This is a genomic window from Brevibacillus dissolubilis (genome assembly GCF_006170445.1).
Taxonomy (GTDB): domain Bacteria; phylum Bacillota; class Bacilli; order Brevibacillales; family Brevibacillaceae; genus Brevibacillus_B; species Brevibacillus_B dissolubilis.
In genome coordinates, this window is sequence record NZ_VCNA01000003.1 from 459,971 (window position 1) to 517,641 (window position 57,671).

55 protein-coding genes, 1 other RNA gene and 2 riboswitches (2 of these 58 running past the window's edge) are annotated in these 57,671 nt (G+C 51.3%); of the genes, 12 read left to right on the forward strand and 44 right to left on the reverse strand.

All coding sequences use genetic code 11. From position 1 onward, the window contains the following. The 3 genes in view from FGI41_RS08290 to FGI41_RS08300 are tightly spaced (at most 17 nt apart) and all read right to left on the reverse strand, a layout consistent with a single transcriptional unit that may run on beyond the window. On the reverse strand, positions 1–631 hold the 5' portion of the coding sequence (locus FGI41_RS08290; protein ID WP_139489481.1) for an aliphatic sulfonate ABC transporter substrate-binding protein. Its footprint begins 374 nt before the window's first position; the window shows 631 of its 1,005 coding nt (coding positions 1–631); it begins with the start codon at positions 629–631; its stop codon lies off the left edge, out of view. A gap of 17 nt (positions 632–648) precedes the next feature. Further along, positions 649–1,431 carry an ABC transporter permease gene (locus tag FGI41_RS08295; protein WP_139489482.1) on the reverse strand — a complete coding sequence of 261 codons (783 nt, stop codon included), beginning with the start codon at positions 1,429–1,431 and terminating at the stop codon, positions 649–651. Continuing rightward, positions 1,364–2,206, reverse strand: coding sequence for an ABC transporter ATP-binding protein (locus tag FGI41_RS08300; RefSeq protein ID WP_139489483.1), 843 nt, complete (start codon positions 2,204–2,206; stop codon positions 1,364–1,366). The genes FGI41_RS08295 and FGI41_RS08300 overlap by 68 nt, the downstream gene beginning before the upstream one ends. A 253-nt stretch (positions 2,207–2,459) precedes the next feature. On the opposite strand from FGI41_RS08300, the gene asnB reads away from it, so the two are divergent. The 4 genes from asnB to FGI41_RS08320 all read left to right on the forward strand — a co-directional run bounded on the left by asnB (position 2,460) and on the right by FGI41_RS08320 (position 7,412). After that, entirely contained in the window at positions 2,460–4,304 is a 1,845-nt protein-coding gene (asnB, locus tag FGI41_RS08305; protein WP_139489484.1) for an asparagine synthase (glutamine-hydrolyzing), read from the forward strand. A gap of 139 nt (positions 4,305–4,443) precedes the next feature. Further along, the gene (locus FGI41_RS08310) at positions 4,444–5,103 is read left to right on the forward strand and encodes a phosphatase PAP2 family protein (protein WP_139489485.1); all 660 of its coding nucleotides are present in this window, start codon (positions 4,444–4,446) and stop codon (positions 5,101–5,103) included. A gap of 64 nt (positions 5,104–5,167) precedes the next feature. Next, positions 5,168–6,655, forward strand: a complete 1,488-nt coding sequence (locus tag FGI41_RS08315) for a phenylacetate--CoA ligase family protein (RefSeq protein WP_255298376.1) — start codon at positions 5,168–5,170, stop codon at positions 6,653–6,655. Between the two features lie 214 nt (positions 6,656–6,869). Further along, positions 6,870–7,412: a hypothetical protein gene (locus FGI41_RS08320; protein WP_139489486.1), complete on the forward strand. Its 543-nt coding sequence runs from the start codon at positions 6,870–6,872 to the stop codon at positions 7,410–7,412. A gap of 159 nt (positions 7,413–7,571) precedes the next feature. Here FGI41_RS08320 and thiC read toward each other — a convergent pair whose 3' ends face one another. The 5 genes from thiC to rnpB all read right to left on the reverse strand — a co-directional run bounded on the left by thiC (position 7,572) and on the right by rnpB (position 12,739). Then, on the reverse strand, positions 7,572–9,356 hold the full coding sequence (gene thiC / locus FGI41_RS08325; RefSeq protein WP_139489487.1) for a phosphomethylpyrimidine synthase ThiC: 1,785 nt from the start codon (positions 9,354–9,356) through the stop codon (positions 7,572–7,574). Positions 9,357–9,627: 271 nt separating this feature from the next. Beyond that, positions 9,628–9,744, reverse strand: a riboswitch (TPP riboswitch). A 53-nt stretch (positions 9,745–9,797) separates the two neighbouring features. After that, a complete protein-coding gene (locus tag FGI41_RS08330; RefSeq protein WP_139489488.1) occupies positions 9,798–10,364 on the reverse strand; it encodes a GDYXXLXY domain-containing protein in 567 nt (188 codons plus the stop codon). Further along, the gene (locus FGI41_RS08335; RefSeq protein ID WP_176560185.1) at positions 10,361–11,647 is read right to left on the reverse strand and encodes a DUF2157 domain-containing protein; all 1,287 of its coding nucleotides are present in this window, start codon (positions 11,645–11,647) and stop codon (positions 10,361–10,363) included. The genes FGI41_RS08330 and FGI41_RS08335 overlap by 4 nt, the downstream gene beginning before the upstream one ends. Further along, positions 11,640–12,113 (reverse strand): helix-turn-helix transcriptional regulator, encoded by a 474-nt coding sequence (locus tag FGI41_RS08340; RefSeq protein WP_255298377.1) that lies wholly within the window; start codon positions 12,111–12,113, stop codon positions 11,640–11,642. Before FGI41_RS08340 ends, FGI41_RS08335 begins: the two co-directional genes overlap by 8 nt. 237 nt (positions 12,114–12,350) lie before the next feature. Then, positions 12,351–12,739, reverse strand: an RNA gene (rnpB, locus tag FGI41_RS08345) — RNase P RNA component class B. A gap of 206 nt (positions 12,740–12,945) precedes the next feature. On the opposite strand from rnpB, the gene FGI41_RS08350 reads away from it, so the two are divergent. The 3 genes from FGI41_RS08350 (at position 12,946) to FGI41_RS08360 (ending at position 14,495) form a co-directional block, all read left to right on the forward strand. After that, positions 12,946–13,539 carry a GNAT family N-acetyltransferase gene (locus FGI41_RS08350; protein ID WP_139489490.1) on the forward strand — a complete coding sequence of 198 codons (594 nt, stop codon included), beginning with the start codon at positions 12,946–12,948 and terminating at the stop codon, positions 13,537–13,539. 100 nt (positions 13,540–13,639) lie between these two features. After that, a complete protein-coding gene (locus FGI41_RS08355) occupies positions 13,640–13,945 on the forward strand; it encodes a HesB/IscA family protein (protein ID WP_139489491.1) in 306 nt (101 codons plus the stop codon). A gap of 16 nt (positions 13,946–13,961) precedes the next feature. After that, entirely contained in the window at positions 13,962–14,495 is a 534-nt protein-coding gene (locus FGI41_RS08360; protein WP_139489492.1) for a gamma carbonic anhydrase, read from the forward strand. A gap of 202 nt (positions 14,496–14,697) precedes the next feature. On the opposite strand, the gene FGI41_RS08365 is transcribed toward FGI41_RS08360, so the two are convergent. The 9 genes from FGI41_RS08365 to FGI41_RS08405 form a co-directional block, all read right to left on the reverse strand. After that, the gene (locus FGI41_RS08365; protein WP_139489493.1) at positions 14,698–16,740 is read right to left on the reverse strand and encodes an ABC transporter ATP-binding protein; all 2,043 of its coding nucleotides are present in this window, start codon (positions 16,738–16,740) and stop codon (positions 14,698–14,700) included. Beyond that, complete coding sequence (locus FGI41_RS08370; RefSeq protein ID WP_139489494.1) at positions 16,737–17,627, reverse strand: energy-coupling factor transporter transmembrane component T family protein; 891 nt, start codon at positions 17,625–17,627, stop codon at positions 16,737–16,739. The genes FGI41_RS08365 and FGI41_RS08370 overlap by 4 nt, the downstream gene beginning before the upstream one ends. Beyond that, on the reverse strand, positions 17,624–18,349 hold the full coding sequence (locus FGI41_RS08375; protein WP_139489495.1) for an ECF transporter S component: 726 nt from the start codon (positions 18,347–18,349) through the stop codon (positions 17,624–17,626). Before FGI41_RS08375 ends, FGI41_RS08370 begins: the two co-directional genes overlap by 4 nt. Further along, a complete protein-coding gene (locus FGI41_RS08380) occupies positions 18,346–19,470 on the reverse strand; it encodes a DUF4430 domain-containing protein (RefSeq protein WP_139489496.1) in 1,125 nt (374 codons plus the stop codon). The genes FGI41_RS08375 and FGI41_RS08380 overlap by 4 nt, the downstream gene beginning before the upstream one ends. Positions 19,471–19,630: 160 nt before the next feature. Further along, positions 19,631–21,139 (reverse strand): S-layer homology domain-containing protein, encoded by a 1,509-nt coding sequence (locus tag FGI41_RS08385; RefSeq protein ID WP_176560186.1) that lies wholly within the window; start codon positions 21,137–21,139, stop codon positions 19,631–19,633. A gap of 94 nt (positions 21,140–21,233) precedes the next feature. Further along, positions 21,234–23,588, reverse strand: a complete 2,355-nt coding sequence (locus tag FGI41_RS08390) for an S-layer homology domain-containing protein (protein WP_139489498.1) — start codon at positions 23,586–23,588, stop codon at positions 21,234–21,236. Between the two features lie 13 nt (positions 23,589–23,601). After that, the gene (locus tag FGI41_RS08395; RefSeq protein ID WP_139489499.1) at positions 23,602–24,936 is read right to left on the reverse strand and encodes a prenyltransferase/squalene oxidase repeat-containing protein; all 1,335 of its coding nucleotides are present in this window, start codon (positions 24,934–24,936) and stop codon (positions 23,602–23,604) included. Positions 24,937–25,068: 132 nt separating this feature from the next. After that, positions 25,069–25,266, reverse strand: a riboswitch (cobalamin riboswitch). A 102-nt stretch (positions 25,267–25,368) separates the two neighbouring features. Beyond that, positions 25,369–25,632 (reverse strand): hypothetical protein, encoded by a 264-nt coding sequence (locus FGI41_RS08400; protein ID WP_139489500.1) that lies wholly within the window; start codon positions 25,630–25,632, stop codon positions 25,369–25,371. Positions 25,633–25,650: 18 nt separating this feature from the next. Beyond that, positions 25,651–26,337, reverse strand: coding sequence for a DUF1385 domain-containing protein (locus FGI41_RS08405; RefSeq protein WP_368656642.1), 687 nt, complete (start codon positions 26,335–26,337; stop codon positions 25,651–25,653). Between the two features lie 77 nt (positions 26,338–26,414). Here FGI41_RS08405 and yfkAB point away from each other — a divergent pair, with 77 nt between their 5' ends. Next, a complete protein-coding gene (yfkAB, locus tag FGI41_RS08410; protein WP_139489501.1) occupies positions 26,415–27,530 on the forward strand; it encodes a radical SAM/CxCxxxxC motif protein YfkAB in 1,116 nt (371 codons plus the stop codon). A gap of 33 nt (positions 27,531–27,563) precedes the next feature. Further along, complete coding sequence (locus FGI41_RS08415) at positions 27,564–27,824, forward strand: small, acid-soluble spore protein, alpha/beta type (RefSeq protein WP_139489502.1); 261 nt, start codon at positions 27,564–27,566, stop codon at positions 27,822–27,824. Positions 27,825–28,574: 750 nt separating this feature from the next. On the opposite strand, the gene FGI41_RS08420 is transcribed toward FGI41_RS08415, so the two are convergent. From FGI41_RS08420 to FGI41_RS08480, 13 genes are all read right to left on the reverse strand, one after another. After that, entirely contained in the window at positions 28,575–28,757 is a 183-nt protein-coding gene (locus FGI41_RS08420; protein WP_139489503.1) for a hypothetical protein, read from the reverse strand. Positions 28,758–28,850: 93 nt separating this feature from the next. Beyond that, positions 28,851–29,651: a carbon-nitrogen family hydrolase gene (locus FGI41_RS08425; RefSeq protein ID WP_255298378.1), complete on the reverse strand. Its 801-nt coding sequence runs from the start codon at positions 29,649–29,651 to the stop codon at positions 28,851–28,853. A gap of 155 nt (positions 29,652–29,806) precedes the next feature. Next, positions 29,807–30,112, reverse strand: a complete 306-nt coding sequence (locus FGI41_RS08430; RefSeq protein WP_139489504.1) for a LysM peptidoglycan-binding domain-containing protein — start codon at positions 30,110–30,112, stop codon at positions 29,807–29,809. A 187-nt stretch (positions 30,113–30,299) separates the two neighbouring features. Next, the gene (locus FGI41_RS08435; RefSeq protein WP_139489505.1) at positions 30,300–31,442 is read right to left on the reverse strand and encodes a glycerate kinase; all 1,143 of its coding nucleotides are present in this window, start codon (positions 31,440–31,442) and stop codon (positions 30,300–30,302) included. Positions 31,443–32,283: 841 nt separating this feature from the next. Beyond that, the gene (locus FGI41_RS08440; RefSeq protein ID WP_139489506.1) at positions 32,284–32,742 is read right to left on the reverse strand and encodes a hypothetical protein; all 459 of its coding nucleotides are present in this window, start codon (positions 32,740–32,742) and stop codon (positions 32,284–32,286) included. Between the two features lie 115 nt (positions 32,743–32,857). Continuing rightward, positions 32,858–33,631 (reverse strand): RHS repeat-associated core domain-containing protein, encoded by a 774-nt coding sequence (locus tag FGI41_RS25705; RefSeq protein WP_368656643.1) that lies wholly within the window; start codon positions 33,629–33,631, stop codon positions 32,858–32,860. 259 nt (positions 33,632–33,890) lie between these two features. Next, the gene (locus tag FGI41_RS08450; RefSeq protein WP_139489508.1) at positions 33,891–34,265 is read right to left on the reverse strand and encodes a DUF2750 domain-containing protein; all 375 of its coding nucleotides are present in this window, start codon (positions 34,263–34,265) and stop codon (positions 33,891–33,893) included. Between the two features lie 12 nt (positions 34,266–34,277). After that, complete coding sequence (locus FGI41_RS25255) at positions 34,278–35,627, reverse strand: polymorphic toxin type 8 domain-containing protein (RefSeq protein WP_218015221.1); 1,350 nt, start codon at positions 35,625–35,627, stop codon at positions 34,278–34,280. A gap of 452 nt (positions 35,628–36,079) precedes the next feature. Next, positions 36,080–38,449 carry a hypothetical protein gene (locus FGI41_RS08460; protein WP_139489510.1) on the reverse strand — a complete coding sequence of 790 codons (2,370 nt, stop codon included), beginning with the start codon at positions 38,447–38,449 and terminating at the stop codon, positions 36,080–36,082. 232 nt (positions 38,450–38,681) lie between these two features. Continuing rightward, entirely contained in the window at positions 38,682–40,316 is a 1,635-nt protein-coding gene (locus FGI41_RS08465) for a DNA-binding protein (RefSeq protein WP_438358007.1), read from the reverse strand. A gap of 238 nt (positions 40,317–40,554) precedes the next feature. Beyond that, positions 40,555–42,084 carry a fumarate hydratase gene (locus FGI41_RS08470; protein ID WP_139489511.1) on the reverse strand — a complete coding sequence of 510 codons (1,530 nt, stop codon included), beginning with the start codon at positions 42,082–42,084 and terminating at the stop codon, positions 40,555–40,557. 217 nt (positions 42,085–42,301) lie between these two features. Continuing rightward, positions 42,302–43,630: a DUF2252 domain-containing protein gene (locus tag FGI41_RS08475; RefSeq protein ID WP_176560187.1), complete on the reverse strand. Its 1,329-nt coding sequence runs from the start codon at positions 43,628–43,630 to the stop codon at positions 42,302–42,304. A gap of 60 nt (positions 43,631–43,690) precedes the next feature. Continuing rightward, a complete protein-coding gene (locus FGI41_RS08480) occupies positions 43,691–44,161 on the reverse strand; it encodes a FixH family protein (RefSeq protein WP_139489513.1) in 471 nt (156 codons plus the stop codon). Between the two features lie 158 nt (positions 44,162–44,319). Between FGI41_RS08480 and FGI41_RS08485 the strand changes: the two genes are divergently transcribed. After that, on the forward strand, positions 44,320–45,009 hold the full coding sequence (locus FGI41_RS08485) for a tetratricopeptide repeat protein (protein ID WP_139489514.1): 690 nt from the start codon (positions 44,320–44,322) through the stop codon (positions 45,007–45,009). A gap of 11 nt (positions 45,010–45,020) precedes the next feature. Here FGI41_RS08485 and FGI41_RS08490 read toward each other — a convergent pair whose 3' ends face one another. Together FGI41_RS08490 and FGI41_RS08495 are read right to left on the reverse strand one after the other, a co-directional pair. Then, entirely contained in the window at positions 45,021–45,713 is a 693-nt protein-coding gene (locus tag FGI41_RS08490) for an MBL fold metallo-hydrolase (RefSeq protein ID WP_139489515.1), read from the reverse strand. Positions 45,714–45,907: 194 nt separating this feature from the next. Next, positions 45,908–46,255: a carboxymuconolactone decarboxylase family protein gene (locus FGI41_RS08495; RefSeq protein ID WP_139489516.1), complete on the reverse strand. Its 348-nt coding sequence runs from the start codon at positions 46,253–46,255 to the stop codon at positions 45,908–45,910. 145 nt (positions 46,256–46,400) lie between these two features. Here FGI41_RS08495 and uvsE point away from each other — a divergent pair, with 145 nt between their 5' ends. Then, entirely contained in the window at positions 46,401–47,336 is a 936-nt protein-coding gene (gene uvsE / locus FGI41_RS08500) for a UV DNA damage repair endonuclease UvsE (protein WP_139489517.1), read from the forward strand. Positions 47,337–47,410: 74 nt separating this feature from the next. Here the strand turns inward: uvsE and FGI41_RS08505 are convergent, their stop codons facing one another. After that, positions 47,411–48,097 carry a hypothetical protein gene (locus FGI41_RS08505; protein WP_139489518.1) on the reverse strand — a complete coding sequence of 229 codons (687 nt, stop codon included), beginning with the start codon at positions 48,095–48,097 and terminating at the stop codon, positions 47,411–47,413. A 319-nt stretch (positions 48,098–48,416) separates the two neighbouring features. Here FGI41_RS08505 and hutH point away from each other — a divergent pair, with 319 nt between their 5' ends. Next, positions 48,417–49,922 carry a histidine ammonia-lyase gene (gene hutH / locus FGI41_RS08510; RefSeq protein WP_139489519.1) on the forward strand — a complete coding sequence of 502 codons (1,506 nt, stop codon included), beginning with the start codon at positions 48,417–48,419 and terminating at the stop codon, positions 49,920–49,922. Positions 49,923–50,001: 79 nt separating this feature from the next. Here the strand turns inward: hutH and FGI41_RS08515 are convergent, their stop codons facing one another. From FGI41_RS08515 to FGI41_RS08565, 11 genes are all read right to left on the reverse strand, one after another. Further along, complete coding sequence (locus FGI41_RS08515) at positions 50,002–51,276, reverse strand: hypothetical protein (RefSeq protein WP_139489520.1); 1,275 nt, start codon at positions 51,274–51,276, stop codon at positions 50,002–50,004. A 194-nt stretch (positions 51,277–51,470) separates the two neighbouring features. Beyond that, entirely contained in the window at positions 51,471–52,604 is a 1,134-nt protein-coding gene (locus FGI41_RS08520; protein WP_139489521.1) for an MBL fold metallo-hydrolase, read from the reverse strand. 115 nt (positions 52,605–52,719) lie between these two features. Beyond that, the gene (locus FGI41_RS08525) at positions 52,720–53,094 is read right to left on the reverse strand and encodes a rhodanese-like domain-containing protein (protein WP_255298391.1); all 375 of its coding nucleotides are present in this window, start codon (positions 53,092–53,094) and stop codon (positions 52,720–52,722) included. 79 nt (positions 53,095–53,173) lie between these two features. Beyond that, complete coding sequence (locus tag FGI41_RS08530) at positions 53,174–53,983, reverse strand: hypothetical protein (protein WP_139489523.1); 810 nt, start codon at positions 53,981–53,983, stop codon at positions 53,174–53,176. A gap of 1 nt (position 53,984) precedes the next feature. Next, a complete protein-coding gene (locus tag FGI41_RS08535) occupies positions 53,985–54,521 on the reverse strand; it encodes a TlpA family protein disulfide reductase (protein WP_176560188.1) in 537 nt (178 codons plus the stop codon). Between the two features lie 149 nt (positions 54,522–54,670). After that, entirely contained in the window at positions 54,671–55,180 is a 510-nt protein-coding gene (locus FGI41_RS08540; RefSeq protein ID WP_139489525.1) for an acyl-CoA thioesterase, read from the reverse strand. 166 nt (positions 55,181–55,346) lie between these two features. Continuing rightward, a complete protein-coding gene (locus FGI41_RS08545; protein WP_139489526.1) occupies positions 55,347–56,141 on the reverse strand; it encodes a DUF3109 family protein in 795 nt (264 codons plus the stop codon). After that, on the reverse strand, positions 56,138–56,455 hold the full coding sequence (locus FGI41_RS08550) for a hypothetical protein (RefSeq protein WP_139489527.1): 318 nt from the start codon (positions 56,453–56,455) through the stop codon (positions 56,138–56,140). The genes FGI41_RS08545 and FGI41_RS08550 overlap by 4 nt, the downstream gene beginning before the upstream one ends. 14 nt (positions 56,456–56,469) lie before the next feature. Then, positions 56,470–57,042, reverse strand: coding sequence for a class I SAM-dependent methyltransferase (locus FGI41_RS08555; RefSeq protein ID WP_176560189.1), 573 nt, complete (start codon positions 57,040–57,042; stop codon positions 56,470–56,472). Between the two features lie 149 nt (positions 57,043–57,191). Further along, positions 57,192–57,473 (reverse strand): 4a-hydroxytetrahydrobiopterin dehydratase, encoded by a 282-nt coding sequence (locus FGI41_RS08560; RefSeq protein WP_139489529.1) that lies wholly within the window; start codon positions 57,471–57,473, stop codon positions 57,192–57,194. An 83-nt stretch (positions 57,474–57,556) separates the two neighbouring features. Next, positions 57,557–57,671 carry the 3' end of a DinB family protein gene (locus FGI41_RS08565; protein ID WP_139489530.1) on the reverse strand. 359 nt of this gene lie beyond the right edge of the window, so only the last 115 of its 474 coding nucleotides appear in the window; the start codon falls outside the window, past its right edge; it ends in the stop codon at positions 57,557–57,559.

Here is a 57,671-nt window from a genome sequence, read left to right on the forward strand (position 1 = left end):
GCAGCAGCTTGCCGCCTGCTTTGGTCTCCAGATTGACACCCCATGGTTCTTGGGTGGAAGCGCCGTCGACGTCTTTTTGCAGGAACAGGGTCGCGGTGTCGGCAGGTGCTTGGGCGATCATGTCAACCGTACCGCCGCTGGTTTTGGTGCTGAGACCCACTTCTTTGAGCGCTTTGCGGAGCATGATGTCTTGGGTCGAGCCGATGACCGGGATCGCGATGCGTTTGCCGTCGAGGTCTTTGAGGCTGTTGATATCGGAATCACCACGGACGACAAGCACTGCACCACCGTTGACCGCACCTGCGAGCAGCTGGTGGGTCGGGTTTTTCAGATAGTTATTCATCGCGGGGCCTGGGCCGACATAGCCGTAGTCGATCTGGCCGGTGGACATTGCTTCCATGAACAGACCGCCGTTCGGGAAGGTCTTCGTCTCCAGCTTCACCTTTCCCAGTTCTTCCTGGTAAAAGCCTTTTTCAAGACCAACGATGGCAGCCATATGGGTCAGGTTCGGGAAATAGCCGAAGCGGACGGTCTCTGCTGGTTTGCCTGCGGTTTCCTGACTGCCGCAGCCAGTGACGACGAGAGCAGCGAGAGCGATGGTGCTAAGGAAACCTTTGACGAATTTTTTCATGATAGGTGAATTCTCCTTTAGATACGGGCAGATACGCCCCATTTTTTCTGTACGCTTTTCTCCATGCGGTTGAAGACTTGGTTGTCGATGATCGTACCGACGACACCGATGATGATCATAATCGCAAGTACGAGGTCCATCGATTGAAGCGAGCGTCCCATCTCCAGCAGGTGACCAAGACCACCTGTACCGCCAACGAGCTCCCCTGCCATCAGGGCGCGCCATGCGAATGCCCAAGCGACACGCAGACCAGAGATCAGATGCGGGACAGATGCGGGGAGGATGACGGTGCGCATCAGGTGAAAGCCGGAGGAGCCCATCGTGCGGGCGACGCGCAGGAAAAGCGGGTTGATATTCTTAAAACCGGTGCTTGATGTAACCGTCATCGTCCAGGTCGCCCCGATGGTGACGATGAAGAGAATCGGAGCCTCACCCAGCTTGAACCAGAGAATCGCAAGCGGCAGCCAGACGATGGATGGGATGGATTGCAGGGCGGTCACGAGGAAGCCCAGCGTATCATCTACCCATTTGTAGCGGGCGATGAGGTAACCCATCAGAAGTCCGAGTGTGATCGAGATGACGAAGCCAAAAGCGAGACGGCGCAGGGACAGATAAGTCGCTTCGAGGATCTGTCCGCTGATGAGCCCGTTGATCAAGGTGCCGAAGACGGTTGCTTCTCCGTTCGAGGAAAAGAATAACGGCGGAAATTGAAACGACGGGTATAAGCCGGACTTAGATATCGCTTCCCAGATTATGCATAGGATCGCTAAGAACAGCGCCCTTCTTATAAGAGTAGTCATCGCCCATTTCCTCCTTCAGTACCTTTTCCATTTCTTGTTCCAATCCTTGCAGCAGTCGTGCTTCGAGATGTCGCAGCACAGAGTCCGATAAGTCGCGTGGTCGGGCGGCTTCAACGGTGAATTCCTTTTTTATGATACCAGGACGTGTCCCCATCAGGATGATGCGGGTGGAGAGCATCACGGCCTCGCGGATATTGTGTGTGATGAAGATGATGGTTTTTCCTGTTTTTTGCCAGATGGTCTGCAATTCTTCGTGCAGTACCATGCGTGTCTGCTCATCGAGTGCGGCGAACGGTTCGTCCATCAGCAGGATTTCTGGGTCCATCACGAATGCACGGGCAATCGCGACACGCTGTTTCATCCCGCCGGAGAGCTCATGTGGGAACGACTTGGCAAAACGGGTCAGATGCACCATGCGCAGACCTTCCATGGCTTTTTCATGGGCTTCTTTTTTGCTCATGCCTTTGAGCAAGAGGCCGTAGGTGACGTTGTCGAGGACGTTCATCCATGGAAACAAGCCTGATTCCTGAAACACAACGATGCGGTCGGTGCCCGGTCCCTTAATCGGTTGACCATTGACGGTGACGATCCCATCGCTTGCTGTCTCAAGGCCTGCCACGATATTGAGGATGGTTGATTTCCCGCAGCCGGATGGGCCTAAGAGAGAGATAAACTCACCGCGCTCGATGTTGAGATTGATGTCTTGCAAGACGGTTAATGGTTGACTGCCGTCTCGTTGGAAACGTTTGTTGACGTTCTGTAGTACGACCTGCATCAGTTGGTACCTCCCTTGTTGGTATGGGTCAGTATGGAAAACATGTATGAAAAACGCGTTCGCGTTTCCTGACATCCTTTAATCCAAGTTTTTCGGTTGGGATTATAGGGTTTATTATTTTCCAACTGGCAGGTCTATGTCAATGTTTTTTTGAAAATCTGATAATTTTAATCGGACATACAATTCTGGGTCATATTCCACATATGTATCATCCTAGAGGGAATATAGCTTGGAAATGGAAGGATGGAGAGCGATGTGTGGAATTACTGGTTGGGTCAATCTAAGACGAGATCTGTCACATGAGCGCCCGATTCTTACGGCGATGACCAACACGCTGACCAACCGTGGTCCTGACGCAGCAGGTGTTCATCTGGATACCCATGCCGCGCTCGGTCACCGTCGCTTGGCAGTCGTCGACTTGGAGGGTGGAGCGCAGCCGATGACCAGATACCGTGGGTCAACAGCTTTTACGATGGTTTATAATGGGGAGCTGTATAATACGGAGGACATTCGCCAGGAACTGCTGGCGCGCGGACATCAGTTCCGCTCGCACTCAGACACTGAGGTGCTGCTGATTGCGTATCTGGAGTGGGGCGCTGGTTGTCTGGAGAAGTTGAATGGGATCTTCGCCTTCGCGATCTGGAATCCGGATGAGAAAAAGCTATTCATGGCCCGCGACCGGATGGGGGTCAAACCGCTGTTCTATTCGCACCGTGGCGACGACTTCATGTTCGGTTCGGAGCTGAAGGCCCTGCTCGCACACCCCGATGTGAAGCCAGAGCTTGACCGTGAAGGCTTGGCCGAGATCATGATGATCTCCCCTGCCCGCACGCCTGGTCACGGGGTATTCCGCAATGTGCGGGAGCTGCGCCCTGGTCACTATCTGGAGCTGGACGCAGACGGTCTTACGATCAAGCCGTACTGGGCCTTGGAGTCCCGCGAGCATACGGATGATTTCGACACCACCGTCTCCACCATCCGTGATCTGGTGATCGACGCGATTGAGCGTCAGCTCGTATCTGACGTGCCGATTGCCACCCTGCTCTCAGGCGGCTTAGACTCCAGTGCGATCACCGCTGTCGCGGCCAATCTGTTCCGACGCGAAGGAAAAGGCAAGCTGCACACCTATTCGATCGACTATAAAGGCAACGATGAATTTTTCCAGTCGAGCACATTCCAGCCTGACTCGGATGCGGCGTGGATTAAGCGGGTGTCAGAGCATTTCGGCACCGTGCATCACGACATCCTGTTCGACACCCCCGAGCTGGTGGAAGCACTGAGGACAGCTGTATCAGCCCGCGATACACCGGGGATGGCCGATATCGATGCTTCTCTCTACCTCTTCTGCCGTGAAATCAAAAAAGATGTGACCGTGGTTCTCTCCGGGGAGTGTGCGGATGAGATCTTCGGCGGCTATCCATGGTTTCATCAAAAGGATGCACTCTACGCTGGCACCTTCCCATGGGCGCGGCAAAACGAGGAACGGGTCAAATGGCTCAATACCGACACCAAAGACTGGCTCAAACCCGACGAATATGTCGCCCGCCGCTATCAAGAAACGATCGCCGAAGTGCCGCGGCTCGCCGGTGAAAGTGAGCTGGAAGCCAAGCGGCGCGAGATGTTCTATCTCAACCTCAACTGGTTCATGAACACCCTCTTAGACCGCAAAGACCGTATGAGTATGTACGCCAGCCTCGAAGCCCGCGTCCCATTCTGTGACCACCGGATCGTCGAATACGTCTGGAATGTACCGTGGGAGATGAAGATGCACAATGGCCGCGAAAAAGGTATCCTGCGCAAAGCCCTCGAAGGCGTGCTCCCGGATGACGTGCTGTACCGCAAAAAAAGCCCGTATCCGAAGACGCACAATCCGGCCTATGCAGAAGCCACCCGCGACTGGTTGCTGCAGGTGCTTGATGATCCGAGTTCACCACTGTTGCAGCTGATCGATGTTGAGCACGTCCGACAAGTGGCCCACTCCGATGCCGCGGCTTCCGGTACACCGTGGTTTGGACAGCTGATGAGCAAGCCTCAGATGTTTGCTTATCTGGCGCAGCTGGATAAATGGCTGCGGGACTATAACGTACAGATCGTCTAAAGATGAGCGCCCTCTCGATCCGTTATCCACCACGGACGAGGGGCGTTTTTTCATGTTCCTAGGTTCCTGCTCTGACTAAATCCTCCTCCAACTGCTCACACTGGAAAAACAAAGACTACGGACGGAGAAGAAACCCACCATGAAAGAGAAGCAGCCCCTTTTCCCGCCCCTGCTACACGCAGGTCTTTTTACCTTGTCCTCACTGCTTGGCTTCATCATCATCTCGATCCTGACGGGGAATGATCTCTTGTCCGGCTGGGATCAGCAAATATCCGGTGCTATGGAAAACTGGCACGTACAAGAGCTTCTCTCGCTCATGCGGGTCTTCTCCTATATCGGATCGATGCCCAACGTATTCGTCATCCTGCCTGTCTTGTTCCTGATCTGCTGGATGATGACTGGGACTTGGGGCTGGTGGCGTTTTTATCTCACTGTTTTGCTCGGCTCTTATCTGTTCAACGAAATCGTCCGGTTCGTTTTCTTGCGTCCACGTCCGCCCCTTCCGGATATGGAGGTGGTCAACCGTCATGGGTTTCCAAGCAATCACGCGGTCGGGGCATTCGTGCTGTACAGTTGTCTGCTGTTGATTCTGTGGCCGCATGTTGGCACGGTGCGGGGCCGTATGTGGCTGGTGACAGCTTGCTTGGTCATGGTGGTTGTCATCAGCTTCAGCCGGGTGTTTTTGCATGTGCATTATCCAAGCGACATCCTGGGCGGCTGGCTGCTTGGGGCAAGCTGGCTGGGGTTGTGTCTGACATGGCAGGAGATCCAGCGGTTGCGCCAAGCCCGGGCGCATTAACCCTCCTTTTTCTGCCAATAATATAAGAAGCAATCCTGGTTCAATCAAGAAGGGAGTCTTTTTGGTGTGGCTAAACCGCTACTTCATCCGCCATCTGTACTGGCCGTTGATGGAACGCTATAAAGGAAATCGGATTCGTGCTTATCTCAAGGAGCTGCAGCATTGCCAAAAGCTCTCTCCTGAGATGCTCCGCGCCTATCAAGAACAAAAGCTGCGGGCGCTCCTGACTCATGCCGTCGAGCAGGTACCTGCGTATCAACCTTATCGAGAGCTTGTGCAGGCTGGATCAGGCAGTGTCTTCGAATTGCTGGCTCAGCTTCCCCCGCTGACCAAAGAGCATTTCAACTCTCATCGAGATACCTATCTGTCCCGTGACGCCCATCCAGAGCGGCTGATCTCCAACCGTACAGGCGGGTCGACTGGTGAACCGACGCTTTTTTACCTTGACCGTCCTACTGTCGAGCACTACGAGGCAGCGCGGTGGCTGGGCCTTAGCTGGCATGGGATCGGGATTGGCGACCCATCCGTGATGATCTGGGGTTCTCCGATTGAGCTGAATCAGTTGCAGTCCAAGCGCTACCTCTTCAAGGAACGCTGGCTGAAAAACCGGCTGATGATCCCGGCCTACCGCCTGCAGGAGCCAAAGCTGGATACCTATCTCCAACAGATTCGTCGCCACCGTCCGGCTTATCTCTATGGCTACGCCTCTGCACTCGCCCTGCTGGCTGAACTGATGCTGCGCAATGACCGCAAGCTTGGCTTTACACTCAAAGCAGTCGTCTCCACTGCCGAGACCCTCACCCCCAAGCAGCGGGATCTGATCGAGAAGGCATTTGCCACAACAGTGGTCAATGAATACGGTGCGCGGGACGGCGGTATCCTCTCTTATCAGTGTCAGGCGGGGCAGATGCATGTATGTTCCCCCAACTGTTATCTGGAGGTCGTCGATCTGGCCACAGGTCGCGCAGTCGAGCCAGGGCAGCGTGGTGCTCTGCTTGTTACCGATCTGAATAACCGGGTGATGCCGAGACTGCGCTATCAATTGGGCGATGTGGTCGCTTTTGCTGACTCTGGCTCTGGCTCTGGCACTGTTTCTGCCTCTTCCACCTGCCCCTGCGGCAATCCGTTCCCGGTACTTACGCATATCGACGGTCGAATCGACGACACCTTTGTCTCCCAATCCGGCGATTACGTGCACGGACACTTCTTCAATCATATCGCGCGCAATCTGGACGGTATCCGTGCGTTTCAGATCACACAGCATTCGCCTGATCATCTCACACTGAAGCTGGTGACGAACGAGGACTATACGCCTGAGATGGAAGCGGCTTTTGTCCATGAGATTCATCAGGTCTTAGGGGAATCGGTTTTGTTGCGTGTGAAGCATGTAGATCAGATCGCCCCCTCTGCATCGGGCAAAATCCGCTATGCAATCCGCGAGTTTCCACTGCCTGGTCCTGCCTCCTCGACAGGTGAGTCACCATCCATCCCGACGACGCTGCCAGAAGAGTTGTTCCCCGTCGCCGAAAACAAACCGATGGAGTTAGCCTGAACTTCTTTTGATAGAGGCAAGCCGAATTTCGTCCTGCTAAGCAAAAACCAGCCTCCTCTTCATTGAACTCACCCCAATTGTCGGAGACACCTAACAACTGGACGTGCGGTTCACATCGGACAGGCTGGTTTTTGGTGTTGTCAGCAGATGGAAGTAGCTAGTAAGATATAGGTAAAAATATTCAGTCGTCCATGAGCTGCATAGCAGGACGACCATGACAGGAGTTGTACAATACTGGCATCCCATTCCCGATCGAATTTCAAACACAATAGTGGTGGCGGTGCCGGTGATTAGCATGATGAAGATGAAACCAAAAGTGTTGCTCATCTACGGTGATGCTCTGCCACCTTTCCAACATATTCAAAAGATTATCAATACATATAACAAATACTTCCTCAATGATAGGGAGAACGGTGTCAGCGCTGATCAGTACTATGAAATCTGGATAACCGTACGCCATACTGGACGTTCTGGCAGAAAACAGCTTGATTACACGCCAACTGTCCCTGTCAAGATAGCGTTTCTGCCCAGATTCCTAGCTATTTTCGAAGCCTTAAAAGGAACGGTCCATCTATGCCAAACTAAGCACGAACATCCTACCATTGAGCTCTCAGGTATGGAATACGAGGGCTATTGTTATTATTTAGATAACGAAAAAGAAAAAATCATCTTCTACGAAAACCTCTGGACGAAGGTAGATGTGCAGGAAGATTCGGAGGAGGCTTTGGCCCGGCTGATTACATCCTGTCACGAATAAAGAATCATGTTTGCGAGAAACGAAACGGGACGAGAATCAGGCGTTCATCGTTGAACCTTCCTATCCCATGTTTGATTCATTCAATAAGCGGCAGACCGGAACATTTGGGCTATGTTCCAAGTCTGCCGCTTATCGTTATTGCACTTCCCTATTTTCCCTCTATTTCACGTAAATCTGACTCCCCGCTTCACGGAACTCCTGAGACTTCTCCTCCATCCCAGCTTGGATCGCCTCTTCAGACTCCAAGCCCTGCGTGGCCGCATACTCACGGATATCCTGCGTAATCCGCATCGAGCAGAACTTCGGCCCGCACATGGAGCAGAAGTGAGCGCTTTTTGCCCCCTCAGCAGGCAAGGTCTCGTCGTGGTACTCGATGGCCCGCTCCGGATCAAGCGACAGATTGAACTGATCATGCCAGCGGAATTCAAAACGTGCTTTGGACAAAGCGTCATCACGGATTTGCGCGGCAGGGTGGCCTTTGGCGAGGTCGGCGGCATGGGCGGCGATTTTGTAGGCGATTACCCCTTCGCGGACGTCCTCTTTGTTCGGCAGACCCAGATGCTCTTTTGGTGTTACATAGCAGAGCATCGCGGTGCCGAACCAGCCGATCATCGCCGCCCCGATCGCAGATGTGATATGGTCATACCCCGGCGCGATATCGGTCGTCAGCGGCCCGAGTGTGTAGAATGGAGCCTCATGGCAGATTTCCATCTGCTTGTCGACGTTCTCCTTGATCTTGTGCATCGGGACGTGACCTGGGCCTTCGATCATCACCTGGACGTCGTGCTTCCATGCGATCTTAGTCAGCTCTCCCAGCGTCTCAAGCTCAGCGAACTGTGCCTCGTCATTGGCATCGGCAATCGAGCCTGGGCGCAGACCGTCACCAAGGGAAATCGCCACATCGTATTGCTTGAGCAGCACGCAGATTTCCTCAAAATGCGTATATAAAAAATTCTCCTGATGATGCGCCAAGCACCATGCCGCCAGAATTGAACCGCCCCGGGAGACGATCCCAGTCACACGCTTGGCAGTCATCGGGATGTAGCGAAGCAGCACTCCCGCATGAATCGTAAAATAGTCAACGCCCTGCTCACACTGCTCGATCAAGGTGTCACGGTAGATCTCCCATGTCAGCTCCTCTGCCTTCCCGCCGACTTTTTCCAGTGCTTGATAGATCGGTACCGTACCGACAGGAACAGGGGAGTTGCGGATAATCCATTCGCGGGTGGTGTGGATGTTTTTGCCTGTGGACAGATCCATGATCGTGTCAGCACCCCAGCGGATGGCCCACGTCATTTTTTCCACCTCTTCTTCGATCGAGGAGGTGACGGCGGAGTTGCCGATGTTGGCATTGATCTTAACATGAAAATGGCGTCCGATGATCATCGGTTCACTCTCAGGGTGATTGATATTGACCGGGATGATCGCCCGCCCTGCGGCTACCTCGGCGCGGACGAACTCAGGGTCAAGCTTTTCGCGGATTGCGATGTATTCCATCTCAGGGGTGATGATCCCTTGCTTGGCATAATGCATCTGGGTGACGGCGCGGCCTGCTTTGGCACGGAGTGGGCGTGACTTCACATGCGGATATACCTCCCGATTGGCAAATGCGTCTGCGGCCTCGGCAGTCAGGCTTTTGCTCTGATACCCCTCGTCCTCTGGCTTCACTTCACGCCCTTGGTACTCCTCTACATCGCCGCGCTCCTGAATCCACTCGGCTCTGAGCTCTGGCAGACCACGTCGGATATCGACCTGATGCCCGGGATCGGTGTAGGGGCCGCTGGTATCATAGACTTGCACAGGTGCATTGGCTTCTTCGCCGTATCGGCCTGTGGACGGTGCCAGCGAGATCTCGCGTACGGGTACGCGGATATCGTCGCGTGAGCCGGTCAGATATACTTTGCGGCTGGCTGGAAAAGGTGTGATCGGTTGCATGGTAGACATGTGAGGAACCTCCTTGGGTTTTCACACTAGGGGACACAGTTGCAGGCCATAGCGGGAGTGAAATCAAAAAAGCCGGAGTCGCTTTGTTGAAAAAGGACCCCGGCTTTTCGTATCAGCTGGTTGTTGGGTGGCTTCACATCACAGGTGGACATCTTACTCTTATGTCATCCCCGTCTTATATGCGTCGTGGACAGTCAGCTCGATATCCATGTACCGTATCTGTACCATGAATCCTCACTGCCACGATTGACCCACCAAAAAACAGCTTCTCGTCTATGCCTATCTACTTTCCTACGCTGGTATTACCCAGATCAGGTCCCGAGGGTCTAAGGAACTTCATCGCGTTCCCATTCTCAGCTCAAGCTCTTGAGCACCCCTAGTAGTGAATGTGTAGTTTTTTCGTACGAGTGTTACCTTACACGATGTTGGTAAGAATTGCAATCATTTTTTTGATGTTTGCTTGTGAAGCTGGACGATTACCGCGTCACCGTTGCCGGAAGTGCGAAGCTCGACTTGATTATACATGTCGCGGTTGTCTTCGATCTCTCGGCCTGTATTCTCCGGCACATAATAGCGGTCAATCCCGCCGTAATTGACGAAGTACGCTTCGTCAGTGGCCCCAACGTATTGGATAGTCCCTTTTAGCACGGCTTGGTTCGGCTTCAACTCCGGCTTGTTCAGATAGATGCCGACTGCTTCGTGCCACGGGTTCTGTTTTTTCTCCAGCACGACGTAGACTTGCGTGGCGCGGTCGAAATAGTCTTGGCCCTTGGTGAGTGCCTTGATTTCGTCATCGATGACCGTTTTCTTATCGATTTCTTGGATCTCATAGCCGATAATCACGTAGTCCCCATAGAACAGGTCGGTCGGATCAATCGGCGCGGTCTTGAGCAGGACAACTTGCCCGTTCGCCTCGATGTAGTGATATTTCCCGACGATTGAGAACAGGATGACCAGCTGTAGGGCGACGATCAGCCAAAGACGAATGCTTTTCAGCTTTTGCATCATACCTGATCTCCCCCTTCCTTGGCTTCCTGTACCCACTGGCGGCGTTTGCGCTCGATGAAGTAGCTGAGCACGAGCAATAGCACCCCGCCGATGAGGAAGAACAAAGATTTATCCATGAAGTCCCAAGCGAGGTTGACATAGGCGATAAAGCAGGTGATACCGAACAGCACCGCCCCCACGTTGATACGGAAAATATCGCGCATCCGCTCGCCGCTCATGATCATCCCGAGCGTAAAGAGGAACAAAGCAAGCTGCTGGATCAGGTCTGCATACTCATAGACCCCCCGCGTGGCATACTCATCCGGTCTGACGCCAATTTCACTTGTCATAAACGTTACCGCATACATGGCCATCAGCGGTATAAACGGGATCAGATCGATCAGGCTGCCGAGCTGCTTTTTGCGCAATGCCGTGAAGATATAGGCAGCCATCAGAACAAGCATCACGACCCAGACAGAAACATCTGCCATGTTGGCATATGGCTGTATTTCATCAGCAAAAATGATCAGCATCGAGAACCCCATGATTCCGATATAGCCGGCCATCCGCAAGACTCCCGGGATCGGTGACGCTGTTGTTGGCAGCAGCTGCGCCAAGACGAGTGTCAACAGATACAGCGCCAGATAGGCCAATCCTTCACCCAGATCATTGATATCCACCATCGCCGCCCCCAGCACCGTAATCAGCGCAATCACGGTAAACCAGCGCGAACGGAATTTCCAGATGAGCGGCACCATCCCTACAGCAAACAACAGATAGTACAAGACGATATCCATCGTCTCACGGCGACTGTCAATTCCATACATCCCCGCCACTGCAAAAATCCCAAGCGCCATCACCGCAAGCGCACGAGAACGGTAATGCCATGCCACCAGCACCGCCCCGACGAACCACAGATAGAACGCCGTTGCCGGATTCGCGGAGAGATGATACATCTGCCCGATCAGGAAAAATCCAGCGCCATAAATCGCCACCCCAATGATGGCAAATGCGATTCCTAAGCGCTCATACGCTTTTTTGTGGAACCATTCTGCCGCCCCATACGAAGCGACCAGCGACACCACGATAATCCCGAGGCGTGCCCCGTGTGACATCCCATCCCAGTTGGACGCGATGAAGGTCAGCACGCTCAATGCGATTAGGACAGCTGCCAGAATCGGCAGCGTACTCATCCGTTTGCCCTGCGGATAGCGTGCCGTAATCTGGTTGTACTGCTCCTCGCTGATGACCCCCTCATCCCGCCATTTTTTCACTTCCTGAAGCAAAAAATTCAGGTTACTCATGCTGCTCCCTCCCTTTTTCCAGCTCTTGGAGCCGCGCGTACGACTCCTCTTCATCCATGCTGTAGTAGTGTAGATAATCCGCATGATCCAAAATCCGATAATGCCCGGTCAGCACATGCTTTTGCAGACAAAAGTGCGCTGTCTTCCGCATCTCATTCCACCACACCTTGCCGCCCATCGTCTTGTACCATGCCTTAGACGTGGTCTTCGTGGACACCAGGTCGACGATCTCCAGCACCGAATCCCCATACATCGACTGGATAATCTCCCCCCGGCGAAACAGGACAGCGATCAGGGCCGCCGCCGTAAAGTTGAGCGCCTGTCGTCCCTTCTCCACCTGCACCAGCGTCTTCTTGGAGAGCCCGACAATCTCTGCCATCCGGTCTTGGGTGTAACCGGCCTCGGTGCGGATCAATTTGCATTTTTCAGAGATCATGGCGGCGAATTGTTCTTGGGTAAATTCCATCTTAGCTGGCACCTCTCTATCGGGTTATCTGTTTGGACGCACGGGCATGCGAAAAAGTTACACGCTGGCCTAATGGTGTAATTTTACACAAAACGAGAATTTATGTACACAAAATTTTCCAAACCAATCGGATTGTATGCAGGCCGCATAACGAAAAAAACCGCCTCTTCCGAAGATCAGAAGAGACGGTTTTTTCTATCAGCAAGTGTGATTGATTATAAACGTGACAGCAAAAGATGCTATAAGCCAGGTTCTGTACTCCCGTGCTTCAAACGGGTCCTACCCTCGCACTAAGAGTGATAGCCATCTATCTATGGTGATGACTCACCATCCATCCCTTCAGTTGAATTCCCTCGGGATGGTTCCCCTACCAAATTTGGGTTTCTCGCTCGCAGGGTTTACCGCGTTCCATCTCCCCTGTCGCCAGGAGAGCTACGTTTCTGTGGCACTTTCAGCGTACTCGGGTCTCAGGGAGAACCCTTTCCACGCCGTCAGCCCAGCCGAAGCCGAACTGCCCTGGTTTGCACCAGGTACGAACACTCCAAGCATCTCAGCTTGGGCGAGCCTGGACTTTCCTCTATCGTCGATCACCACGAGGGTGACCACGACAGCGACTATCCACATCTTTTGCTGTTGTCTTGTTGACAATGATTAATCTATCACATCCGATACAGCTGGGTCAACCGCGTTCTGCTGGCAAACATGGGATTTTGTGCTTGTCACGGGATTGCGAGAGATTTATAATGATATCCTTGCACAAAGATACGTACGGAAAAAAGAGCCGGATGAGCGCGTTACGGGCGTGTCTGGCCCTACTGAAAGGATGATCGTGATGAGTGAGAATACCAGCCTGTTTGAGACCCAATTGATCGGAGAACGCGTCACCCTGCGGCTGTTGACGCGTGAGGATGCGCCTGCCTATCTCGATTATCTGAAGCGCAATGCCGGATTCCACGAGCCATACTCCCCGATTCGCGGCGATAACTACTATACGATGGAGACCGCGATGAATCTGGTCGATCAGGTCCAGCGTGTGACCAATGATCAGCAGTATACGTTCGGGATCTTTGCCAAAGGGACGGGCCAGCTGATCGGTAAGCTCAATATCTCCAATATTACGCGCGGAGCATTCCAGAATGGATTCTTCGGCTATGATATGGATGAAGCACAGCAGGGTCGCGGCTATATGACCGAAGCGGTGAAGCTGGCGACTGGGTTCGCCCTGTATGGCTTGGGGCTTCATCGTCTTCAGGCATCCATCATGCCGCGCAACATCGGTTCGCAAAAAGTAGTAGAGCGCGTCGGCTTCGTGCGTGAGGGCTTCGCGGAGAATTATCTTTATATCTACGGGGTGTGGGAGGACCATTTTCTCTATGCCATCACGCTGGAGCGGTATGAGCAGCTGTATGGGAAAAGAGAAAGATAGGCACATACGCTTGGTTTATAGTACAATGAAAGAGTTGACCAAGACATCAGCCAAGATTTGACCATATACATACACAGCCTACTTCACAGGAGGGTGGCAGATGCTCACGATTACCCCGCTGGCGGCGGCACGCTTACATATGCTGATCCAACAAGAGCCGGATGCCGACGTGCTTGGCATCAGCGTACAGGTGGTCACGACCGGCTGTTCCAGCTTTTCGTATAACATCACGATGACCGAGCGCGGCCCACGCGATGAGTGTGAGGAGATCGCCGGACTTTCCCTCTTCTATCAAATCACCGACATCCCGCTGATTCAGGGACTGGTGATTGACTTTGACAAAGAGACAGGACGCTTCCACATTTTCAACCCGAACCCACCTGCGGCAAGCTGTCCGATTGGATAAAAAGGAGGAACTGCACATGCTGGTATTACCTTTTGATGGAAAAGAACCGATCATTCACGAATCCGTCTTTCTCGCACGCGGCTCAGTGGTCTCTGGTGACGTCGAGATTGGCGAAGACAGCCAAGTCTGGTACAACACCGTCATCCGCGGCGATATCGCTCCGACACGTATTGGCCGTCGTGTGAGTGTCCAAGACAACAGCACCCTGCACCAGAGTCCCAACAGCCCCCTGATCATCGAGGATGAGGTAATCATCGGACATAATGCGGTTCTGCACAGCTGCATTGTGCGTCAAGGCGCATTGATCGGGATGGGTTCCATCGTGCTGGATGGTGCAGAGATCGGCGAAGAATCCATGGTAGCGGCAGGTGCGCTCGTACCTCCAGGCATGAAAATCCCACCACGCTCGCTTGTCGTCGGCTCCCCTGCGAAGGTGAAGCGTGAATTGAGTGAAGATGATTTTAAGGAGTTCAGACGGATTCGCCAGTCTTATGTGGACAAAGGAAAGATCTACCGTGAGCTGGAAAAGAATCCGATAGAGCGTCCGTAAGTATAGATAGGTCAGCAGAAAAAAGAAGTGGGTATCCCTGATCATTGGGGACACCCACTTTTTTGATTACTTTTTATTCTGGTTGTCTGTACATCCATACGAATTTCCTGATTGTTAGCCTATCGTATTGTATGCCCGTTTATTTTTCTGTTTATTTACCTACACACATTCATACTGTTACTCTACACGTTCTGGAGCTCTATCATCGAAACACCTTATGCACCTGCGGCATATAGGCAAAAGACTGACCAAACACCTCATCCGGCTCACCATCTGCCACCACCTGCCCTTGGAACAGCACCGTCACCCGGTTAGCATAGGTCGCAGCAAACTCCACGTCGTGTGTGATCATCAGCACGGCCTTCATCGGCAAGGTATGTAGCAGGCGGCACAGGTTTTCTTTTTGCGCCAAATCCAGACCGCGTGTCGGCTCATCCAGCAGCAGCACGTCGGGCTTGCCCGCCAGCACGATCGCCAAGGCCAGCCGCTGACGCTCTCCCCCGCTTAGGTCGTGTGGATGACGGTAACGGTAGGCAAGCAGTCCAAAGGTGTCGAGCAGGCTGACCAGCTCTATCTCCTGCTGCTCTTTTGGCACGTCCAGCCTCGTCAGCGTGAACAGAATCTCCGCCTCCACCGTGTCATGCAGAAAATAATCGTTCGGGTTCTGCGACAGGTAGCCGATCCGTCTCCACGCCTGCTGCCAAAAGTCTGGGCGAATCGGTTCATTGTTCCACATCAGCGTTCCGGTGGTGGGAGTGATGACTCCAGCCAACAGCTTGGCCAGTGTGCTTTTGCCGGCTCCGTTCTCGCCGAACAGTGCGATGCGGTCATGTTGATGGAGCGTGTAGGTCAGATCGCGGATAATAGGCTGGTGTGGGTCGTAGCCTGCTTGGGCTTTGGTGATGGTGAGGATTGGTTGGTTCGGTTGTGATGTGTGGTCGGGCTTGTTTTTTGTAAAAAGGCTGGTGAGCTTGCTCCAGAAGGTTTGGCCTGTGGGTGACGGGGTGGCATGATTGTGGTTAGGATGGTTCGATTGTGTCTGATTTCGTTGAGCTTGATTTGGAGGGGCTTGATTTGGTTGAATCCGATTTGGATGAGCCTCACTTGGCCCTTCCTGATCTGCTCCACTCTGCTTCGTAACCAGCCTATGGGTGACTGACTTTTCACCCGTAGCACCTGCTTTTGTTACGACAATATTTCCCGATGTAATACTTTCTTTCTTCACAGCGCTTCCAGTTTTCCCCGTCTCATCGACGCCACTCCACTGTTTACCACCCGCACGCAATATCGCCCGCGCGTCTTTTACTGTCAGTGGAATCTTTTGCCGATGCGACTTGCCGTCAGCTACTGTCGTAGTTCCCTGGACAGCAGAAGCACTTCCATCCTCGACTCGTGCGACAGTAGCTACACTTCCACCCTCCACTCGCGCAACAACAGAATTCCTTCCACCTTCCACTACCTGCTCACCCCAGCCCTGCCCAAGCGCATACCTCGCCACCGGCGGCAAGAACGCCTGCCACTCCTTTTTCTCCTCCTGCGCCCGCTGCACGAAGCCATCCCTTGACCCGTTATACACAAGCCGTCCTGCCTCAAACAGCAGAATCCGATCGGCCACATGAAAACACCGCTCCACCCGATGCTCACTTAGCACCACGGTCAGCCCCCAGTCTTCATTAAGCCTGCGCAGCGCATGCAGCACCTCTTCGGCATGGATCGGGTCGAGCTGTGATGTCGGCTCGTCCAACAGCAAGCCCTGCGGAAAAGGGGCGAGGACACTGGCGAGCGCCACCCGTTGCTTCTGACCTCCACTGAGTGTCACGATCTTTTCCTGCAAAATAGGGCCCAGACCAAACAGCTGACTGATCTCCGCCAGCCTGCTTTTCATCTCGGCGAGTGGATTGCCCAGATTCTCCATGCCAAACACCAGCTCACGCTCCACTGTTGCCAGAAGCAGCTGCCGTTCCGGGTCTTGGTTCAGAAAGCCAAGCCTCGACACGATCTCCTGCTGGCTCAAGCCAGACAACGACCGTCCCTCCAGCTCTACTTCGCCCCTGATCGTTCCTCCGTAAAAGCGCGGCACCAGTCCGTTCAATGCACGTAAAAATGTCGACTTTCCACTGCCGCTGTTGCCGAGCAGCAGCACGAATTCACCCCGCCCGATCTCTGCGGTCACATCTGTCAATGCAGGCTCTGACGCCTCCGGATATTGATAGGTCAGGTTCTCTATGCGTATAAATTCACTCAATCCGTATTCCTCCTGCCAAGCCACATCAGCGGGATACTCCACACCGCCGCAAGTACAGCCAAAAACATCAAATCGCCCACCCAGTCATACCAGATCAACTGTGGATAAGTAGCGAATCTGCCAAAATCAAGCCCCCAGCCAAACATCGTCAACCCAAAGATCCCGACGATGACAAACAGCACCAACTTTTCATGATCCAGCATCTCAACCGAGCGGTAAAAGCTCCGTCTGCCACTGCCAAAACCGCGGGCGTACAGCGATTCGGCCGTCATCCACGAACCCTCCAAGGATGACAAAAGCAACGGTTTTAGCAAAAACTGCCCGTAGGCAATCCGCTCCTTAAAGGTTGGGTTGGCACTCGGATAGATCCCCCGTGTCCGCGCCACCTCAGTGATCCGCTGCAGCTCTCCCGCGAGAAACGGAAACAGCCGGATCGCCATCACCGAGGTGATCACGAAGCGTGGCGCGATGCGGGCGAACTGGAACAAAAAGCGGTCATGATCGACAAACCACTGATACGCCATCGTCCCAAACAGCATCACCAGCAGACGCAGATTGGAGAGAGCGGCATACACCACTTCCTCCAGCGTCAAATCCAGCCGTCCAATGACGGGAACCAGCGGACCTTTCCACAGAAACGTGACGCCATTGCTTGAGAACAGCGGGCCGACCAAGAAAAACATCCCCATAAAGACAAGGCCCATTCCCAAAAACGGAAGCACCCGCCGAAGACATCCTTCGATCTGAAGCCACACCGCCAAAAAGACGAGCTGTCCCACGAGCAGCACAGGACTGTCCCACAGAAACGCCGTGATCACATGGGTCAAGATGAGGGCCAGCACGACGCCGGGATGTACTTTCTGCCACCGGGTCTCTACATTGGTCATAAGGCTCGCTCCTCCTTGACTCCAGCAATCTCTCTGGGCTTCTCCACCGACGATAAGGCCGCCGCCTGTACCACAGATTCTCTCGTTGTCACCAGCTTCCGGTGATAACGGGCAAAAATCCGCGCAAAACTCACCGCAAACAGCGAAGCAAATACAAAATTGCCTACCGCATGAGCCGTATCAAAGCTGAAGCTGCTCACATATGCACCAAAAAACGTGCCCCAATTGGCATATTTCCCTTGCGAAACAATATACCAAAGATTCATAATCCATCCGAACAGATAACCCCACAAAGCACAGAACAGGACGAACGTCCACTTTTTCGCGGTGGTGGCGAGGAGCGGACGAAGGACTGTATCCTCCCCTTTTCGCTCCATTACCTTGCCCAATCCCCCGCCGAATGCTCCTGCCAAGCCCCAGCTCAGCATCTGCCACAGCGTCCACGGCCCCTGCCCGAAATACATATTGGACAGCACAGCCGCAATCGCCCCGACCAAAAATCCGACACGCACACCGAATACGTACCCCGAGAGCATCACGAGAAAGGTCGTGGGCTGCACATTAGGCAAAAAGCCAAACGGAATCCGCGCAACCGCCGCAACCGCACCCAATGTGGCGATGACGGCGAGCTTTTTCTCATCCGTTTTGCTTTTCTCAAACCAGATCAGCACCAGCGCAAACAAGCTGGCGATGCCAATCAATAAGCCAAGCGACAGACTCATTGCTGTGTACCGTTACCGGCCAATACCGGCAGACGAACAGATTGAGACGGGTGGCCTTCGAACAGGACTCCGACATGTGCGTACCATTTCGGTGCCGCAGGCTGTTCACTTGTATGGAACGCTTCTGCTGCCACATCGACACCCTCCGCGCCTGTACCTGCGACGATCCAGAGTGGCATCCCACTGTACGGATTGGTCGCGCTGATGATCGCTCCTGTATTTGGCTCTGTATAGGTCTTCACCTTTTTACCGTGGCTGTCATAGCTTGTGATGCCTTCCGCAGTCAGATCGACGAGCAGTCCCACACTCCCCTTGTCTTGGGAGATCTCCTGCAAAAAGGCTGACGATGCCAAGCTCTTGCTGTCCCCTACCACGATGACGGTACTGTCTGTGTCGGTTTGGAAGCGGTTTTCGTCCCACGCTGCCGCTGTTACCGACTGACCGCGTACCTTGCTGATCGCCTGTGCGACCTGATCTGCCTGCTTTTCAAAGCCTTTTGCCGCCATGATCACAAGCGGTGCCGGCTGTTCCTGACCACGCGGGACGAACGGATGCGGGTAGGCAGCAGCAATCGATTTGCTGTCAAAGGTACCCTCGCCCCACTCATGATAGTCCCACCAGATCACATCGCCTGTTGCAATCGGGTACTCACGCGCACCGACATCAGCCATCCGGCCATTGACATAATAGAACCAATCCTGCTTTTTGCTGCTGGCATCTCCCGGCTTATATGTGGAGGCAAGCCCCAGTATCGAATCGACAAAACCGCCGCCATAGCTGGTCTTCACCTCTTTTACCTGTCGGGTGAGCACATCCATCACCGTGTCATTGGCTTCGATTGGGACTACCTTGGCGAACAGGGTGTGATGACCATAATCGCGTGTAACCCAAAGATGCGCATACGGCTTATCAGCAGGCCATTGCTCGATTTGTGCCTGCAGCTCTTTTGGCATATTCCCAGCAGACGTCTGGCCCTTGCCAGTTGATGTGGCACTGCCTGCTTCGGTGTTGCCCGCTTGGGTCTGTGTGCTTTTACCCGATCTGTATTCAAAAAGAGCGTAGCCTCCACCTGCGAACAGGATGATTGCGAGCGAGAGCAGAAGCCATTCTTTCCACTTCATTGTATGGGTTCACCTCTTGTAAAAAGTTCTGGGTGCTCGTAGTAAGTTTAGGGTGCTGGTAAAAAGTTTGGGGTGTGATGGGCGAGTATTTCCCGGTAAATAATGCGTTACTCACTTTTTGCCCAGTAACACAGCCTTACCGTACCGTGTCTACACACCCCTAGCGAGTAGCAAGTAGACGATACAGCATCACCGACGCCTCGGCGCGCGACACATTCGCCTTTGGACTGAACTTCTTGTTCGCTGTCCCGCCAAGCAGGCGGCGCGTCTGCAAGTCTTGAACGCCGGTCTTGGCCCATGGACTGACTTGACTCCATGTTACCGTTACCGAAGCGGCAGAAAAACCCTTCTTCCAGCCGTATTTCTTCGCTACACGGGAGGAGATCGTCGCCATCTCTTCATGGGTAATCGGGCTGTTTGGGCGGAACTGGCTGGCACTGCCTTGCATCAGACCGAGCGCAGCTGCTTTTTCCACCGTGCCTGCAGCCCAGTGTGAGGCTGGTACATCCCGGAACGTACCTTTGCCCTTGGTATTGGGCATCTCACCAATCGCACGCAACAGAAGCGCGGCGAATTGAGCGCGGGTTACCTGTGCATCGGGCTTCATCTCGCGCGGTGTCATCCCGGTGATATAGCCGTTTTTGACCAAGTAGCTGATCTCAGGGTATGCCCAGTACGAGCGGGACAAGTCACTGAGACGGACCACTTTGCTTGTACCAGACTGTTCACGCAGCCATGGTACATAGGAGGTGCCGCGTTTGATATCAGCCAGACCGATCAGAGCCTGTGCTGTCGCTATCCGGTTGCCGCCCCCGCCCTTGGTGTGGCTGAAGGAGCCGTCCGTTTTTTGGAAGGTCAAAAGATTATCCAGCAGGTCGCTGTTGCCTTTGACCCATGCCTGCGGATTTTCGCCCCATGCGATACAGGCAGAGATAACATTGGCGACGGACTCGGTATTACCTGTCCCGCCTTCGCGGAATCCACCGTCTGTTGCTTGTTTTTGCTTGAGAAAAGCAAGCGCTTTGCTTACCGCTGGATCACTTTTGCTCATGTTCAGTGCCTTGAATGCCAACAGAGCCATCGCGGTCATGTCGATGCCACCTGTTTTGCCTGTGGTGTCGAACTGGTAGCCGCCGTCTTTGAGCTGCTTGGAGACGAGCCAGGCTTTTGCCAAAGTGGCACGCGGGATTTGTTCACCCGCCACGTAGCAGGCAATGATGCTCCAGATGTGCGCATTGACCAATCCTTGCCCCTGTCCGTCGATGCTGTCGGCGAATTTGCCGTTGGTCAGTTGGGCACGTTTGAGCCGATCGATCAGATTTTGACCGCCGAGGTTGGTCGGGTCGTAGCCTGCCGCCACTACGGTCACGATAAAACGGGCAAAATCGGTGGTTTTATGTGGGTCAAGCGCCTTGGCGCGTTTGATCAATTCGCTCTCCCAGACCGTGCCGCCCCATTTGGCAGAATTGATCTTTTCACTCACAGCGGCCAGACCGATCACCGACCAGTCGTCGATGGCAGTGACCCCTTTTGTTTTGTATTGGCCGGACAGATAGGTGACGGTTTTGCTTGCCGCTTGGGTGGCTTGCGGTGCGCTTGCAGCCGCCGGGGAGATGATCAGGCTCGGAATGATTGTGAGAGCCAGCAGACTCGAATAGATGCGTTTCATCACTGGAACACTCCTTGCTTCTTCTTTGTAAAACGGCAAAAGTAGGTCGGAAAAAAATCCGCCTACTCTGCCTGATCGTATCGGTTTGTCAAAATCAGTGGTTGTTGGTGCTATGGATAAAGACATCTAAATAGTAGCGATAGAGCGCCGCTGTCGCCTCCGCACGGTTCATCCCCGCCGCAGGGTCAAAGCTTCCATCGACACGGCCTTTGAGCCAGCCTCGGGATGCGGCCAGTGTGACCGCCTGCTTGGACCAGGATGGGATGAGGGCTTCGTCGGTGAAGCTGGTGGGTTTAGTCGAAGCAGACGTTGAGCTTGAAGTTGCTGTTGCGGTTGAATCCACAGTCGCACTTGAAGACTCAGTCGCAACTGAACTCGCAGTTGCGGTTGATGCGCTCACACCTGGAGCAGAATTCACTGCTTTTTGCTGTACCTCATAAGCCCGCGCCAGCATCACGGCGAACTCCGCACGCTTGATCGTCTGATTCGGAGCGAAGGTGTTGGCGTTGCGTCCACTTGCCCAGCCGCTTTTTACAGCCTGGGCCACATATGGAGCATACCAGCTGTTGGATGGTACATCGGTAAAAGCGATCGGTTTAACCGATTGTGTGGTTGCGAGCGAAGCCGCCGTAGCCTTGCCCAGTCCATCCGTCCCGCCGTTTTCTCCGCTTACGATGCGCGACAGCATCGCCACCATCTCCGCACGTGTCACCGCTTTGGATACCTCGAACGAATCGGATGTCATCCCTTTTACGATACCAAGCGCAGACATCACGGCAATCGGCTCCTGCGCCCACTTCATCTCTTCCGGCAGCATGATGACATCCCCGAAGCTATGAGCATGCGAGATCACGACGAAATCACCAGATGTGGTCCCATCGAGTACCACTCTGCTCTCATCTGCCTGTGACTTGACGGTTGCCGGGTGCCACGCCTCCCCTTCCTTGCTGCGGGTAAAGGTGATCGGCCAGGCCTGATCCATCAGGGCACCAGTCAACGGCACATAGGTGCGGGTGGTGACCCATTCCGGATGATCCACTTCTACATGATAGGTCGGAGTCAGCGGCACCGGGGTGTCACCCGTGGTTGGCTGCCATGCTTCCAGTTGGGCGGTCTGTTCCTTGTCATCATAGAGGCGATAGTATATTGACAAGCTTTTGTCGATCTCGATGCCCTGCTTTAGCGTCCATTCACTGCGAAGCTTCGGTCCGAGAATCGCCAAGTGGATGCCTTGCTCCTGCATGCGTTTTAATGAGTCGGCAGAGATGACCACCTGCCACTTCTTTACGTCGTCGCTCTCTTCAAAAGGAATCACGACATAAGGCTTTAGGTCTTGGAGCAAATGCTTATACAGCTTGGAGCTCTCCAGCATCTCCTCCAAGCCTTCGCGGACTTTTTCCTGCTCCTCGATCAGTTCTTTGGTCTCCAGAGAAGAGAGCTCTACCATCAAAAAGTTGCCGGATGCCGTCTTGTCGTACTCCTTTTTCTCCAGAGCCGCCCCTTGCTCGTAAGCTGCCTGCAGGAACTGTGCGACATCCTCGGTGTAGTCGCCCCGTTCGCTGTCCTCCATAGATGCCAGATCCCAGAACATGGTGTTGGCGATATGGAGAATCTCCTCATGCCCATCGGCAAATGCAAGAGCGTTGAACGCACGTGAGATGATCGACTCGTCGCTCGTCTTATACACAAGACGGTTGCCGCCCACATCAGAGCCTCCAGTAGCTCCCTCCGATTTCCCGAAGTCCATCGTATAGAGGAACTCTACCTTGTCACCAGTCTCCAGCAGATAACGGTCAACCGGCATCTGCGGGCTTTTCCCGTTCACCTTGTAGACCCAGCCGCTGCCTGGTCCATGCTCGAACTCGGTCAGACCGTCAATGCTTTTGATATAGACATCACGTCTGTCTTCTTCCGGGTCGATCACTTCATAATCGATCTTTTTCTGGGTCAATACGGTCGTTAAGAGGTCATACACAGACGAGCCCTTGCTCATGCTCTGCTGGGTACGCGCGACGAGCTCTTCGCTGTCTTCGCCAACGACTCGGAGCGAGACCTCCAGCTTTTTCTGCGGTTTGCTGCTTTCTTCTTTGATCTCAAACTCTTTGGAATAGATACCCTCGCCGTATAGGGTGGCTACTGCTGTCCCTTCAGCCGTCCAGCGTGGCAATTCGATGGAGAGTTGAAAAGCACCTCCCCCACCTGCCACTTCGGTAAAGTAGAGGATTTGTCCCTTCTCGTCCTTTACCAACAGAGGAACACGCTGCGGGTCAAGCGCTCCCGTCTCGCCCCAAATGGTAAGCGTTTCCTTGTTCAATTTCACTTCAAAAGAGGCTGGTTTTCCCGGTGCAGTCTGTTCGAAAGAGGCGGCCTGTGCCCCTCCCGCTGGCTGAAATCCGAGCAACAGCAGCGGCAGGAGCAACAGCACTACCCATTTGTTAAAACGAATCATGGTGAGTCCTCACCTACTTCACGGTCAGCGCGAATTGGATTGGTTCTTTGGCTACTTCAGGCTTTTCCCCGAGTCCGTACCAGAAATTCACTTCCACGGTATAATCCCCGTTATCAAGTGTCAGACCCGCTGTTACTTGATCCAGAGCGCCTTTTCCTTCTACGATGGCGACTGCTGCCACTTCTTTGCCTTTCATCGCTTTCACAAGCACGGCGAGTGGCTTTTCTTCTGTCGCCGGGATATTTTTCACGTTGAGGCGTACGTAGACTTGCTCGCTGCTCACGGTGAATACGTTGTTGGACGCGGTTACGCCTTTGTTCTTGAGCAGATTATCGATACCGTCGAACACTTGCAGGGTTCCGTCATTTTTCACGGTTGGCAGATATTTTTTCAGGGCTGCTTTTTCTTTATCGGTGAGGATTTCGTAGAGCGGGCTTGCTTGTTTGAGAGAAGTCAGCGCGATCAGAGCTTTTTCGGTTGTGAAGGCGCTGGATTCGCCGTTGGAATACGGGCTTTTGAAACCGCCGTCAGCCACTTGGTGGGACAGGACGAACTTGACGCTGTTGCTCCATGGTGCTTCGTATACGTCTTCTTCTGCGCTGACCAGACCGATCAGCACTTCGAGGGTCGTATCAGGGCTTTCTACATCCCAGGAGGTGTAGGAACCATTTTCGTTTTGCGCATCAGCGAGCTTCGCAAGGATTTCTGCTTTGGCTTCGTCGACGCCGTCTACATCACCGATGAACGGCAGGACGTTGAGCATGAATGCTTCCTCGTCGATGGATTGGAATTCTTTGTAGCGCTTGAGGATGAATTCAACCGCTTGGGCACGGTCATAATCCTGATAGCCGTACATTTCGAAGGCGATGATGGAGAGACCTTGGTTGAAGATGGTATAGGTGTCATCTCCCATGCGGCCGTTCTCTTCCTGTTGCTTGGCGATCAGCTCAAACAGGTTCATGCCGTTAAAATTAGCTGGATCATAGCCGTTTTTCATCAGACCGATGGCAAGCTTCGCGAGGTTGCCCGGCTGTTGGTTTTTCTCGTCTTTGATCGCGGTTGCCCAGTAATCGAGGACGGATTTTTTGGATTTGTCGAGCCATTTGGTGCTGGTCAGCTTCTCACCAGCTGCCGGAAGACCGATTAGCTCCCAGTCGAAGCTTTTGAATTCGTAGCTGCGGTTGCTTTTGTAGTAATATTTGACCGCCTTTTTCATGCTGGTGTAGACCTGTTGGTTCAGGTCTTCCGCCGCCTGTGCGGTGCTTGTGATCATAAAGGAAGAGACAAATAAGCTGACGATGAGGGCCAATGAGATGGCTGGTGACCATCTGCGAAGAGTAAGTTGCATTTTCGGGTATCGCTCCTTTGCTGAGTTTCCCTGACACGTGAAAAGACCCCCTCTGCAATAACGCACAAGGGGGTCGAGATGGCACCGGGAGAACAGGCCCACAGCAACGCCCCTTTTGTCCGCCCGCAAAAGGAAAGGTTGGCTAAGTTGGCAGGTCTCCTGGCTTGCACTTCATTACGTTCCTGCCGCCTTCCCAGTTGGAGTAACAACCAGTGGCAACGCTTCCAGACAGGAACAATCCATGCTTACAGTAGCGGGGGCTGCAGCGGATTTGCACCGCTTTCCCTTTTCAACGGGGGTAAACCCGTCACCAATTCAGCTAATATGTACAGGTGATCTTCTACCTCAAAATTTTACCGATAGATAAGTGATAATACAAGAAAAAGTTAGAAAAGCCAGCACATAGACCAAATGCGCTGGCTTCCTGATTGGTTACCATATCCACATCATCAAATAAACAAAACCAGCCACGCACAAAACCAGGTAGACTGTGGCGATCCAATCCCGTTTGTCCTGATACAGCCAGATGCCCTGGAGCAGGATAAAAAACGCAAACATCACGGTGGCCACATCAAGCAGCCATCCTCCCCGCTCATGCCCGGACATTCCCCAGATGATCTGCCCAAACACTTGGAACAGCAGGAATAATCCGGCTGTTGCAATCAGGCCGTACATGTACTTGGTTTCGGTTTTCATGACTCCCCCGTTTCACCCTTATGTAGTCGTTTGGGTCGCTTGCACTTGGGTTTGGACATGCAAAAACATCAGGTAGGAGCGCACTGCTGTCTCCAGATGCACCCGCTTCGGCTCCTTGGTCGTCACGTACTTTTGCAGAAAGCCGGAGAGTTGGTACAGTGGTTTCATATACTCTTGTGCATATTTTATCCCAAGCATCCCAAGGACAATCCCGCTAACTCCTGCCAAGATACTGGCCCACAGCGGCAAGAACAGGAGTGCCGGTAGGAACAGGACAAAAAAACTCGTCACCACATTCGTGGAACAGCCCGCATTGACGATCGACGCCCGTGCAATCTCATCCAGCCCCTGTTTGTCCAGTTTTTTGATCCCAGCGTGACTGAACACCTTATGTTCTGCACCATGGAACATTTTAAGCTGGCGTGGAAAGACGAAGTGAAAGCCAATCAGATAGACAATCAGCCACAGCGGGTCAATCTCGCCAAACACGGGGAAAAGCAGGTACAACACCATCGCCGCATGGAGCAGGTTATAATACCACGGCAGTCCGCCGAAAATCCGCAGCCACATTTTGAACAACGTACGAAGTGTCATCGGCTCGCCCCACGTATGAATCACGCCGTTTTTCACCTCGGCGCACGCCAGTACTTTATGATTGTGGTAAAAGACACCATTTGCGAAAGAAGCTCCCGTGATTATCGTCATTGGTATTCTCCTTCCCTTCTTTTGCCGTTCTCGTTATAATAGGTTGAATGTAATGACTGTTAGGAGGTTTCATTCCCTTGATTCGATTAGTTCCGAACACACCATTGACTCCTGCCAACGATCCATGGGAGCCGCTATATAACGTCACTCCGCCTCATTATAAACTGACTAGCGTGGAATTCACCGTGACCAATCTGTGCAACCTTCGTTGTGAGCATTGTGCTGTCGGTGATACGCTCAGTCTCAAGGATGGCGAAGTGCTTCCGATCGATACCATTTTGCGCCGATTGGACGAGTGTGAGGATCTGCTCACTCTTAGTATAACAGGCGGCGAACCGATGTACAGCGAGCGGACTGTGAGAGAGACGATTCTGCCGATTCTTACATACGCTGTAGACCGTGGCTTGCGGACGCAGATTAACTCCAATCTGTCTCTGCCTTTTTCCCGTTATGAGCTGATCCTCCCGTATATTGATGTAATGCACATGTCATGGAACTATAGTAAGCCCGAAGATTTCCATAACATTGTATACGCAAATGCCAAGCAATCCGTTTCGCTCAAACAGGCGGAAGTTCTTTACAATCTCACGATGGAAAATGCCCGTAAGCTGGCCGATGCCGGGGTATTCGTCTCCGCTGAGTCGATGATCAATGTACGTACCTGGCAGCAGCTCGATCAGATTCACCAGTTGATCCGTGAGATGGGTTGTGTCCGTCACGAGGTTCACCCGATGTATCCAAGCGATTTTGCCCGTGATATGCCAATGCTCTCCATTCAACAGATGCGTGAGGCGATTCATCACCTGCTGGATGTACGCGACGAAGAGATGTGGATGCTGTTTGGGACGCTGCCGTTTTTTGCCTGCAGTGAGTCAGCCGAGGACCGTGAGCTGATCCTGCGTCTGCGCGAAGCGAAAAATGTAACCACCCGAAATGACCCGGATGGACGCAACCGTCTCAATCTGAACGTATTCACCGGCGAAGTAACCGTGACCGACTTCGGTGACGTCGGCCCACTCGGCTTCATCCAAAACGATGCATTGACTCCGATGTTCGACCGCTGGCAGGCCCACCCGCTCAATCAAAAAATCAACTGCTTCTGTCCAACTGCCCGGTGTGCCGGACCGAATCTGCTGGTAGCGGACATGTATTACCGCGATACCAACTTTACGCAACGTACCGCGCAGATCTAGAGGGTATACTACCTGATGGAGGTGTGTGCGAACATGAGCAGACGTAAACCATTAGTCCCCGGATCACAACAAGGATTGGATATGTTAAAAGCCAGACTGCAAAACGTGTTTGAGCCGGAACAAGCCAAGCATAAGGTCGCTGATTCGCTTGGGATTCCTCTGCAGAATGGGTATAACGGACAGCTGACCTCCCATGATGCCGGTAAGATCGGTGGACAACTGGGTGGCGGCATGGTGAAAGAGATGATTCGGCTTGCTCAGGAGCGCATGGCTTCGCAGGGGAAGATCGAGTAGTTTTCTTTTCTCGTTGGTTTGGTTCGTTGGAGAAGAGTCACCTTTCAAGCTGTTCACCTTCTTGGAACCCTGCGAGGGGATTGACTGTCCGCTGCGAATCACACAAAAGTGGGCCGGGTCAAAAAGGTTCGAAGAAGCGTATTCAAACGAAGGAGTTTGCCCCTTGGCTAATTCGAAGATGATATGCCACTTTTGCGTGATTCTTCGCTGAGATGGATTCCAAAGAGGTTCTCATCTTGAAAGGCGACTCTTCTCCTCCAGTTGTTGAGGGAAAAGAAAAATACTCCTGTGTCCTAGCTCAGCGCTTTGATCGTAAATGCCCCAGCTTATAAAGACGGATCAAATATTTTCCCCACCCAGCTAAATGTCTTTCTAAATAAATCTTCTCCATCATCATTGATCGATAAAAAGCAAGCCAGTCCACCTCTGGCTTGCTTTTTTTATTCACTGCAACCCCACAGGAGAAGAGCCATCAAGCTGTGCCCCTCTTTGGAACCCTTCCCAGCGAAGAAAAAATCAAAAGTGGCTATCCTTCTTCGAATCGGCTCAGGGGCAAACCCCATCGTTTGATTATGCTTCCTCGAACCTTTTTGCCCCGACCCACTTTTGATTATTTCGCAGCGCCCAGTCCAATCCCCCTAGCGGGGTTCCAAAAACGGGAAGCTGCTTGAAAGGCGGCTCTTCTCCTCACCCCCAAGCAGCAATAAAAAAAGCAAACCAGAACCATCTCCGGCTTGCTTTTTAACGCTATCAATAGTCCTCATCAACCTCATCAATGAGATCACGATTCCCATTAACCATCGTCCGGCTAATCCGATTGACCCGATAAAAAGAGTCAAACATCGTATCCAGCACTTCGACGAGCTCGCGAATCTGTACAACCTTGCCTCTGACACCCTCAAAATGATAACGAAGACCTCTTAGACCTGGCATTGTACCTTGCACCTCCTCCACATCTCTCTTCTATCACGGTATGCCAAAGAATTGGGAGTGGGGATATGTCAGGGGATACAGGCACGCCCATTTTTACAGGTCGTACAGGTTGATGCGGCGGTCCGCAAAGACAGGGATGCGTCCACGCACGTCTTCGACGACAGAGAGGTCAAGCTTGGCTGTAACAATCTCTTCCTGCTGCAAGCCTTCTGCAATGACTTCGCCCCATGGATCGACTACGATGGAATGGCCGCAGAATGTCGCCTTGCCGCCTTCGCCTACACGGTTGCAGGCCACGACATACATCTGGTTCTCGATCGCGCGGGCAATCAGCAGCTGACGCCAGTGATTGAGGCGCGGATGTGGCCATTGGGCGCTGACGAACAGGACTTTAGTCCCCTTTAGTGCATAAGTGCGAATCCATTCGGGAAAACGGATATCATAGCAAATAACAGAACCAACCGGCTCTCCGTCAAACACGTACTGTCCGGCTGCTTCACCTTGTGCGAGGTACTTTTCCTCATGCATCAGGCGGAACAGATGTACCTTGGAGTAGCGGCCGATCATCTCACCTTGACGGTCAAATACATACGTAGTGTTGTATACATCGTTGCCGATCCGCTCGGCAATGGAGCCGCCGACAACGAAACTGCCCAAGCGACGTGCAGATTCAGCCAGCACTTCCTTGGCTTTTTCTCCGTTGTCATCGGCAATCTCGTCTAATCTATGTAAATCATAGGCGGTATCCCACAACTCAGGGAGAAGTACGATGTCTGGTTTTTCTTCTGCTTGGGCCAAGGTCTCCACCATCTCGCGCACCTTGTCACGGTTGGCTTGTGGCTGCCCAAATGCGATGTCCATCTGTAATAATGCTACATTCCATTGCTGGCTCACAAATCGTTCCCCCTCCGAACTTTCTTTCTCTTATCCTAGCGTAAGAAAGGCGAGAAATTCAAGCAAAACATATCGGACAAAAGCCAGACCACCTTGTCCATCAAAAAAGAAGAGAGAGGTTTGAGATAAACCTCTCCTCCCTTTTGCTATACCCATTAGCGACGGGGTCGCTGTTCCAGACGTTCTACCCGGCGCTCAAGCTGGTCGAGCCGGTTATCGATCCGGTTGAGTCGTCTCTCTATTTGGTCAATACGGCGTCCTACGTCCCCGCCTGGTCCCGGGCCTGGGCCTGGCCCTGGTCCCGGACCCGGTCCAGGTGCGATTGGGATCCTCAGTACTTGACCGACAAATACAAAGAACGGAGGCTGCAGTCCGTTTGCTGAGATGATCACATTTACAGGTACATTAAAACGTCTAGCGATATCAAAGAGCGTATCTCCCGGTTGAACCGTATAGTTCACGTGCCTCACTCCTCCCCTTCCATTTACTCGGTATAACCTATGTCCATGGGTTGGGTTATGTATAGGCGTGAACCTATGTCCATCCAGAATTAGGTGAATGACTAGAACAGGCAACAATCCGGTAAAAAGCCCGCCCCTCGCTTCTCATATCTGTGTGTGTACTGACCGATCCGGGCGATTCCCCCGTCTAGCGAATGACCCCGATCTGTCTGTATAGCCGAATCATCTGTTCCGTCTGCTGAGTCGTCCACGTCCCGGCATGCCGCATTGCTTCCAAGAGGGTAGCAGGCCGGTTGAGAATCGAAAAAGCCGCCGTGATCCCCAACTGGTCAAGCTCAGCCGGGTGCAGCTCCAGCGCCCCACACAACGCTACAACAGGGACACCATGCTCTTTTGCCAAGGAAGCGACGCCCGCAATCGTCTTGCCGGACAAGGTCTGTGCATCCAGCTTTCCTTCTCCTGTGATCAGCAGGTCAGCCCCTTGGATTTTTTCCGAAAAACGGACAGCCTCAAGCACCAGCTGAATCCCCGAACACATCTGTGCCCCGAGAAATGCGAGTAAGGCCGCTCCCATACCACCTGCCGCTCCGGCACCCGGTACGTCGATGATGTTCGTTCCAGTTGTCTGTGCGATCACGTCAGCATAGCGGCTCAATGCTTTGTCCAGTACGGAGACCATGAACGGGGTGGCACCTTTTTGCGGACCGAACACAGCCGAAGCACCATTGGGGCCACACAGCGGGTTGGTCACATCACTGGCGATGACAAACGTCGATTCATGAACACGCGGGTCCATGCCTGAGCTGTCAATACGCGCAAGCCGATTGAGTGCCTGTCCGCCTCTGGGAAGCTCATTGCCACTGCTGTCGGCGAGCCTCACTCCGAGCGCCTGCAGCATCCCGGCCCCGCCATCGTTGGTTGCACTGCCGCCGATCCCAACGATAAAGCGGCGAAAGCCAAGGTCTAATGCGTGGCGGATCAGCTGGCCTGTTCCATAGGTAGTGGTGATCAATGGATTGCGGTCTTGGGCAGAGATCAGCGGCAGTCCGGATGCCTGCGCCATTTCGATCACGGCTGTCACACCATCATCGAGGACACCAAAATGCGCCTGCACGAGATTGCCGAGCGGATTCTGCACAACGGTCTGGTGCAGCTGTCCACCTGTTGCCATGACAAGGCTTTCGACCGTGCCTTCTCCTCCATCTGCCAGTGGAATGGAGATCACTTCGGCGTCCGGTTCTACATTATGTATTCCGATTTCAATCGCTTCGCACAGCTGTCGTGCGGAGAGCGAGCCTTTGAATGAGTCTGGGGCGATTATGATTTTCATACGGACATCTCCTGTTAGGTTTAACGGTATGGAAGGGTGAGGGGGTCGGGTGGATTTGCTCCAATTATTTGCATATGAGTCACCCGATTTATACATGATGGCTTATGTATAGGTTTAGTTTAACAAAAAGATATTTTAAAAGTATGAAGAGAATTCTGAGTCACCCAAAAATTTCGGGTAATGAGTAGTATCTATTTTCCGAGTATTGGAATATCCGCTGACGGAATGTCAAATTCCATACTCCTCAAATGGATTCCAACTAAACTGTACCACAATCTTAACTTTTATATATTATCGTTTACTTGTTGAATGTCTATATGGCCTATACCATCACGAACATTTTCAAATCAGGCCTACAAAACACCAGATCAAGTATATTGTCTCTTTCTCGAAAGAACCTTTGAAAATCAAACTATCATCAACTCGGTTTCGTTCTATGAACCGAACGGAATGGATAAAAGCCAATTCCGCTTTTTATTAGACGCTAGTTACTCCTATAATTTGAAATTACCGTTCGGTCTGATTTATTACAAATAATTTTCAATGACACACTAGTAGTCTTTAGTAGTTGAAGAAAGGGCCACTTCTTGTATTGATCCCTCTTGCTATGATGATGCGAAGCTCATTGTATATCCAGAAACTTCGATAAGTATGACGTCAATCAAACTTTTTCGGTTAAAAATCTTAACACTTGCATATCGTTCTACGCAATTCATCATCTTTATGTCTTTTCTTCTTTCCAACTTATTTTCCATCCTACTGACTAAAAAAAGAAACCTTGAAAGACATAGAGTCTATCAAGGTTAATAAATACGATTTGCAATTCAAATACAATGAATTTTTACTTAACAAATCGAAGAGCAACAATATTTCCTGAATTACCAAAACAGGAAGCGTTATATAAACCTTCATTAACATCTTCTATTCGATATTCCCCAAAAAACACCTGATCGTCTAAGTAGTTATTATATGCATAACGTACTAAAATAACTGTTAAATTCTTGATATATTCATTTTTATATAGCTCCTGAATAACATCCCCGAACTCAACTATCTTTGATGGTATATTTTCCATTTCAAACCACTCATCAAACTCACCCATAAATTCCTGGTTTCGTAGTTCAATCGTTATGGATTGTAACATTCTCCTTAAATGTGTCAACTTCACTGGTTCAATACTCTTCTCGAATAATACATCATATCCATTTCCCTCAAAGTAACCATTCAAGGATGATATTCCGAAATCCCCATCTACATCAAATGATAGAAACTGAGTACAATCAAATGTGACCTCCGCCATGTTGTAAACCTCCATAGGCTAGATTGTATTTACACTACATACATAATTTATTTTTGATATTTTCCGTTATTCAGGTAGTTATAAAGTTGGTTTACATCCTTTTTACTAGGTTTAGTTACTCCACCACCTTGTGTTTTTGAACCTTGTCCACCGAACACCTCTCCGTTTTTCGTTGCATTCCTGATCGGCTGGTGTACATGGGTGATAAACCACCATGTGAATCAGTTCCAAATCTTTTAAACTGTCCATCTGGATTGGAATTTCTGGAATTATTATTGAATCCTTTAGACTTTGTATGCAAAGTGGTTTCCTTATTTGATGGGACGCTCTTTTTCACATACCCTTCAAGAGTTCGTTCATCACCTTGAGGTTTATACCCCCGAGTCTCAAGACCTTTATCCGTCCTTTTACTACCGTTCTTAGCTAACGTTTTTGCTAATTTACCACCATTTTTAACTACTTGTTTGACAGCGACTGGAGCTGCTACACGTACAATAACTCCAATAATAATCCTGATTAATATTGCAAAATGCCCATCTGGATCATTAAACTTCAACGGATTATTCCATCCATACGTATACAGGTTCAAGCTGTGTGGATTATCAACCTGCCCCTTAACCGTATCCTCCGTAATAAACCGTCCCAAACTCGGATCGTAGTATCTCGCCCGCAGATAGTAGAACTTCGTCTCCGAATCATACATCTCTCCGCTGTATTTGAACGGATTCGACATCGTCTCCTGTGAGCTGCTGATATTCCTCCAGATGTTGTAGGAGTACTCATTCAGTGTATTTCCGCTCTTATCCTTGATCGCCACAATATCTCCGTGGCTGTTCGAATAGTAGAAGCCCTCTTTGGCGACCGTACTGCTCAGGTCTTGACGGAACACCAAGTCCTCACCCCAGAAGTTGCGGGCTTTTACCTGGTTGGAAGCATCCAGTTCTTCGATGACCTTGTCATTGAAGTAGACGTACTTGGTGGTTCCTGTTGTCTTGTTGGCCCTAAGCTCACTAGGGAAGTAATTTTATTATTAATACCTATATTCTCAACATTTAATTATCACTCTATCAAAAAACCTTGAAAGCTCAGTATCCCAAAAAAAGACTTTGAAAGGCATGAAATCCATTCAAAGTCTCTTTACGTTATAATTAGTATTTTTCTAGTTCCGCTCTTAAGTCCCCAAGCAACGTTTCAACTTCTAATACAGCAGAATCATTATTATTAAGAAAAATCGAAGGTTTCAATCCGTCCTCTATTAATCTTGGTAAAAATTCATCCATAAACTCATAAAGATCTATGCATTCAGCTGTGTAATCAGCCCAACCATCCACTGCACAATGTTCAGCAAACTCTCTTCGCGGCCAAAATGGAAGTAACCTATTGCCATCATTGTCTTCGGTCACTGCCCATCCGTCTTGGTACAATCCCCATACGTTTTCAGAATCTACTACCTTTTTAATAAAATATGCATATCTTTTATTCGCAGGCTGCCTTATTACTGATTCAAACTCTTTTATATTCATAATTCCTCCTAATTATTTCTTTCTCCCTTTACCATAATTATCATATTTATGCTGTGTTTTGTGATTTTTTGTGATCTGTAAATCACTATGTTCGTAGCCGTAGCCTTTTCTCGCTTCATAACCACGTCTGTGAGCCAATTGATAACCTTGAGGAACTCTAATATTTTTCCTTTTTCCTATCTTAATTTCATTTACATCACGTTTTATTTCTCCACGCAAAGATGACGAAACCTTGTCATCTTTGGCCAACTCACGAAGTCTAGCCTGTTTACCTGACCTTCCTCCTGCCGCTCCTTTTTTCCCTTTATTCCCGTTACTAGCAATCTGTTTTGCTATTTTACCACCATTTTTAACTACCTGTTTGACTACAACCGGAGCAGCTGCACGTACAATAACCCCAACAATGATTCTGATCAGAACCGCAAAATGCCCATCCGGATCATTATACTTCAACGGATTATTCCATCCATACGTATACAGGTTCAGGCTGTGTGGATTATCCACCTGACCCTCAACCGTATCCTCCGTAATAAACCGTCCCAATCCCGGATCGTAGTATCTCGCCCGCAGATAGTAGAACTTCGTCTCAGGATCATACATCTCTCCGCTGTATTTGAACGGATTCGACATCGTCTCCTGTGAGCTGCTGATATTCCCCCAAATATCGTAGGAGTACTCATTCAGCGTATTTCCGCTCTTATCCTTCATCGCCACGATATCACCGTGGCTGTTCGGATAGTAGAAGCCCTCTTTGGCGACCATACTGCTCAGGTCTTGACGGAACACCAGATCCTCACCCCAGAAGTTGCGGGCTTTTACCTGGTTAGAAGCATCTAGTTCTTCGATGACCTTATCGTTTAAGTAGACGTACTTGGTGGTGTTGGTTCCTGTTGTCTTAGTGGCCCTAAGCTCACCGGGGAAATAGGTGTAGCTGCTGGTGACTCCATCCATCGTGGAGGTAGACAGGCGGTTAAGCTTGTCGTAAGCATAGGTGGCCGCAGATTCATTGATGGCTTGATTGGATACCATTTCCTTGCGGTTGCCACGGATGTCGTAGCTATAGGAGCGTGTCTCGGCAGGCGTTACTTCCTTTGTGATCCGGTCAACCATGTCGTATTCATAAGTTCGGACCTGACTGTTTCGGGTCTGCTGACTGAGGTTGCCGAAGCCGTCGTAGATGTTGGATTCTTTCCAGACCGGTGTGGTGCCTTTGGTGTGTGTTAGCTCTTTTACTTCCCCATATGAGTTGTAAAGCTTAGTGATCCCCGTGTTATTGGGGTATTTGATCGATATGGTTTCATCCGTTAATGTCGTGGTATATGTGTATTCCACTGGTGACGTGCCGAATGCAACGCTGGACAATCGGCTCATCCTGCCTAGATTGTCGTATTGGTAGGTGACAGAGGGTCCATTTGGATACGTAAACGTGTCCATCTGGTCATCAGCGTCGGTGTAGCCGATCTGATATTTCCGTGAGAATACGGTCTGTGCAGTCAGACGATTAAACGGATCGTAATCGTACGTGATGGTGTGATTGTTGTTCTGTTCGCTTTTAAGATCCCGGCTGAGAGAATCGTAGTCTTTATCCTCTGTGTAGACCGTTGCACCGTTCTTATCTTTGATGGTGGTAACATCTTCTTCATAGAGTGGTGTGTAGGTATACTCATATCGGTTCTGACTTTTGTCTGTAAACTGGCGTACTTCTCCTGTCGGCGTATATACATAACCTTCAACCGTTCCTGTCTGCGGATTCTTCTCCGTCAGTTTCCAGGAGAGGTTATTGTAGGTGTATTCGTACGTGCGCTTCCCGTTCTCTACGACAGCCTCAAGGTTACCCTCGGAATCGTATTCGAACTGGTACAGGTTCTGCTCCGGATCTTGTAACTGGAGAAGATTCCCTTCGTGGATTTGGTAACAACAGCATAGTTCCTGACAGAATCTGTGTAACCTGTGACGGTAGGGTTTTTCAGATAGTTAAGCGTGGCCTGGGGGATGATTGGCGAATCTGCGAACGAGAACTCATAGGTTGGCTCTGTCTGGTCACCAACGTAGGCATAGCTGACATACGAGATTGGGTTATAAGAATAGGTTTCGGTTCCGTTGCTGGCTGTTAGGGTATTCTTTTTGATATTTTTGGAACGTACGTACTGGAGACGATTATTCCCTTGAGTATTGACCCGGTACTTTTTCAGAACGGTAGGTTCGTCTGGTGTGTTCGGACGGTTCGATGGCAGGATTTCATATGAGAAAATCTCATCCCCAAATCGTTCAGAAGCATTCTGTAAGCGAGGAATCTCAGATTTCGGCTTTTTCCATACTTCCCAGAAACGTCGGCCTGTTTCATCCGAAGTCATGTATCTTTTCGTGATCATTGTCTCCATGGTTTCTCCATAAGGCTTGTAGGAGATAACCAGATCGGTTACCGGATGATAGCTGACATAGGATAAGGCATGCTCATCTTGATAAAGACGCACAATACCGCGTTCATCCATCCGCTCACGTTGGCTCTTCGGCAAAGGGAACCCGTAATAGTCATCATACGAGGAGTACTGGTACCTCATCGACAATCCTTCTTGTGGATAGGTGACTCTCTCCAGCAGGTCAAACTCCATCGTGAAAAGATCGTCATTCTCTTCGGATACGTAGGTACCGTCTTCAAAGCCGCTGACAGGATTATTCAAATAATAGGTTCTGTAGTTGAACTCCCCATATCGCTTATAGCTATAGTAGCTATACTCTGAGAGATGCTTGCCACTCCCTCCATCTATCACTGCAGACAGCCTGAGATACTCAGGTTCATATAGCGTACCCCCGACATTTTCGGTTACATAATCAATTTTCTTAATCGGCGAGTAAGTCGAAGCTGCATTCTCGTACACGAGAAGTTCCTCAATCCCGTAACTTGTGCTGTTATTGAGCACGATATAGCGGTTGAGAGAATCAGTAATCGTGATATCAGACCCGTCTTTGTGCATACGATAAGTAATCCGATCACCATACGGGTTGGTTTTCGTCACTTCGAGTGATTTTCCCTCGTTGTATGTTCTATATTCGTAGACGTATCCGCCTTTCCCTACTTTAAAATGGCTTCGACTATAATCCACCATTTGGAAAGACAGTTCAGCCGGGTATGGGTAGTCTTTAAAACTGCCATTTTCGTACGTAAGGGTGGTCCCATCATCAAGGTGAATCGTCCATCGTTCGTGGTGAGTCTCATCCTGACGGAAACGGGAGCCTGCATCGTCGATGACCACTACATTGTCTGTGTACTCAAAATATGGAAGGTTCAGTGTCCAACCAACTGGGAACGGAATCCATTCATTAGCAAATCGTCTTTTTTTGGTGTCATTATAATATTTGGTCGGATCGTCCGCGGACTGATAGTATCCCATTTCTTTTGTTGTGGCTTGAGAAGAATTGTAACGGCGCGTGATGACGAGATCCATATCACGCGGTCCCTCTAGGATGAGGTCATTCTCAACAAGGTTCGCGTCACGGAATTGATCACTAACCGGCTCAACTGTATTCTGTCTGGTATACAGATAGGGGCGGTCGATTTCTTTGTATTTGAGTGTACCACCCAAATTCTTCGTGGTACCGGTGTCGGTGCTATTCGCCAAGACGGAGTCCGTACTTTGCTGTGCCTGGCTTGCAGTGCGTAACGCTGTTTTTGTTTCCTTTTGTCGTTTCTCGCGTTCTTCTTTTTCCTTTTTCCAGTTTCGTTGGGTGTTGGGGATGAGTGGAGTGTACTTGACCAGCGCCTGCAATTGAGACGGACTGAGTGATTCCATATGTTTCAGGATATCCTCATCGTTCCACTGGTACATCTCGTGTAACTCTGCATCGGTTAACAGTCGATTTAGACTGGAATAAAAATACGAAGCGATCTGTAAACTCTTACGGTCAAAATGCTTGTAGATTTGCTGTACTTCCTTGGTTGTGAGTTGATCCCAGTGAATGTTTGTAATCTGTTCTTCTGTCAGAGGTTGTCTACCCACTGTGACTTGAGATTTGTCTTCTTTGTCTGAGTTGGATTGTTGGATTACCCATTTTTTCGTATCGGATGGATTTGAGTCTGTAGATTTGACTTCTGTTATTACCTCCTGTGCAGTTACACCAGCCGGCAACCAAGTCGTCGCCAGAAGGCTTACTGTCAGGAGTACGTGAATCAAACGTCTTTTCATAGTACCTCCTCAAAACATTGGTGTATCTCAAGTAATGGTCCAATAAAACCATAACAAGAAAAGATGAAAACTGTTTCTCTTCAAAAACAGGAAAAAATACTCAATACATTATAATCGAAAGAAACTATATGTAAATGTATATTCATAAAAAAGCACCTTCTCTTTAACGAGAAGATGCTTTTTTATGTTTCCCTTGTAACTCTTTTCTTTTCTTATCTCACGTCTTCCAAGCCTATGGCAATGGCTCTACCGCCACATTTCCAATCGTAACTGCTTCTGTTACCTTCGTGGTGGTGCTTTGACGCAGACGCATGTTGGCAGCGCCAATGGTGCCGGATTTGATGATCATTTTCATATCTTTATAACCGTGGCCGTTAGCATCCGTAGTGATGGAGAAGTAGGAGCTGTAGCCGTAAGCGGTTGGCCAAGTGCCGTTAGCGTTTTGAACCATCGCGATTTGAGTACCGCTGCTGTTGTAGACACCCAGGTTGAGGTTGGAGATGGTGGTGTTAGGTGTTTGGTTGTCGAGTACGACACGTACAGGGAATTCTACGCCGTTAGGCAGAGTAGCTTGGTGTTGGAAGCAGTAGTAGATGCCTGTGCCGCAAGTGTAGCCGCCAGTACCGCCGCCTGGAGGTGGAGTTACAGTACCATCGCCTACTGGAGTGCCTGCGCCGTAGGAACCTGCTTTGTAGGTCATTGGGTCAAACCATTTGTAGCCAGTTGCTGGTGCGGACCATGGCTCTGCTTGTGGTTCAGTGGAAGTCTCAGGAGTTTCCATAGAAAGCAGGGCGGTTGGCTGGTCAAGGGTCAGACCTGCAACTTGGTCAAAACCGGTGTAGGATTCAGGAGTAGCCAGCCATTTCACCATGTTCACGAGCAGTACACCGTCGTTTTGCTCCTTGAAGCCGTCATAGGTTTTCTTCGTGCTGCCGGTTTCTTCGCGGAGATATTTAGGGGTGGCATCTTCTACAGGAGAAGAGTCACCGATGAATGCTGCTTTACCTGCGCCTACTTTGGAAATCGCTGCATATGGACCTTCTGCCACGCCGCCGCCATTGTATACGCCTTGGTCAACTGCGCTTGCCCATTTTGCTGTGGTAGTTGGGAGATAAACGATCCCTTTTGCTTTTTTCGGGTCGCGGATCGCGAGGGTAGAACCTGCGTGCATCGCAACGGTGCTTACGCCGCTGGTGATACCGAAGGTTTGGCTAGGAGCAACGATATTGTTAGCAGTTACATCGCCGATCGCGTTATAACGGAAACGGACACCGAAGTTGGTACCGAGCCAGTCGGAGGAAACAACATCTTGCATATAGTAGGAATTACGCTCTTCGGTAGACATCCCTTTGGCCGGATCAGCCCATGCACCGCGGCGATAGCCGTTGAACACTTCGCTTGCGTCATAACGGTTTTTGTTGCGGTCTGCGTTGTAGTGGTCACTGATGAAGAAAATGCTTCCGCCGTTCTGTACGTATTGAACCATCGCAGCTTGCTCGGTCGTTTTGTACGGAATGTTGGCTTCACCCACGACGAATACGCTGTAGTTTTTCAGGTCGTCATACGTGATCGCTGTCGTTTTGCGCAGCTCGGTTACGTAGAAGCCTTCATTCGCCAGCGCGTTCCCGAAATCGGAGAAAGCACCGTCGATGACCCAGTCAGCAGCCCCTGCTGTTTGAGCGTGGGTGTTGTCGAACAGGATTTTCTTGGCGTTGTTTGCATTCACAACCTTTGGCTGGATCACAGGTGCTGGATCAAGCGGTCCTACTGCTAATGCAGTATCAGTTGAGGTGACGTACGCAGTGGAGAATGGAAGTACCAGGCTAAGCGAGAGAAGACCTTTCCACAGTGTTGAGGTTAGTTTCAAGTTCCTACACCCTTTCTTTTGGTAAAATGATGGAATTCTGAATGATTTACGACAAATTATTACATACGAGTACAATAGTAGCATGACATTTTGTAAAAAGATATGATGTTTTTTTGAAAATTTTATTATTTTTTATGTTCTGATACTTTTGTCAGTAAAATTGAAAAAAAGCACAAAAAACCCTTGGAACGCTAGGTTTCCGAAGGGTTCTTGTGTTCTATTTGAAAAGGTATGCTGCTTACTTAAATACAACCTCTGCGTGCTGTTGCAGTTTTTCCATAGAGGATTTGTCTACATCAGCGTGCAGGCTGTTGCCATGGGAGTCCATGGTTACGATTGCCGCGAAGCCTTTGACACGGAGGTGCCACATCGCTTCCGGGATACCGAATTCCATGAAGTCTACGCCCTCTACTTTTTCGATACAGTCTGCATAGTATTGAGCTGCACCACCGATTGCATTGAGATAGACACCGCCGTGTTCGCCCAGGGCTTTGAGGGTTTTTGGACCCATACCGCCTTTACCGATCACCGCACGGATGCCGAACTTCTTGATGATGTCGCCTTGGTAAGGCTCCTCGCGAATAGAGGTGGTTGGGCCTGCCGCTTTGACGTGGTATTCGCCGTTCTCGTCTTTGAGCATAACAGGGCCGCAGTGGTAGATGACGCCGCCATCGAGGTCTACCGGACAGTCGTGATCCATGAGGTATTTGTGCAGAGCGTCACGACCGGTGTGCATCATGCCGTTGATGATGACCACGTCACCCACTTTGAGTTCGCGGATTTGCTCTTCGGTGATTGGCGCTTCGAGTACGACTTCGCGGCGCTCAGGCTGACCTTCTGCCTCGTCACGGGTCAGATCCATCTCTACAGCGCGGTCTTTGTAGATGTATTCCATGATTTCGCCGGTCTCAGCGTTGATCTTCACGCCTTGGCGACGGAATGCCCAGCAGTTGTACGCAACAGATACGAAGAAGGAGGCAGGGAGACGGTTCTCCACGCCGATCTTACAGCCGAGCAGGGTGGTGTTGCCGCCGAAGCCCATGGTACCAATGCCCAGTTCGTTGGCCGTCTTCATGATGTAGTCTTCGAGCTGTGCCAGCTCAGCGTTCGGGTTCACGTCGTCTACACGGCGGAACAGCTGGTGCTTGGCGAGTGCATAGCCGGAGGTACGGTCGCCACCGATGCCTACGCCGATGAAGCCCGCGGAACAGCCTTGGCCTTGTGCTTGGTATACGGCGTGCAGGATGCACTTACGGATACCGTCGAGGTCGCGGCCTGCTTTACCCAAGCCTTCGATCTCCATTGGCAGAGAGTATTGGATATTTTTGTTTTCGCAGCCGCCACCTTTGAGGATCAGCTTGGCTTCTACGTAATCGTTTTCCCATTGTTCGAAGTGGATCACAGGAGTACCTGCGCCGATGTTGTTACCGGAGTTCTCGCCGGTGAGGGAGTCTACGGAGTTCGGACGGAGCTTCCCTGTTTTGGTTGCTTCTTCGATCGCTTCGAGGATCGCTTTTTTGATAACGAGCTGGTTGACACCTACAGGAGTTTTCACTTCAAAGGTAGGCATACCAGTGTCTTGGCAGATTGGGGAGATATTTTCCTCAGCCATCTTGATGTTTTGCGCGATGGTGGACAGAGAAAGTGCAGAACGGGTGCCTGCGTCTTCGAGTTTCTTCGCTTCATTGATCGCGTGACGCACATCAGGAGGAAGTACGGTTGAGGTTTCGATGATCAGGTCAAGCATGGACTGTTTGATTTTTTCCATCTATAAGTCGCCCCTTACTATGAAAAGGTTAGTGAGTTCTGATAAATACGTAGACTATTATAGCACATTTGTCGGGGGTGTGAGGGGGTTGTTTAGTATAAGTTCGAAAATGGATTGAGTTTAGTGATGTGTTGCGGTTTTGTGAACCTTATGTTGGACAGGGTAAACACCAAAACCCCCCGCCATCACCGCGAGGGGTCTCTCATGATCTATTCACCTATTCCGTATCCTCCCATCCCTTCTCCCCCAACTCCACAAACACCCGATAATCCTCCCGTACCTGCCCCGCATACCGCACCGCAAACTCCGTCAACCGCGCATACCACCCATCGCGATCCGCATCAATCTCCGCCAGAATCGCTTCCTCACTGTGATAATCGATCAACCCCGCCTCGATATCTGCATCGGCCCGTGCATGAATCTTGGCAGTTGCTTTGCCCATCACCTTCAGTGCCGCGAGAAAATGCTTATGCGTCTCGATCTTATCCAGCTTCAGCTTGCGCTTATACGGCGAACGCTCGCGGATGTAATAATCCTTCTCCCCGATGCTGACGATGCCAAGGAAGGGATCAGGCTGGTGCTGCATCGCCCGCTGACTTGCAATCACCTGCAGCCCAGGATGCGGATAGCGCTCGTGGAATGCATCATGATCAGGGAGAACGGAGTCCAGCACCGAGTAGCGGGCTTCCTTCATCTCTAGGATGATATCGTCCACCGCATCCGTTCCCGCCTCTTCGCCTTCGATCATCAGGTAAAAGCGGTCCAGCCCGAGGCTTCCCGTCCCGGAGTTACGCTTGTGGGCCATATCCTTGAGCCTGTAATTCCCCTCCCGCATCCGCTGCTCGGCTGGAATCGACGCGATATAGTGGCCCCAGTGTTCGATAATCTGCTCACGTATCTCTGGTGCTACCTCTTCCAGATCTTCATTGCGCTTCAGACGCCAGCCGTCCTCATCCAGCTCGGCGAACTCCTCCAGCAGAGTGAGGCGAGAGCGTTTTTTCGCTGTTTTTTTCAACAGGGTCGAGATCGGTGGCTTGGTGTTGTCTTCGGTAAAACGGGTGGTCACCGGATCCTTTTCCCCCTGGGCGTAGCGGGTCAGCTCTTTATAGTAGGCTTTGAGATAGGCACGCACCGCTTCCTCTATATCGTCGGCCCTAACATGCTTCTCTTCACCGACCAGTACGATACTGACCGCCATCCGCGCGATATCTAATAGATACGAGCCGAGGTACGCTTCGTCGAAGTCATTCACATCGTAGACGATCTCTCCCTGTGCATTGTGAAATACCCCGAAGTTCTCCATATGCAAGTCACCCTGAACCCATGTCGGCTTCGTCCCCGCCTCCCGCATGAACTCCTCCTGCAGCAGGTCACGGAAAAAATGATACGCACTGCCCCGATAGAACGTGTACGGACTCGCCGACATCTGCTGATATTTGAGCCTGCGCCCCTCCGCTGTCAGCCCCAGCACATCCCGATCGTACACGCTCAGGTTTTCCTGCAACAAATCCTTCCTTGAAAACGTCTGATTCCCCACACCCGCCATATCGTACCTTCCTCCCCCTGCTGGTTCTCTTCTTATCATTTTATGTATGGATTCGCTGTCCTAATGCGTACTGATCTCATCGGACACCGCTGCCAGATCAATCACAGTCGTCTCCTGCACGTCTCCCTTGTTCACACGGATATAGGCTTGCCACGCCCCGGCCATCGGGAGATTCATCAGCCCGCTGTATTCGCCCGGCGTCTCTTCTTCTGCCTTGACCGCAAGATCGCCGTGATCCATCTCTTTCATCTCAAAATGTACCTCGACACCGGCTCCTGTGACCGGCTGGCCGTTTTCGCTGACCTTGATGCTAAAGGGAATCGGTTTGCCCATCGATACCGGACTTCTCATCGGCTCAAGCACGGCTTGGTAACGCAGATTTTCATTCTGCCCGGCAGTGCTTGTCCTTGTTTCTTGTTGTGACGTGGACTCTCCGACAGTTGTGCCGCCACAGCCGGACAGGATGACTGCGAGCGAGAGTCCGACGAGCAGTCCCATGGCTGTAACACTTGGTGTGATGGTTAGTCGCATGTGTATATTCGCCCCTTTTTGCCCTGTTTGGTATCGGTTCTCTCATCTTAGCACTCTGCTTTTTCAAATACCAACTCGCCCTATACTCCCCACTATTCGTCCACACGTAACTATGTTAAGATGGGAATACTCTACTTTTGGAAAGGAAGATTCCACGTATGGATTACTTAGAACTTAACTGGGTGTCCACGCTTTCTGGTGTGGCAGTGGTTCTTCTGGTTGCCTTCATTCGACTTCATTGGCCGTTCCGGTATCAATATATGAGCGTATTGACCAAGCGCCGTCCTGAGCGCGTGCTTTACTGGCTGGAAGCCTCCTACCGCAAAAACGGACGGAAAAGCGTCGCCATGCTGGACAAATCCAGCCACGAGATCCTCACAGGCAATCTGGAGCAGGCCGAGCGATATATCGCAGAGGGGCTGTCCTCCTGCAAAGAAAGACCGACCCTGTTCAACCAGGCACTGGTTCACTACCTGTTCTACAACCTCTCCACCGTCTACTTTTACCGGGGCAAGTACAAGGATGCGATCGATGTGGCGTTCCGCGTATACGAGCGCGATGAGAATCTGACCAATGCGCTTGGCATCATCGTCTGCTCCCAGGCACGGTTGGGCGACATCCAGAGCGCGGTCGAAGCCTTCTCCATGATCAATAAGAAAAAGCTCAAGCCCGCCCTCGAATTCTTCTGCCTCGCTGAGATCGCCGCAGCCAAGGGTGATTTCCCAAGAGCCGTCGATTATTTACAGAAATGTTCCACACAACCTTATATTCTGACCATGCATTTGAACCCATCCGAGATCGACAAACGTCTGGATGAATGGACAAAAGCCTCTTCCCAAGTGGGGTGAGGCTTTTTTTGTTACGTCTTGTTTGTCATCTCTAAAATTTGTCCGAAGAAACCATGTACATCACCTTTGAGGATTGCACCATGTCCGGTGGCGAGAATCTCAATTGGCCATTCCATCATCTGTCTGATCCCGTCAGCGAAGGCTTCCACCCGCTCCGGCTCTGTTTTCTGCCGATTGTCGAGTGATTCCAAGAAAATCTCTCGCCGTACCTGTTGTAATCCCATCACTTCGTCCATTGGGTCGCCGAAGAAGCAGATGTGATCCCCTGTAAAACAAGTACCGCTGTTCCGGTCAAAATAAACGACCGAACCTTCTGTATGATACGACAGATTCAAGTACTCCAGACGAGACAGGTCACCCTTGCTGCCTGCAAACGTATGCCCGAACAAAGTTTGCGAAAAGTCGTCTAATTCAAAAAAATCATGTAAATGAATCCAGTTGTTTGAAGTACGGAAGGATTCTACATTGCCAATATGATCCGAGTGACGGTGGGTCAGGTAGACACCGTTGATATTCTGCTGCGTGACCCCGAGCTCCTGAAGCGCGCCCAGATAGGTCTGCCGGTGTTTCTTCATATTGGTGTCAATGAGGAGATATTTGTCGTCTGATTGTATAACGTAGCTGTTGATGTAGCTTTTCCATGTATCCTCGTATGTGATGATCGCCCAGACATGTGGAGCAATTTGGTGGATAACATCGGTCAATTCCCCATCTCTCCTCTCCTTTTTTGTTTATTTTTGGCAGTTTTCATCGATCTAGACTCGTGTATAATATTATACCATCATTCTAGGGAAAATGACCGTCCAAAAAGAATCTTTCCTGTTCAAACACACAAAAAGGGCATTAGCCCCACAAAAAATGGGTTATGCCCGTGCTGAAAAATATTTTCCACATCCTGTTATTGTACGTTGTTTTGCTTTTCCTGCATCACTTCGTTGACCAGCATGACACCATGTGAGAAGGTGGTTCCGCCGCCGAATGCGCCTGCCACACCGACGATTTCTGCGATCTCCTGCTCGGTCGCCCCTTCGCCAAGTGCCCCTTCCATATGGTAGACGATGCAGTGCTCATTGCCGGAAAAAAGAGAGATGCCGAGTGCTGTCAGATGCTTGTTCTTACGGTCGATTGCACCGTCTGCGAAGCAAGCGTTGGTGAAATCATTGTAGGCTTGCAGTACGTTTGGCATCATGCGGCCAAAGGTTTGCAGACCTTCGCGGTATTCTTCGGACAAGATATGTTCTGCCATGACGAGCCTCCTCGATGTTTATGTACCTTCTGTGAGTATGTTTCCTCGGCGGCCGATGGTTCATACAGACTTTTTTCCCAGCCGTAGTGCTCTCCTCTGCGGGGATACTACATAGGAGGAGACAAGCTTCTGGGGAGGGATGTCCGTGATTCGCTTAGGGTATGCCTGTATCAGCATGGCGACCAAGAACAACCCGAACAAAAAGACCACGGTGGGTCAACTGGAAAAGCTGGATCCGGCAGGACGGCAAAAAAAGCTTCGCAAGGTGATGCAGAGCAACTTTTTCAACCTGATGGATCTCCTGAAGTACAACGTGGAGAACGGGATTTTCCTCTATCGGCTGCCGTCGGAATTCGTACCGTTCGCCACCCATCCGATCGCCGCTGACTGGGATTGGGAAAAGGAATTCAAGTGGGATTTGGACAAGGCGGGTGAATTCATCCGTGCCAATGCCATCCGCATGACCTCGCATCCTGGGCATTACAGCATTCTCAACACTAATAATCCGAGCGTCCTGGAATCGACGATCAAGGACTTCGATTATCATGCCAAGGTGTTTGACCTGATGGGCTTGGACGCCAATTCGATCCTTGTGACACATGTGGGCGGGGTGTATCAGGATAAAGAAAGCTCACTGCAACGCTTCGCCGACCACTATGCCACCCTGCCTGAGCATATCAAGAAACGGCTGGTCGTGGAAAATGACGATGTCTCTTTTACTATGATCGAAGTATTGCACCTGTGCGAAAAAATCGGTGCTCCGATGGTATTAGACATCCATCATCACGACTGTATCAACAACGGGGAGCAGATCGAGGAATACCTGCCCCGTATCATCGCGACATGGGGAGACCGGACGCCCAAGATGCATTTTTCCTCCCCCAAGTCAGAAAAGGATTTCCGCGCCCATGCCGATACGATCGAGCTGAATGCGTTTCTGCGCTTCTTAGACAAAGTGTCCCATCACAATGTCGATATCATGCTGGAGTGTAAAAACAAGGACGAAGCTCTGCTGAAGCTGCGGAGTGAATTAAGACAAGCCAAAGTTGAGGTGGAGTCCCCACCGCTTGTCCTGGCGTAAACGAAAAAAATAACCAGCGCCCTCTCCATCCCCGGAAGAGGGCGCCTGTATTGTCAGAACGTCCGTCTATGAGCTTAGTAGTTGCTGCTGGAACCTTTACAGCCTCCGCGTCCGCCGCAGCCACATCCACAGTCTCCCCGGCCTTTGCCTCGGCCCGGATAGGTCTGGTAGCCTCCGCCATAACCTCCTCCATGGTGGTGACCGTGATGGTCGTGATGATGGCCATGATGGTCGTGGTGCCAGTGATGGTGGTGATGACCGTGTTTGTGTGCATGATGACGGCTGCCGTAGCCATAGCTGCTGCTGCCAAATGAGCTGGAACCGCCACGGGAGCTGCCACGCGAACTGCTGCCGCCATACGAACTGCTGTCGCTGCATCCGCAGTCAGAAGAAGACCCGTAGGAACTATCATGGTGAGAGTGGCATTTGGAGTAGTAGTGATCCATGCGGTCTTTGTGGTAGCGGTATTGTTTGTGGTATCCACGGAATTTTTTCGGATGTTTTTGGTGACGGCGGCATTTGTCGTAGTAGTATTGCATTCTCTCCAGATGGAAATGATATTTGCGAATGTGGATTTCGATTCGCGGACTTACCGGCGCTGGAGCAGGTGTCGGCATTGGCATCGGCATCGGCATGGGAGCCGCTGGCATCTGTGGTGCTGGAGCAATCACGCGCGGCGGCACGATGGGTTGCGGTGCGATTGGTCTTGGCTGTTCTTTTGGCGTCGGCTGGATAATCGGTCTTCTAATTTCCTTTTCCATCTTGGTTCAAGACACCCCTTTTTGATTACGTGACATATTGCATGGTATGACATTCACCCCCTCGCGGAAACGACATTCGCCTATTGTGTGTAAAATCCCAAGCCCATTTTGCCCGATCGCCTGTCTTGACGAAATCGGCAACTTCGGTCAAAATAGAAGAGATTACACACAAGCAGTTACAGCAAAAGCGAGGAATCGATATGGTACATATCCATAGGCATTGTCATGATAATCAAATTTATATATGGCCAAGAGGTTAGGAAAATTTCCTAACCTCTTTCTTTTTGCCTGCTTTGCTGTGATAAAGGAGGAAAACATAATGAATCAACATACATTGGTACTGGATGGAAATGGGCTTACGATTGAACAGGTGGTAGAGATCGCACGCGGTCACGCCCAGATGACACTCTCCCCAGAAGCAATTGCCAAGGTACAGGAATCCCGCCGCATGGTCGATGAGATGGTCGCACAGCAAAAAGTCGTCTACGGGATCACAACCGGCTTCGGTAAATTTTCCGATGTCATGATCCCCCAAGAGGATGTCAGCCAACTGCAGGAGAACCTGATCAAAAGCCACGCCTGCGGCATGGGTGAGCCGTATGATGCCGAAGTGGTCCGCGCGATGATGGCTCTGCGCATCAATGCCTTGATCAAGGGCTTCTCCGGTATCCGTCTGGAGACACTGGAGCTTCTGCTCGCCATGTGTAACCACGGTGTCCATCCGATCATCCCACAGCAAGGCTCCCTCGGTGCAAGCGGTGACTTGGCTCCTCTCGCTCACATGGTTCTCGTGATGCTTGGCCGCGGTGAAGCTGAGTACCAAGGCAAACGCATGAGTGGCGGTGAAGCTCTGCAAGCAGCAGGACTCACACCTCTGCGTCTGCAAGCCAAAGAAGGTCTCGCCCTGATCAACGGAACCCAAGCCATGACCGCTCTGCTCTGCCTGGCCCTCTACGATGCCCGGATCGCTATGGAGAGCGCTGAAGTCATCGCCGCCCTGACCGTAGAAGCCCTGCACGGCATTCCAAAAGCATATGACGCCCAGCTGCACGCTGTCCGCCCTCATCCGGGTCAACAAGAATCTGCCCGCCGTATGCTGATGCACCTCGCAGGCAGTGAGCGCACCACCGATCAAGGCCAGATGCGGGTACAAGACCCATACAGCCTGCGTTGCATCCCACAGGTGCACGGTGCTACCCGTGACACGCTCAACTACGTCTGGCAGACCGTCGAGCGCGAGTGCAACAGTGTGACCGATAACCCGATCCTGTTCACCGAGACTGGCGACGTGATCTCCGGCGGTAACTTCCACGGACAGCCGATGGCGCTGGTAGCCGACTTCCTCGCGATCGCGGTACATGAGCTGGCCAACCTGTCTGAGCGTCGCACCGAGCGTCTGGTGAATCCACAATTGAGCGGACTGCCTGCGTTCTTGACCCCGAATGGTGGGTTGAACTCCGGCTTTATGATTACACAGTATGTGGCGGCGTCCATCGTGTCTGAGAATAAAGTGCTGTGCCATCCGGCTTCTGTGGATTCCATCCCATCCTCTGCGAATCAGGAGGATCACGTGAGCATGGGTACGACAGCTGCGCGTAAATTGCGTACGGTTGTGAGCAATGTGTTTAAGGTGCTGGGGATTGAGTACCTCTGCGCGGCGCAAGCGGTGGAGTTCCAGAAAGACCAAGGCAAGCTTGGCGCTGGTACGCAAAAGGCGTATGAGCTGCTGCGTGCGGAGATTTCTCGTGTGGAGGAAGACCGTGAGATGTATGTGGATATGATGAAGGCTGAGGAGATTTTGAAGAGAGGGACGTTGGTGTTTTAGAAAGACGTCTTAGTAGGAATATGAAAAAGGGAGGCGAACCTTGTTGGGGTTCTCCTCCCTTTTTTGCTGTGATAATCGTTCACTTGCTAATCACCCAATACACATAGTTGGTCACCCAACTTTTCGCATCAAGCTTACTATATTCCCCCGGCTCAACATATCCTGACTTGCCATTTACCGTATGTGTCAACCGATGCCCTATCTTATGCTTAACCGCTCCCTGGCTGATGCTGTAGCTTTGCGTCGAGATCCACGTATCTCCCTGACGCAGCAGTGTATCCGTCCATTCATTATCCTCCACCGAAAACGAATGCCAATCATCTGCCAAACTCCCCGTTGAGCCAAAAATCTCTACATCTCCATCCGTATTCCACGATACCGTGGCTGATGGCGGGAAACCAATGTTCATCGAGACGGAGCCTGACCAAGAAGAGTTATCCGGCTTCCAAGCGGTCGTAATGATCTTGCTGGCCTGATCCGCATCCAGCCGACTCACCACCTCCTCTGACTTCAAACGAGAAAATGCACTGACCGGCTCATCGGCCCGAATATAGATGTAATCCTTCATAGACGTATCCGCAGGGGTATCATCCTTGTACACCTTCCATACGTGGTAGGTCTTCGCAACGCCAGTCTGTGTCGCACTGAGCGGAACGTAGTTGGTTATCAGTGCTTCCCATGTATAGATCGGGCTGTAGCTGTCTGGGACTGAGATATCGGTCATACCCCCCGCATACGCAGAAGTGGCGAAAAAACCGGTGATGTCGTCTTTCTTTTTGATATCTACGTTATATCTTCTCGACAGCTGTTTAAGATCATCGAGTTCGTATGCCTGCTCATTACGGTTGGCCGATAAGACAAAAGACGGTTTGACCGAACCGTTTTCAAATTTGTAGCCCATCATATCCAGTTGGTAGGCATGATTCCCGTCCTTCCAATCAGGCAACAGCTCTATCCCTGACCCGAGAGTGGCATGAATACGACCTGCATCCAGATTCTCTCCATAGACGTAAAAAGGCTTCTGTTGCTTTTGCGCTTCTTGGAACAGGGCTTGGACATTGGCTTGTCCGATTTCTTTTTGTGCTACCCATACTGCATCAATCTCAGCAGGAAGTCGCGTGCTTGATCGATCCAACTTTGTGATGGATTTCTCCTTTTTCATTCTTTCCTGCTTGATGACCTTACCTATGGCAGAATCTTCTTGGCTGTCAATGACTCCGATCAAAAAAGGCTCTGGCTTCATATCTGAGGTGGAATACTTCGCTGCTTTGATTTCAATCTGGGTCAATAGAATAGAGACGGAAGCAAGGATGACGGCTGCCCATTTTGCGGTGGTGATCAAGGTCTTTTTCATTCAAGCTTCCTTTCTATTTTATGCTTCTGCCTACATCTTATCGGATGCCATTATCTTTTGTCATTGTCAATAAAAAGAAACCTCCTGCGTCACCGGGCAAACCAGTCAAGCATTTTGCCCAAGCAGACTTCAGGAGGTTTCTTCATTCCATACCGCTTATCCGATCGCGAGTCCATCCTCTGTTCACTTATTCATTACCCGTGATGCACCGCACAACGGTTCGGCCCGGCCTCCAACTCCGTCGCCTTCTCCTCCGTCACCTCAACCACACCACGGTTGATATCGATAATCTCCTCATAATTAGGCGGCGTACTCTGCCCCGCAGACCCAGCCACCATCTCGGTAAACTGCTCGCGGTCTTGGGTGCGCATCACCTCGTTGCTCTGGCGGATCGTGCCGAGGTCGGCGCCGACATAGCCATTCGCATTGACCTCTTTGATATCAGCATAGTGTGTCGGCAGAACAATCACATCATCCGACAGCGGGGCAATCGTCTGGAACACGGTATCATAGAGCGATTGCGCCCACTCTCTTGCCCTCCCACCCAAGTCAGGACGACCCAGACCCCCTACAAAAATCGTGTCTCCGGAGAGCAGATACTTGTCATTGATCAGGACTGAGACACTCCCTGGGGTATGTCCAGGTGTGGGGATCGGCAGAATTTTCACAGTGACAGCGCCTACTTGCAGCTGGTCTACCTTGTCCAACGGCTCGTAGGAGAGTGGCGAGCCTTGCATCTCGCTGGAGGAGATGTAGTAGGTCGCCCCTGTTTTATCTGCGAGTTCATGCCCACCTGTGATATGGTCGGCGTGCAGGTGTGTGTCGACGATATGAGAGATTTTGACATTCTCGCGCTCTGCCAGCTGCAGATATTCGTCTACGTGGCGGCTCGGGTCGACGATCAGGGCTTGGCCTTGGGAGATCACGAGATAAGAAAGACAGCCTTTGGCGAGGCGGTTGAGCTGGATCAGCTTGAAATCCGCTTCCTCCACAACCGTGACCGGGTGGTAAAATTCGCTCCACCCAAGCATCCCTCGCTCCAGATAGCTGACCTTGCAGCCCCGCTCATCCAGCTTGGCCGCTACCATCTGGGCGCTGTTGCCTTTGTTGCAGACGACGACAATCTCTTGGTCTTGCGGGATCGTGGTGTAGACTTCTTCGCTGTCTTCATCGAGAAAATCATAGTACGGAATGTTGAGTGACTCCAGATCGTTAGCCTGAATTCTCCACTCTTGGTATGCGTCTGGGTTACGCACATCCAGCACAACAACCAGGCCTTTGCCGATTTTTTCGTGCAGTTCGCTTGCTTTCATGATACCTATTGTCATAGGGTTTCACCTCTTTCGGAATTATGAACCTGTTCGTTTTTCTGGTTTTTGTATACCGTGTAGGGTATGTTATTTTGTTTGAAAAAAGGAGCGGCTCCCCAAATCGTCCAGCTCCTTATCTCTCCAGCTTTCCCTTCCAGCCGGATACCCCGGTCTTCAAGTGGCTTACTTGCGAAAAACCTTTGCCCAGCAATATCTGGGCGGCACGGCGGCTGCGCATCCCGCTCTGGCAGGTCAGTATGATCGGACGGTCTGCGGACAGCTCATGCATACGTGCACTCAACTGGCTGAGCGGGATATTGTAAAACCCACGAATATGCCCCCCGTTGTACTCATGTGCTTCACGAACGTCGATAAAATGCGGCTTTTGCCCTTGTTGACGGCTCAGTCGTTCCTCCACCTCGGCTGGAGAAAGAGACGTAAGTCCCTTGATCGGGCGAAACATCCGATATGCGAACAACAAGACCAAGGCCCAGAACAGATAGGTCATCCAGTCCAATCAGATTCACCTCTTTCGTATACCCCGTAGGGTATGATCGAGTTATGACTCTATTATTACCGCAATTGATTTAGTTGTCAACTTTTTTATACCTAATAGGGTATAGGAGGAGTAATCCCCCTATGATGATGGCAACGAAACCGCACAGTTCAGCCAACGTCCAATTGCCCCAGATCACAGCATTCCGTCCAGTCTCCCCTAGCGTAAGCAACAGCGTCAGCAGACCGACCCCTACGAGTAAAAGGGCAGCTCGTTCTTTGTGGAACTGACTTGCATCGACCGCGTTAGTCGTGATGATTCCATCCGTCATATGATGGCTATGATCCTCACCACTCTTGACACCGTGCTGCCCCCTAACCCACGCATACACCCCAACCAACAGCAGATACCCTACACCCTCCAACAGATTCATCGGCACATACACTTGCCCCTGCACGGTCCAGCCCCACCAGTCAGTCGGCATCCCAACCTTTTTTAGTAGCAAAGATGAAGCCACCCGTACGGACACAAACCCGAGCAAGAGCCACTCCACTGTAAGCCAAAGCGACAGCTTCCGGCGGATCCCCCCATAAGTAAACCAGAGTACACCACTGATCATCGCAGCCTCCCAGCCATACGCCCCTCCACTGTAGAGCAACAGTTGGGACGGCTTTACCGAGAGCTGCCCGTAATTCTCCACAAACGGCCAGAATTTATAGACCAGCAGCGCGACGAACAGAGAAGAAAACAGCAGATCACGAAAACGATCAGCCTGATGACTCTGCTCCCGCTCTCCTTTCTTTATCCATAGCAGAAAAATAGCCAGTCCCATCACCACTGCGATCAGAGAGATCGGGACATTGGCAGGTCCGAGTTGGAATCCTTCCGTTGCTTCGAACATCTCAGCTGCCTCCCCTCGTCAGCAGTGGGTCGATGATGCGCTTCATCTCAGCCGCTGTCATCGGACCTACTTTTTTATAGACAATGACTCCCTGGGCATCGAGCACAAAGCTGGTAGGCATCGCACTGACCCGGTACTGTTTCGTCACTTCGCCTGTCTCATCCAGCACAATCGGATAGCTCACCTGATAATCAGCAGCAAAGCGGCGTACATCCTCCATTGTATCCTGGGTCGTCACGTTCACTCCGATGAAGGTCACCTGATCGCCATACGCTTCGGAAACTGCCACCAGATCAGGCGTCTCAGCCTTACACGGTGGGCACCAGGTAGCCCAGAAGTTGAGCAAGACTGGCTTGCCTTTGGTCAGAGCGAATGGCTTGCCCATCAGATCGTTCAATTCAAAAACAGGAGCTTGGTAGTTCACCTCCGGAAGCGTCGGAAATGCTTGATCTGATTCCGGTGCCGGATTCTGCTTCATCATGGCAAAAAGGACGGCGGCAAACAAAACAACGAGGATAAGTACCGTTCTGATTTTCAAGCAAAATCTCCCCTGACAAGGTATTTTATATACCCTATACCGTATCACCATTCCATTGGCTTGGCAATCCATCCCCATCAACAAATCAATAAAAAAAGCACCCGGCCACCTGCTTCCCATGCAGACAACCGAGTGCTCGCTCATTTCACTTAAATATTTTTCGTAATATCAATTTGGTCATAAAAATCCTGGGTATGATTACGGCGCTCTTTGCGCATCTGTTGGCGTGCTGGAGCGGTCTCAAACAGGTATTTCTCCTCTTCTGTCTCCGGTACGATCTGCGGAACAGGGGTAGGACGGCCATTGCCATCAAGGGCGACGAACGTGATAAAAGAAGTCGCCGTCAATTGACGGTCACCTGTCGTCAGATCCTCGGAGACGATCTTCACGAAGACTTCCATCGACGTACGGCCTGTGTGTGTGACGAAAGCTTCTAGGCAGACGGAATAGCCCAGTTTGGCTGGAGCGAGGAAGTCAACCGAGTCGATCGATGCAGTTACAACTGGTCGGCGGCAGTGACGCATCGCAGCGATCGCACTGACCTCGTCGATATGAGACATGACGGTTCCGCCGAAGATGGTTCCGTGCATGTTGGTGTCATGCGGCAGGATCAGGGAGGCTTTGATGGTACGTGATTCTTTGCATGTTTTTGCTTGCATGTGAGTATGGCTCCTTTGAATTCGAGTCTTTGGTGTCCTATCTTTTATCTATATATATTATGTGTCAGTAATGTATTTTCTCATTGGAGAAGTCGAAGTTCAAGATGATTTTTCACCAAATGTGTCGAGTTGTGTCGAACATATAAAAAGAGCCGTCCCACCCGGTCTAACCGTGGGAGCGGCTGTCTTGCTGTTCAGATGGTTCGAATGGTTCGGATGATAAAAGCCGGCGGAGCTGATCGTACAGCTCTGGCCCGAATGCCCGGCTGATGACCTCCTCGCCCCACACATACGCGGGCTGGTAGTCTTCCACGCGAAATCGATCGGGGTCGATGTGAGTGGCGACTTGCCGTTTTTTCAGATTGGAACAATAAAATGAGTCCAGATAATCATAACCCCAGCGGGAAAACGGTGCCGTCTCTTCGGTCAGCGCAGTGATGAGCACATAGGAGCCGAGTTGGATCAGCTCGATTGGGTACAGCTGGCAGCTGAACGGCTTGAGTGAGTAGACATCCTTGTCTGCCCGGATGGCATGGGCGTGAATCGCACACAGGCGTGTCCCGTCCACTTCACGGTAAAACAGGCAGGAGCCGCTGCAGGTAGCGGGAGTTCCTGCCTCTTTTTCCCTGTCCCAGATGCCATGCTGGCTTGCATACCGGTGAGCGCTCCCGGTGAAGAAGCGCTCGATGATCTGCGGGCCTTCCTGTTCGAGCAGCGGGATCTGCCAGCCGTCTACGGAGTAGGGCTGACCTCCCTCACAGCACGTCTCCCGATGAACCGAGCTGCAATGGAAGCAATCCAGGTTGCACGGGGTCATCAGGGCGGTGGTGTCGATCAGGTATTGGCCGATGAGCAGGATGTCATCTTTGTGGCGTTTGAGGTACTTGGAGCAGCGGTAGGCTTCGCTCTTGGGCATCGGGTCGGTCGTGCCGTAGTAGCGATACTCCTCTAGGTCGATCATTTTGATAATACGACTTCCGCCTCCGTCCCAAAAATACGCAGCTGGCTGCCGTCCAACGTAGCCAGATCGACTTCTTCCGCCGGGATTTCCATCAGGATTTCCACATCGTCACCGTCTTGGTCAAATACGAGGAGCAGGTCTTTTTCCTCGAACTCGTTGTCTGTGATGCGGAACTCCTTGAGTGTCGCGCGGAATTCGCTCACTTCCTCCTCATCCTCGCTCTCGGCATCCCATTGGGTAAAGGTGATGCTAAGCGCGGTATTGGAGAAGGTGCCCAGCTGTTCTTCGAGTTGGGCATGCTGTTGGATGTCCATGGATGAATCCTCCTTTATTTCACAGCCATGATGCTAAAATATGGCTGTCCAAACGCATTGTCAATCGTGCGGAAGCCTGCTTCGCGGTACATCGGTTCTAATTCTTCCCATGTGTACCTGCGATGATACAGCGAGTCCGCGTGAAACTCGCCCTCCCCCGCTATGTACGATGCAAAAAACACACCGCCCGGACGCAGAATGCGCGCTACCTCAGCCAACGTACGGCGCAAATCCTCCGGCGTCACATAGAACAGGGAACCATTGGCCCAGACGCCATCGTAGCTGCTGTTATCAAACGGCAGGTTGCGGAAATCGCCTTGGATGAACGAGACACCCTCTACCTGCTCTTTTGCTGCTTCCAACATCACTTCGCTGATATCCAGACCCGCTACATGGAGGCGGTGGCGTTTGAGACGAAGCGAATCATGGCCTACCCCACAACCCAGATCGAGAACAGAACCACCCGCGAGGAGCATCTGAAAACCGGGCAGGGCTTGTGAGGCGATGCGGATCAGCTCGTTGACATCGGTTGCCTCTGTGCCTAGTCGGTCAAAGGTTTCTTTATTGCGAGATACATAGTCTTGCATGCCATCCTCCCCCTTCTTCGTGTTAACCTTCCTTTTCATTATACCGTGCTTGAACGGGGGTGTCACTGTTCACTGTTACAACAAAAAACCGATAACTCACCAGGGGAATCGTGAATCACCGGTTTGGGATGGGGCCACCAGCCTCCAGCCTATATTTTGTTGATGATCTGTGCCAGCGCGAACTCTTTGCCCGTCAACCCACGGACATGCTGCGAGGTCAACGTGATCGTCACCGTACTGCCGTGAATCCGTACGTCAGGAAGCACTCCCGTTCCTTCCACCCATTCCGCCACCCTGCTCACAAAATGAGTGGCACTTGCAAAATCCACAAACAAAAACGTACGGGACAACGCTGTCTGATCATCTGTCAGCTTCCAACCCGGTGCTTTTCCCAAGTTGAACCGGACTTGATCGGTTGTCAGCTTTGACATAGCGGGACACCCCCTGAAGTCTTATGAAAACGCTTACCGCTATCATATTCACGTTGAGGTTCGCTTAGTATGCGGGATTTGCCTTATTTATTCGCCAAAAAGTCGTCTATTTCTTGGCGATGGTGCGTATCATGGTGGATCATCCCCTGCATATACGTCTCGATGGTCAGCTCCCTCTCCCCAATGCGGAACGGCGTG

Excerpts from the sequence above, each read along its gene's own strand:
- FGI41_RS08295 (WP_139489482.1), bottom strand. The coding sequence starts at position 1,431 with ATGACTACTCTTATAAGAAGGGCGCTGTTCTTAGCGATCCTATGCATA.
- FGI41_RS08300 (WP_139489483.1), bottom strand. The coding sequence starts at position 2,206 with ATGCAGGTCGTACTACAGAACGTCAACAAACGTTTCCAACGAGACGGC.
- asnB (WP_139489484.1), top strand. The coding sequence starts at position 2,460 with ATGTGTGGAATTACTGGTTGGGTCAATCTAAGACGAGATCTGTCACAT.
- FGI41_RS08310 (WP_139489485.1), top strand. The coding sequence starts at position 4,444 with ATGAAAGAGAAGCAGCCCCTTTTCCCGCCCCTGCTACACGCAGGTCTT.
- FGI41_RS08320 (WP_139489486.1), top strand. The coding sequence starts at position 6,870 with ATGACAGGAGTTGTACAATACTGGCATCCCATTCCCGATCGAATTTCA.
- thiC (WP_139489487.1), bottom strand. The coding sequence starts at position 9,356 with ATGTCTACCATGCAACCGATCACACCTTTTCCAGCCAGCCGCAAAGTA.
- FGI41_RS08330 (WP_139489488.1), bottom strand. The coding sequence starts at position 10,364 with ATGATGCAAAAGCTGAAAAGCATTCGTCTTTGGCTGATCGTCGCCCTA.
- FGI41_RS08335 (WP_176560185.1), bottom strand. The coding sequence starts at position 11,647 with ATGAGTAACCTGAATTTTTTGCTTCAGGAAGTGAAAAAATGGCGGGAT.
- FGI41_RS08340 (WP_255298377.1), bottom strand. The coding sequence starts at position 12,113 with ATGGAATTTACCCAAGAACAATTCGCCGCCATGATCTCTGAAAAATGC.
- FGI41_RS08350 (WP_139489490.1), top strand. The coding sequence starts at position 12,946 with ATGAGTGAGAATACCAGCCTGTTTGAGACCCAATTGATCGGAGAACGC.
- FGI41_RS08355 (WP_139489491.1), top strand. The coding sequence starts at position 13,640 with ATGCTCACGATTACCCCGCTGGCGGCGGCACGCTTACATATGCTGATC.
- FGI41_RS08360 (WP_139489492.1), top strand. The coding sequence starts at position 13,962 with ATGCTGGTATTACCTTTTGATGGAAAAGAACCGATCATTCACGAATCC.
- FGI41_RS08370 (WP_139489494.1), bottom strand. The coding sequence starts at position 17,627 with ATGACCAATGTAGAGACCCGGTGGCAGAAAGTACATCCCGGCGTCGTG.
- FGI41_RS08375 (WP_139489495.1), bottom strand. The coding sequence starts at position 18,349 with ATGAGTCTGTCGCTTGGCTTATTGATTGGCATCGCCAGCTTGTTTGCG.
- FGI41_RS08380 (WP_139489496.1), bottom strand. The coding sequence starts at position 19,470 with ATGAAGTGGAAAGAATGGCTTCTGCTCTCGCTCGCAATCATCCTGTTC.
- FGI41_RS08385 (WP_176560186.1), bottom strand. The coding sequence starts at position 21,139 with ATGAAACGCATCTATTCGAGTCTGCTGGCTCTCACAATCATTCCGAGC.
- FGI41_RS08390 (WP_139489498.1), bottom strand. The coding sequence starts at position 23,588 with ATGATTCGTTTTAACAAATGGGTAGTGCTGTTGCTCCTGCCGCTGCTG.
- FGI41_RS08395 (WP_139489499.1), bottom strand. The coding sequence starts at position 24,936 with ATGCAACTTACTCTTCGCAGATGGTCACCAGCCATCTCATTGGCCCTC.
- FGI41_RS08400 (WP_139489500.1), bottom strand. The coding sequence starts at position 25,632 with ATGAAAACCGAAACCAAGTACATGTACGGCCTGATTGCAACAGCCGGA.
- FGI41_RS08405 (WP_368656642.1), bottom strand. The coding sequence starts at position 26,337 with ATGACGATAATCACGGGAGCTTCTTTCGCAAATGGTGTCTTTTACCAC.
- FGI41_RS08415 (WP_139489502.1), top strand. The coding sequence starts at position 27,564 with ATGAGCAGACGTAAACCATTAGTCCCCGGATCACAACAAGGATTGGAT.
- FGI41_RS08420 (WP_139489503.1), bottom strand. The coding sequence starts at position 28,757 with ATGCCAGGTCTAAGAGGTCTTCGTTATCATTTTGAGGGTGTCAGAGGC.
- FGI41_RS08435 (WP_139489505.1), bottom strand. The coding sequence starts at position 31,442 with ATGAAAATCATAATCGCCCCAGACTCATTCAAAGGCTCGCTCTCCGCA.
- FGI41_RS08440 (WP_139489506.1), bottom strand. The coding sequence starts at position 32,742 with ATGGCGGAGGTCACATTTGATTGTACTCAGTTTCTATCATTTGATGTA.
- FGI41_RS08450 (WP_139489508.1), bottom strand. The coding sequence starts at position 34,265 with ATGAATATAAAAGAGTTTGAATCAGTAATAAGGCAGCCTGCGAATAAA.
- FGI41_RS08460 (WP_139489510.1), bottom strand. The coding sequence starts at position 38,449 with ATGAAAAGACGTTTGATTCACGTACTCCTGACAGTAAGCCTTCTGGCG.
- FGI41_RS08470 (WP_139489511.1), bottom strand. The coding sequence starts at position 42,084 with ATGGAAAAAATCAAACAGTCCATGCTTGACCTGATCATCGAAACCTCA.
- FGI41_RS08475 (WP_176560187.1), bottom strand. The coding sequence starts at position 43,630 with ATGGCGGGTGTGGGGAATCAGACGTTTTCAAGGAAGGATTTGTTGCAG.
- FGI41_RS08480 (WP_139489513.1), bottom strand. The coding sequence starts at position 44,161 with ATGCGACTAACCATCACACCAAGTGTTACAGCCATGGGACTGCTCGTC.
- FGI41_RS08485 (WP_139489514.1), top strand. The coding sequence starts at position 44,320 with ATGGATTACTTAGAACTTAACTGGGTGTCCACGCTTTCTGGTGTGGCA.
- FGI41_RS08495 (WP_139489516.1), bottom strand. The coding sequence starts at position 46,255 with ATGGCAGAACATATCTTGTCCGAAGAATACCGCGAAGGTCTGCAAACC.
- FGI41_RS08505 (WP_139489518.1), bottom strand. The coding sequence starts at position 48,097 with ATGGAAAAGGAAATTAGAAGACCGATTATCCAGCCGACGCCAAAAGAA.
- hutH (WP_139489519.1), top strand. The coding sequence starts at position 48,417 with ATGAATCAACATACATTGGTACTGGATGGAAATGGGCTTACGATTGAA.
- FGI41_RS08515 (WP_139489520.1), bottom strand. The coding sequence starts at position 51,276 with ATGAAAAAGACCTTGATCACCACCGCAAAATGGGCAGCCGTCATCCTT.
- FGI41_RS08520 (WP_139489521.1), bottom strand. The coding sequence starts at position 52,604 with ATGACAATAGGTATCATGAAAGCAAGCGAACTGCACGAAAAAATCGGC.
- FGI41_RS08525 (WP_255298391.1), bottom strand. The coding sequence starts at position 53,094 with ATGACCTATCTGTTCTGGGCCTTGGTCTTGTTGTTCGCATATCGGATG.
- FGI41_RS08530 (WP_139489523.1), bottom strand. The coding sequence starts at position 53,983 with ATGTTCGAAGCAACGGAAGGATTCCAACTCGGACCTGCCAATGTCCCG.
- FGI41_RS08540 (WP_139489525.1), bottom strand. The coding sequence starts at position 55,180 with ATGCAAGCAAAAACATGCAAAGAATCACGTACCATCAAAGCCTCCCTG.
- FGI41_RS08545 (WP_139489526.1), bottom strand. The coding sequence starts at position 56,141 with ATGATCGACCTAGAGGAGTATCGCTACTACGGCACGACCGACCCGATG.
- FGI41_RS08550 (WP_139489527.1), bottom strand. The coding sequence starts at position 56,455 with ATGGACATCCAACAGCATGCCCAACTCGAAGAACAGCTGGGCACCTTC.
- FGI41_RS08555 (WP_176560189.1), bottom strand. The coding sequence starts at position 57,042 with ATGCAAGACTATGTATCTCGCAATAAAGAAACCTTTGACCGACTAGGC.
- FGI41_RS08560 (WP_139489529.1), bottom strand. The coding sequence starts at position 57,473 with ATGTCAAAGCTGACAACCGATCAAGTCCGGTTCAACTTGGGAAAAGCA.